General features: G+C 64.9%; 38 protein-coding genes. 23 read left to right on the forward strand and 15 right to left on the reverse strand.

Features of this window, described 5'->3' with window-relative positions; genetic code table 11:
• From C446_RS08780 to C446_RS08800, 5 genes are all read right to left on the reverse strand, one after another.
• The coding region (locus C446_RS08780; RefSeq protein ID WP_455349933.1) for a DUF7282 domain-containing protein at nucleotides 1-1,106 on the reverse strand (1,106 nt) is incomplete at its 3' end.
• 188 nt (nucleotides 1,107-1,294) lie between these two features.
• Complete coding sequence (locus C446_RS08785) at nucleotides 1,295-1,795, reverse strand: helix-turn-helix transcriptional regulator (protein ID WP_006672732.1); 501 nt, start codon at nucleotides 1,793-1,795, stop codon at nucleotides 1,295-1,297.
• Between the two features lie 145 nt (nucleotides 1,796-1,940).
• Nucleotides 1,941-2,186, reverse strand: a complete 246-nt coding sequence (locus tag C446_RS08790) for a hypothetical protein (protein ID WP_006672733.1) — start codon at nucleotides 2,184-2,186, stop codon at nucleotides 1,941-1,943.
• Between the two features lie 234 nt (nucleotides 2,187-2,420).
• On the reverse strand, nucleotides 2,421-2,774 hold the full coding sequence (locus C446_RS08795) for a hypothetical protein (RefSeq protein WP_006672734.1): 354 nt from the start codon (nucleotides 2,772-2,774) through the stop codon (nucleotides 2,421-2,423).
• A 268-nt stretch (nucleotides 2,775-3,042) separates the two neighbouring features.
• Complete coding sequence (locus C446_RS08800) at nucleotides 3,043-4,032, reverse strand: NAD-dependent epimerase/dehydratase family protein (protein ID WP_006672735.1); 990 nt, start codon at nucleotides 4,030-4,032, stop codon at nucleotides 3,043-3,045.
• A 350-nt stretch (nucleotides 4,033-4,382) separates the two neighbouring features.
• Here C446_RS08800 and C446_RS08805 point away from each other — a divergent pair, with 350 nt between their 5' ends.
• From C446_RS08805 to C446_RS08825, 5 genes are all read left to right on the forward strand, one after another.
• Complete coding sequence (locus tag C446_RS08805) at nucleotides 4,383-5,360, forward strand: substrate-binding domain-containing protein (RefSeq protein WP_006672736.1); 978 nt, start codon at nucleotides 4,383-4,385, stop codon at nucleotides 5,358-5,360.
• The gene (locus C446_RS08810) at nucleotides 5,360-6,148 is read left to right on the forward strand and encodes an ABC transporter permease (protein WP_006672737.1); all 789 of its coding nucleotides are present in this window, start codon (nucleotides 5,360-5,362) and stop codon (nucleotides 6,146-6,148) included. Before C446_RS08805 ends, C446_RS08810 begins: the two co-directional genes overlap by 1 nt.
• The gene (locus C446_RS08815; RefSeq protein ID WP_006672738.1) at nucleotides 6,132-6,908 is read left to right on the forward strand and encodes an ABC transporter ATP-binding protein; all 777 of its coding nucleotides are present in this window, start codon (nucleotides 6,132-6,134) and stop codon (nucleotides 6,906-6,908) included. The genes C446_RS08810 and C446_RS08815 overlap by 17 nt, the downstream gene beginning before the upstream one ends.
• 68 nt (nucleotides 6,909-6,976) lie before the next feature.
• Nucleotides 6,977-8,347: an allantoinase AllB gene (allB, locus tag C446_RS08820; RefSeq protein WP_006672739.1), complete on the forward strand. Its 1,371-nt coding sequence runs from the start codon at nucleotides 6,977-6,979 to the stop codon at nucleotides 8,345-8,347.
• Between the two features lie 129 nt (nucleotides 8,348-8,476).
• On the forward strand, nucleotides 8,477-8,716 hold the full coding sequence (locus C446_RS08825; protein WP_006672740.1) for a hypothetical protein: 240 nt from the start codon (nucleotides 8,477-8,479) through the stop codon (nucleotides 8,714-8,716).
• A 98-nt stretch (nucleotides 8,717-8,814) separates the two neighbouring features.
• Here C446_RS08825 and C446_RS08830 read toward each other — a convergent pair whose 3' ends face one another.
• The 5 genes from C446_RS08830 to C446_RS08850 all read right to left on the reverse strand — a co-directional run bounded on the left by C446_RS08830 (nucleotide 8,815) and on the right by C446_RS08850 (nucleotide 12,485).
• Complete coding sequence (locus tag C446_RS08830; RefSeq protein WP_006672741.1) at nucleotides 8,815-9,891, reverse strand: quinone-dependent dihydroorotate dehydrogenase; 1,077 nt, start codon at nucleotides 9,889-9,891, stop codon at nucleotides 8,815-8,817.
• 82 nt (nucleotides 9,892-9,973) lie between these two features.
• Nucleotides 9,974-11,158: a thiolase family protein gene (locus tag C446_RS08835; protein ID WP_006672742.1), complete on the reverse strand. Its 1,185-nt coding sequence runs from the start codon at nucleotides 11,156-11,158 to the stop codon at nucleotides 9,974-9,976.
• Between the two features lie 42 nt (nucleotides 11,159-11,200).
• Nucleotides 11,201-11,560, reverse strand: coding sequence for a (2Fe-2S) ferredoxin domain-containing protein (locus C446_RS08840; RefSeq protein WP_006672743.1), 360 nt, complete (start codon nucleotides 11,558-11,560; stop codon nucleotides 11,201-11,203).
• Nucleotides 11,557-12,303: a CbtA family protein gene (locus C446_RS08845; protein WP_006672744.1), complete on the reverse strand. Its 747-nt coding sequence runs from the start codon at nucleotides 12,301-12,303 to the stop codon at nucleotides 11,557-11,559. The genes C446_RS08840 and C446_RS08845 overlap by 4 nt, the downstream gene beginning before the upstream one ends.
• Complete coding sequence (locus C446_RS08850) at nucleotides 12,303-12,485, reverse strand: CbtB domain-containing protein (protein WP_006672745.1); 183 nt, start codon at nucleotides 12,483-12,485, stop codon at nucleotides 12,303-12,305. Before C446_RS08850 ends, C446_RS08845 begins: the two co-directional genes overlap by 1 nt.
• 449 nt (nucleotides 12,486-12,934) lie before the next feature.
• On the opposite strand from C446_RS08850, the gene C446_RS08855 reads away from it, so the two are divergent.
• From C446_RS08855 to C446_RS08900, 10 genes are all read left to right on the forward strand, one after another.
• Nucleotides 12,935-14,044 (forward strand): monovalent cation/H+ antiporter subunit E, encoded by a 1,110-nt coding sequence (locus tag C446_RS08855; protein WP_006672746.1) that lies wholly within the window; start codon nucleotides 12,935-12,937, stop codon nucleotides 14,042-14,044.
• A complete protein-coding gene (locus C446_RS08860; RefSeq protein WP_006672747.1) occupies nucleotides 14,037-14,321 on the forward strand; it encodes a cation:proton antiporter in 285 nt (94 codons plus the stop codon). The genes C446_RS08855 and C446_RS08860 overlap by 8 nt, the downstream gene beginning before the upstream one ends.
• Entirely contained in the window at nucleotides 14,318-14,659 is a 342-nt protein-coding gene (mnhG, locus tag C446_RS08865) for a monovalent cation/H(+) antiporter subunit G (RefSeq protein ID WP_006672748.1), read from the forward strand. Before C446_RS08860 ends, mnhG begins: the two co-directional genes overlap by 4 nt.
• The gene (locus tag C446_RS08870) at nucleotides 14,656-15,285 is read left to right on the forward strand and encodes a DUF4040 domain-containing protein (protein WP_049920119.1); all 630 of its coding nucleotides are present in this window, start codon (nucleotides 14,656-14,658) and stop codon (nucleotides 15,283-15,285) included. The genes mnhG and C446_RS08870 overlap by 4 nt, the downstream gene beginning before the upstream one ends.
• Entirely contained in the window at nucleotides 15,282-16,019 is a 738-nt protein-coding gene (locus C446_RS08875; protein WP_006672750.1) for an MnhB domain-containing protein, read from the forward strand. The genes C446_RS08870 and C446_RS08875 overlap by 4 nt, the downstream gene beginning before the upstream one ends.
• Nucleotides 16,016-16,426 carry a sodium:proton antiporter gene (locus tag C446_RS08880; protein WP_006672751.1) on the forward strand — a complete coding sequence of 137 codons (411 nt, stop codon included), beginning with the start codon at nucleotides 16,016-16,018 and terminating at the stop codon, nucleotides 16,424-16,426. Before C446_RS08875 ends, C446_RS08880 begins: the two co-directional genes overlap by 4 nt.
• On the forward strand, nucleotides 16,419-18,131 hold the full coding sequence (locus C446_RS08885; RefSeq protein ID WP_006672752.1) for a cation:proton antiporter: 1,713 nt from the start codon (nucleotides 16,419-16,421) through the stop codon (nucleotides 18,129-18,131). The genes C446_RS08880 and C446_RS08885 overlap by 8 nt, the downstream gene beginning before the upstream one ends.
• Nucleotides 18,131-19,966 (forward strand): Na(+)/H(+) antiporter subunit D, encoded by a 1,836-nt coding sequence (locus C446_RS08890; protein WP_006672753.1) that lies wholly within the window; start codon nucleotides 18,131-18,133, stop codon nucleotides 19,964-19,966. The genes C446_RS08885 and C446_RS08890 overlap by 1 nt, the downstream gene beginning before the upstream one ends.
• A 99-nt stretch (nucleotides 19,967-20,065) precedes the next feature.
• Nucleotides 20,066-21,541, forward strand: coding sequence for a monovalent cation/H+ antiporter subunit D family protein (locus C446_RS08895; protein WP_006672754.1), 1,476 nt, complete (start codon nucleotides 20,066-20,068; stop codon nucleotides 21,539-21,541).
• 229 nt (nucleotides 21,542-21,770) lie between these two features.
• Entirely contained in the window at nucleotides 21,771-22,172 is a 402-nt protein-coding gene (locus tag C446_RS08900; RefSeq protein WP_049920120.1) for a response regulator, read from the forward strand.
• A 95-nt stretch (nucleotides 22,173-22,267) separates the two neighbouring features.
• Here the strand turns inward: C446_RS08900 and C446_RS08905 are convergent, their stop codons facing one another.
• Complete coding sequence (locus tag C446_RS08905; protein WP_152419411.1) at nucleotides 22,268-23,536, reverse strand: tyrosine-type recombinase/integrase; 1,269 nt, start codon at nucleotides 23,534-23,536, stop codon at nucleotides 22,268-22,270.
• Between the two features lie 177 nt (nucleotides 23,537-23,713).
• Entirely contained in the window at nucleotides 23,714-25,324 is a 1,611-nt protein-coding gene (locus C446_RS08910) for an alkaline phosphatase family protein (RefSeq protein ID WP_006672757.1), read from the reverse strand.
• A gap of 704 nt (nucleotides 25,325-26,028) precedes the next feature.
• Between C446_RS08910 and C446_RS08920 the strand changes: the two genes are divergently transcribed.
• On the forward strand, nucleotides 26,029-26,826 hold the full coding sequence (locus C446_RS08920) for a helix-turn-helix transcriptional regulator (protein ID WP_006672759.1): 798 nt from the start codon (nucleotides 26,029-26,031) through the stop codon (nucleotides 26,824-26,826).
• An 86-nt stretch (nucleotides 26,827-26,912) separates the two neighbouring features.
• Nucleotides 26,913-27,344 (forward strand): hypothetical protein, encoded by a 432-nt coding sequence (locus C446_RS08925; protein WP_006672760.1) that lies wholly within the window; start codon nucleotides 26,913-26,915, stop codon nucleotides 27,342-27,344.
• On the opposite strand, the gene C446_RS08930 is transcribed toward C446_RS08925, so the two are convergent.
• Nucleotides 27,345-28,355 (reverse strand): lipid II:glycine glycyltransferase FemX, encoded by a 1,011-nt coding sequence (locus C446_RS08930; RefSeq protein ID WP_006672761.1) that lies wholly within the window; start codon nucleotides 28,353-28,355, stop codon nucleotides 27,345-27,347.
• 459 nt (nucleotides 28,356-28,814) lie between these two features.
• Between C446_RS08930 and C446_RS08935 the strand changes: the two genes are divergently transcribed.
• From C446_RS08935 to C446_RS08955, 5 genes are all read left to right on the forward strand, one after another.
• The gene (locus C446_RS08935; protein ID WP_006672762.1) at nucleotides 28,815-29,861 is read left to right on the forward strand and encodes a DUF1616 domain-containing protein; all 1,047 of its coding nucleotides are present in this window, start codon (nucleotides 28,815-28,817) and stop codon (nucleotides 29,859-29,861) included.
• A 420-nt stretch (nucleotides 29,862-30,281) separates the two neighbouring features.
• Nucleotides 30,282-32,123, forward strand: a complete 1,842-nt coding sequence (locus C446_RS08940) for a DUF6541 family protein (protein ID WP_006672763.1) — start codon at nucleotides 30,282-30,284, stop codon at nucleotides 32,121-32,123.
• A gap of 376 nt (nucleotides 32,124-32,499) precedes the next feature.
• Nucleotides 32,500-34,176, forward strand: coding sequence for an alkaline phosphatase family protein (locus C446_RS08945; RefSeq protein WP_006672764.1), 1,677 nt, complete (start codon nucleotides 32,500-32,502; stop codon nucleotides 34,174-34,176).
• Nucleotides 34,176-35,738: an oligosaccharide flippase family protein gene (locus C446_RS08950; RefSeq protein WP_006672765.1), complete on the forward strand. Its 1,563-nt coding sequence runs from the start codon at nucleotides 34,176-34,178 to the stop codon at nucleotides 35,736-35,738. Before C446_RS08945 ends, C446_RS08950 begins: the two co-directional genes overlap by 1 nt.
• A gap of 468 nt (nucleotides 35,739-36,206) precedes the next feature.
• Nucleotides 36,207-37,913 (forward strand): right-handed parallel beta-helix repeat-containing protein, encoded by a 1,707-nt coding sequence (locus C446_RS08955; protein ID WP_006672766.1) that lies wholly within the window; start codon nucleotides 36,207-36,209, stop codon nucleotides 37,911-37,913.
• Nucleotides 37,914-37,961: 48 nt separating this feature from the next.
• Here C446_RS08955 and C446_RS08960 read toward each other — a convergent pair whose 3' ends face one another.
• Together C446_RS08960 and C446_RS08965 are read right to left on the reverse strand one after the other, a co-directional pair.
• Nucleotides 37,962-39,236, reverse strand: coding sequence for a carboxylate--amine ligase (locus tag C446_RS08960; RefSeq protein ID WP_160162964.1), 1,275 nt, complete (start codon nucleotides 39,234-39,236; stop codon nucleotides 37,962-37,964).
• On the reverse strand, nucleotides 39,229-39,417 hold the full coding sequence (locus C446_RS08965) for a hypothetical protein (RefSeq protein WP_152419410.1): 189 nt from the start codon (nucleotides 39,415-39,417) through the stop codon (nucleotides 39,229-39,231). The genes C446_RS08960 and C446_RS08965 overlap by 8 nt, the downstream gene beginning before the upstream one ends.
• 461 nt (nucleotides 39,418-39,878) lie before the next feature.
• Here C446_RS08965 and C446_RS08970 point away from each other — a divergent pair, with 461 nt between their 5' ends.
• The gene (locus C446_RS08970; protein ID WP_006672769.1) at nucleotides 39,879-40,952 is read left to right on the forward strand and encodes a polysaccharide deacetylase family protein; all 1,074 of its coding nucleotides are present in this window, start codon (nucleotides 39,879-39,881) and stop codon (nucleotides 40,950-40,952) included.
• The last annotated feature ends 1,329 nt before the right edge of the window (nucleotides 40,953-42,281 follow it).

Below are 42,281 nucleotides of genomic sequence, written 5' to 3' on the forward strand. Positions count from 1 at the left end.
AAGACGGTCGCGTCACCGATCGTGATCTCCGTCAGGGGCTCGTGCTCGTCGACATCGTTCGGTTCGTCGTCCTCGAGTTCGTCGTCGTTGTCGACATCGTTCGGTTCGTCCTCGTCATCGACTTCCTCCGGTTCTTCCTCGAGGTGGTCTCCGAGTTGCGTGACGGTCGCCTGCTCGATCGAAACGTCGATCTGGCCGTCGAATTCGACATCCTCGAGGCCGTTCTCGTCGATATCGTCCACTTCGTCGTCGTCCATCTCATCGTCGTCCATCTCATCGTCGTTCACCTCGTCGTCGTTCACCTCGTCGTCGTTCAGATCGTTCTCGTCTTCGATCGGCATTTCGTCGACGCCGTCGATGTACGTGAACACGGTCGCCTGTTCGATGACGACGTCGATCGCTACGTCGTCGGGTAGTTCATCGACAGGCTCCTCATCCACCGGTTCGTCGTCGACCGGCTCTTCATCAACGGGTTCATCGTCGACCGGCTCCTCATCCACCGGTTCGTCCTCGACGGTAACGGTCGCCCGGTCAGTCACCGGCTCCCCGTCCGCCGTCAGGTACGGAATGTCTTCCTGACCGTCGGTCTCGACGAAATCGAGTTGCTGGTTGTCGTTCGTGTCCCGGTGTGGCATCGCGAACAGCTCTTCGTCGGCCTCGAGCGGTTCGTCGAGTGCGATCTCGACGTTCTCGTGGGTACCGGGTTCGAGGTACTCCGAAGAGCCGATGACGCTCCCGAAGACGTCGTCGATGAGGAGCGTGCTGTCGTGGATCACCACGAAGCCACCGTTGGCCATCGTTACCTCGTCTACGACGACCGTTTCACCGTCGGTCGTCTGGGCTTCGAACGTAACGTAGGCGGCTTGCTCCTCGTCATCGTCCGGGTCGGGGTCGAGTTCGATCTCTTCTTCCTCAGCCGCTACGTCGTCGTCTTCCTCGTCGTCCTCGTCGTCCTCGTCGTCTATCTCGACCGGTTCCTCCTCTTGGATGTCCTGATCGACCGCAGCCGGTGCGCCGGCACCGGCGGCTCCAGCGACCATCGCCCCGCTCGAGCACACCATCATCACCGCGGTGAGTACTACGAGCAGTTGATTGCGTGCGTTCATTGTAACTGCCTGAAAGGCATGGGGAGGTCCACGGAGGCCCGCATAAACCGCTCCAACGCTTTCGAGGGGAAACACCGGACTAGACACGCCGCCGTGACCGTAGCGACAGTCCGCCCCGTCGTTCGATCCGGAAATTCCGAATTGCCTCGAGTACGCCGCTCCCAACCTCTAACTACCGACTACTGGCCCTACTCGCTTTGTGGCTGCTCCTGGGATTGTGAGGCCGTCGGTTCGTGGCCCGGCAAGCAGATCAGGTTCTCGCGTCCGAGCCTGAGCTTCGTGATCTGTCCCTCTTCCTCGAGTTCGGCCAGGAGGCGGCTGACTTTCGCTTTCGACCAGTCTACCGAGTCGACGATCCGGGACTGTTTCATTCGTCCGCCGTTCTCCTCGATGAGCTGTCGAACCCGTTCGCGGTCGGTCATGTACTCGTCGCCGGACGGAGTACGGTCGTCGTCGATCGGGTCGTGGTCCTCGAGCCGGTTACGGATCGCGAGAAGCCCACCCAAGAGAGCGAGTCCGATGATTCCCGCGGCGGCGACGGCGTGTGGCGTCCCGCCGAGCTGTCCTATCGACTCCCGCCAGTAAGAGACCGATCCGGGGAACCGGCGGAGAGCGCTGGCTACGGAGAGCCCACTCGAAGAGAGAGTGAGCGCAACGAAGCGACTCGAGTGTCGTCGGTGGATACTCATGGCATGTGACTGGACTAAACTGGTCGTCGCTCACTCGTTGCTGTACCGTCGTGACCGTTCTACAAAGTGTTTTTTATAATTCATTTGCTGTTGTTCATTATTCTGTATCTCACGAGGGATGACAGGTGCTGGTTCGTCTGACGGGTCACGAACTGGTCGACGGCGGTGACCAGTACGGGTCGGCCGTGCCGTCGAGGCCGACGTAGCTCCCAGCAGGCTGATCGATCGGTTGCCCGTCGTCGGTGGGACCGTCCGTTTCGTCCGGCGGATGATCGGACGGGTCGTCCTCGCCGTCGGTTTCCTCTTCGGGTGCGTCGCCCGGCCCGCCGCATCCGGCAAGGGCCGCGACGAGGGCGAGCGAGATCGCCGCGAGGACGAGTTGGCGTTTCATGCCGGGACGCAAGGGGCCGTTCGAGAAGGGGTCGAATAAACTCGGCCGGACGTTCGAGAGGATTAGCTCGGATTCGATCCGGGTTTAGCCGGTAATAGCGTTTTTCGATCCGTCTATCGCCCGCCACCGGACGTTCGAACTGGGCGTCCACGACGAACGGGTACACGGACGGTGGATCGACGACTGGTGTCACGCCGGCTCCGGTCGCGGGTATCAGGGAACCGCTCGAGGGTATCAGACGCCCGGAACTCCGACCGCTTCGAACCCGGTGAGACCGAGCAGTGCGAGTGCATAGAGGACGACCAGCACCGACACCCACGCGGCGAGCGTAATCGCTGCAGCATCGACCCAGCCGCCGGGATATCGGGCGTTGATCACCGCCAGATAGGCGACGAATACGAGCAACGGGCCAAGCAGTGGAATCCAGCCGAAGAAGAACCCGACGATAGCCCAGACCACCGCACCAATCAACGCGGTGATGATCGCGTACGTGTAGTCCTCGGCGTCGACGATGACTTTCGCGCCCGCGTAGATGCCGAGCGCACCGATCAACAGGCTGACGGCGAATACGATGAGGCTATCGATCATGCTCGGCGATGAGGCCGTCCATACCGATAGTTATCTCTCACGTACACGTACTGGATCGCCACCTTACTTCCAGAAACGTCGGCGCGCAGTTGCGCTGTCTCTCGAGTGCTCGTGGAAATCCGTTTGTACTGTCGGAACCACGGGACGGACCGACTCGAGGGAACCCCGCTGGGGGAGGGAGTGAGACGGTCGGTGGCCGCTAGTCCTGGTGGACTACGATGTCGTCGGTCGCGTACGGACGGATGTGCTTTCAGCTTCTGGTTCGGTGTCAGTGCCCACCATACTTCTCCTGGGAAACGATGGGACTGGCCGGCGACTCGGTACTCACGGGGTCCTCGTGAGCGACGAGCCCTCGGAGACCTGCTTCTAGCCCGACCCGGGACTCGAACCCGAGTTTGCGTCGAGCCTTCGAGACGTCGGCGGCGCTGTGACGAACGTCGCCGGGTCGCGGATCGCGGTGGACGATCGGGGACGAGGAGTTCGTTACGTCCCGGACCGTCTCCGCGAGTTCCGTGATCGAGGTTCGAGCACCAGTTCCCACGTTGTAGGCCTCGCCGACTTCGTCGGTCGTCGCGGCCGCGAGGTTCGCCCGCACGACATCGCTCACGTGGACGAAATCCCGGGTCTGTTCCCCATCGCCCTCGACCGTAATCGGTTCCCCCGAACGGGCCTGTTCGAGGAACGTCGAGATCACGCCGCTGTACGGGCCCTGCTGGCGGAGCCCGTAGACGTTGAAGTATCGAAGCGCCACGGTCGGCAGTCCGTACAGTTCCTCGTAGCGGCGAGCGTACTGGTCCAACGCGAGCTTCTGGATACCGTACGGTGACTGGGGTTCGGTCGACGCACTCTCCGAGATCGGCAACTCGTCTGGATAGCCGTACACCGCCGCGCTCGAGGCCAGTACCACCCGCGCGTCCTCCTGGCGGGCCTGTTCGAGCACGAGCAGACCGGCCTCGAGGTTCGTCCGATTGCTCCGGCGGGGTGCGTCGACGCTTCGGGTGACGGAGACGACGGCGGCCTGGTGAAAGATCAGATCGACGCCGCGGGCGGCCCGCTGGAGAGCCATCGGGTCGCGGATGTCGCCCTCGTAGACGGAAACGTCGTGATCGTCGGGCACGTTCTCCCGGCTGCCACTCGAGAAATCGTCGAGCACGCGAACGTCGTTCCGAGGCGCGAGCGTATCGACCAGGTGGCTACCGATGAACCCGCCGCCGCCGGTTACGAGTATCGTTCTGTCGCGGATCGCTGGCGTACCCATCGATCGACACGACCTCGACCGCGGCGTTTAGTATAACTCGCCTACCCCGGCGTAGCACGGTGCTACGGGTTCTTCGTGCCAGCCTGGAACCGATGGAACCGAGAGAGCGGATACGACCACTGGGGGTCGCATCGCAGGTGTCCGTAAATGGTACCGCTACCTACCACGGTCCCGAAACGGGACACAGGGGTGGCTCCCTCGGGATTCCGACGTTTCGCCGCCGCTGGAGGGGGTCGACGACAGTCCTGGCCGGATCATCACTCGGAGAATTACTATAGGACATCATAGAACGTGGTGACTATTTCTCTTACCCATACCGGTTCTTGAACAGGGGACAAACGATGGGGAGTATGAACCGACGAACCCTCCTGCACACCGCCGGTGGCGTCGCCGCTGGAACGCTAGTTGCTGGCTGCATCGGCTCGAGCGGACGAACCGTCACGGTCGATTACGCCTATTACAACCCGGTCAGCCTCGTGATACGTGAGCACGGCTGGCTCGAGGACGCGTTCGCGGACGCCGATGCCGAGGTTGAGGTCGAGTGGGTGTTGAGCCTCGGGAGCAACGACGCAAACGAGTACTCCCAGAGCGGCGAGGCAGCTGTCGCCTCGACCGCCGGAATCGCGGCGTTGATGGCGCGGTCGAACGGCGTTCCGATCCGGACGCCGTACATTTACTCGGACCCCGAGTGGACGGCGCTCGTCACGAAGTCCGAGTCGGCTATCGAGACCGTCGCCGACCTCGAAGGCAACTCCGTCGCGGCCACTCGGGGGACTGATCCGTACTTCTTCCTGTTGCAGGCACTCGAGGACGCGGGACTCACCGAGGACGACGTCGAGGTCGTCCACCTCCAACATCCCGACGGACAGACCGCGCTGGTCCAGGACGACGTCGACGCCTGGGCGGGGCTCGATCCGCACATGGCCGAACTCGAACTCGAACACGACGTCGATCTGTTCTTCCGTGAGCCGGGGTACAACACCTACGGCTTCCTCAACGTCCTCGAGTCGTTCCTCGAAGACCACCCCGAAGACCTAGAACGTGTCCTCGAGACGTACGAGCGCGGCCGGCAGTGGGCACTCGAGAACCCCGAGGAAACCGCCGGGATACTCGCGTCCGAATCGGAGATGTCCCGGCCGGTCGCCGAGCGTGTCTTCGTCGAGCGGAACGACCTCAGTCGGCCGCGTCCGGACGACCAGCACCGATCGTTGCTCGAGGACCTCGCGCCGATCCTCACTGCGGAAGGGTTGGTCGACGACGACGCCGATCCGGCGGAGAGTGTAGACGATCTGATCGACACCCGTACTGCGGCGGCGGTGATCGACTGATGGCGACGGTTCGTAAGCGGGCGCTCCGACGACCCGAACTCGATCTCGACCGGTTTCGGTGGCTGCTCGGGCTGGTCGTTCCGGCGATCCTGGTCGTTCTCTGGCACGTACTCGTCACCGTCGGCGTCTTCGCTCCCCACCAGCTTCCCGGGCCGCTGACAGTCGCCACGACGCTGTATAGCATGGCCGTTGCCGGCGAACTGACTGGCCACGTCGCGATCACGCTCCAGCGCGTCGCGGCCGGGATCTTGCTCGGCGTGAGCGTCGGTATCCTCTTCGGTGCCGTGACGGGGCTGTACGGGCTCGCCCACGACCTGCTCGATCCGCTGTTCCAGAGCACGAAGAACATCCCGTCGCTGGCCTGGGTGCCGTTGTTCCTGCTGTGGTTCGGTATCGGTGAGGGCGCGAAAGTGACCCTCATCGCACTCGGCGCGTTCTTTCCCGTCTACCTCAACTTCTCGACGGGGATCAAGGAGGTCGACCGGGACCTGCTCGAGGTCGCCGAAGTGTACGATATCGGCCGACTCGAGTCGTTACGGCGGGTCGTCGTACCCGCAGCGTTGCCGAGCCTGCTCGTCGGGATTCGCGGCGGGGTCGGACTCGCCTGGATGTTCGTCGTCGCGGCCGAACTCATCGCGGCCAGCCAGGGGATCGGCTTCCTGCTTTCGGACGGCCGGGTGATGTCACGGCCGGATGTCATCGTCGGCTCGATCCTGCTGTTTGCGTTCTTCGGCAACCTGTCCGATCTCGCCGTCAAGGGGGTGCAACGCCGTGTCGTCGACTGGTGACCGAGACCTCGAGCCGAGGGGCGGCGACGGAGCCGATTCCGACCAGCCCGCGCTAGAAGTTTCGGCGCTACGGAAGGCTTACGGCGACACCGTCGCGCTGTCCGACGTCGATCTCACCGTCGACCACGGGGAGTTCGTCACGGTAGTCGGCCCCTCCGGCTGTGGAAAGAGCACGCTGTTGCGCGTGCTCACCGGCCTCGAGGAGCGGTTCGAGGGCCGAGCCGAAATCGACGGCAGCGACGTTCGAGAAGGTGGTAGCGACGACGTTGGGATGGTGTTCCAGGAGCCTCGACTGCTCCCCTGGGCGACCGTCCGTGAGAACGTCGCTGTCGGTCTCGACGGACCGGACGACGGCCGCGTCGACGACCTCGTCTCGCAAGTCGGACTCGAAGGGTTCGGAGACACACGGCCGGACGAACTCTCCGGTGGCATGGCTCAACGAGTCTCGCTCGCTCGCGGGCTCGCGTACGAACCCGAACTGCTGTTGCTCGACGAACCCTTCTCGGCGCTCGATGCCCTGACGAAGTACGAACAGCAGGATTTCCTGCTCGAGGTCTGGAACCGTCTCGAGCCGACGGTCCTGCTCGTCACTCACGACGTCGAGGAGGCAGCCTACCTCGGCGACCGTGTGGTCGTCCTCGGCGATCAGCCCGGGACCGTCGAACGCGTGATCGACGTGGCTGTCGATCGGCCACGCGAGCGGACGGCCGACGGGCTCGTTCCGGTCCGCGAGTCGATCACCGACGCCCTGGGGGTCTGACCACAGTCCGACGGCGGCCCGAACGAGCAACCGAAGCTATATGCTATCGCCTCGGCAACCCCACGGCAATGACCGTCGATCTCGTCGTGTGCAACTGTACCGTCGTCACCCCTGCCGGTCGGACACCCGACGCGGGCGTCGCCGTCGAGGACGGCACGATCGTCGCCGTCGGCCGGAGCGAGCAACTGCCCGACGCCGACCGCGTCGTCGACGCCGAGGGAAACGTCCTCGTTCCGGGGATCGTCGACTGTCACATCCACAACCGCGAACCCGGCCTCGAGTACAAGGAAGACTGGGAAACCGCCACTCGCGCCGCGGCGGCCGGCGGTGTGACGACCGTCGTCGGGATGCCAAACACCGACCCCGTGATCGACCGGCCCGAACACCTCGAGTTGAAGTTCGAACGCGGTGAGGCTTCGGCCCACGTCGACTTCCAGAGCTACGCCGTGGTCACGAGCGAGAACCTCGAGTTGATCCCGGCACTGGACGAGACCGGCGCGCTCGGGTTCAAAATCTTCCTCGGCTCGACCGTCGGCGACGTGCCGCCGCCGTCCGACGGTGAAATCCTCGAGGCGATGGAGCGGATTCGGGAGACGGGCAAGCGACTGGGCTTCCACGAGGAGAACGGCGAGATCATCGACTACTACACCGAGACGTTCCAGGCGGAGGGGCGGAACGAGCCGATCGACCACTCCCACTCCCGGCCCGTGATCGCCGAACAGGAGGCCGTCGAGCGAATGATCACCTTCGCCGACGAGACCGGCGCGAAGATCCACATGTTCCACGTCTCCTCGGGATCGGCCGCCGAGGCTGTCGCACGCGGGAAGGAGATGGATGTGGACGTGACCGCCGAGACGACGCCGCACTACCTCTGGTTCACCGAGGAGGTAATGCGTGAGAAAGGCAACCCGGCACGAATCCAGCCGCCAATCCGGGACGCCGAGGAACGGGAGCGCCTCTGGGAGGTCGGGATCGACGACGGTGCGATCGACTGCTTCGCCACCGATCACGCACCCCACACGCCCGAGGAGAAGAAAGTCGACGACCCGTTCGGAAACACCTGGGACGCGACCTCGGGCTTCGTCGGCCTCGAGACCGAGGTGCCGGTGATGTTATCGTTCGTCGACGACGGCCGGTTTACGCTCGAGGAGTGGGTCCGCCGCCACTCGGCGCGGCCAGCCCAGGTCTGGGGAATGTACCCCCAGAAGGGATCGTTACAGGTCGGAACTGACGCCGACTTTACGATCGTCGACCCCGAGCGGGAGTGGACGCTCGAGGATAGTTCGGAACTGCACTCGAAAAACTGCGTGACGCCGTTCGTCGGCGAGTCCTTCACGGGGAAAGCAATCGCCACCGTGGTTCGTGGCGAAGTGGTGTACGAGGACGGGGAAGTCGTTGGTGAGAGCGGCTACGGGTCTCGAGTCGACGTGGACGGCTAATGGCAGGCCGGTCGGAGACGACAGGAGATCGGGTCGAACCCCCTCGAGTTCCGGACGTTCCCACCGAGTGAAAGGAACACACGATTTATATCGGCGTACCGCTCGTTCGGAGCGATGAGGGATCGACCCATGACTGCGACCGACGCTGACGCCGACGGCGACTCCGAGACGGACAGAACCGAACAACTCCGGTCAGTGTATCTCTCCGTGACCGACGGGAATACGGAGCCGACGGTCGAGACTCAATGCGAAGGGGCCAAAACTCGGGAGTTACGCGAAGCACGCGCCGAAGAGGCGGTCGGTCCAGCAGAACTCCACGGGCTCGACGACGCCATCGACGATCCCGATCCGTCGAACGCGCCGTCGTAACGCTCGATTTTCGTCTCACAGCGTAGACTCCGATTCGTGGCACTGGACCCTCGAGCAACGCTTCTGGTCCCGATCGAGTTCAGCCCCGGCCTCGATGCCTACGCGAGGTCCAGATCCGCCCCGACGGCCTCCTCGACCGACGAGAAGCCGTCGCGCTCGAGCAGCGCCGCCAGGCCCCGGTTGATCCGCTTTGCAGTCGAGGGACCATGGTAGACGAACCCGGTGTACAGCTGGACGAGCGACGCGCCCGCGCGAATCTTCTCGTAGGCGCTTTCGGCCGAGTCGACGCCACCGACGCCGACGATCGGGAGTTCGCCGTCCGTATGATCGGCGATCGTCCGGATCACGGCCGTCGACCGGTCCTCGATCGGCTTCCCGCTCAGGCCGCCCCACTCCTCGCGTGCGGGTGACTCGAGACCCTCGCGACTCGTGGACGTGTTCGTGGCGACGATGCCGTCGACGCCCAGATCACGAACGACATCGACGAGTTCCAGAATTGCATCTTCGGGTGAGTCGGGGCCGATCTTGACGAGAATCGGCAGGTCACGGTCGTTCTCGGCCGCGAGCGTCTCGAAGATTCGTTCGAGGTGCTCGGCGGAGGTCTCGTCGAACTCGTCGGGTGTGTTCGGACAGGAGACGTTGACGACGACGTAATCGGCAAACGGCGACAGTCGATCGAACACGCGCCGATAGTCCTCGATCGCCTCGTCCTCGCTCGAGGTGTTCATCTTGCCGACGTTGACCCCGAGTGGGACGGCGGGCGTCCCGTCGGCCTCGAGTCGGTCCTTGACGCGTTCCATCCCCTGGCCGTTGAACCCCATCCGGTTGATCATCCCGTCATCGTCCTGCAGGCGGAACAGCCGTGGCCGATCGTTGCCCTCCTGTGGATAGGGAGTGACGGTGCCGATCTCGACGAAGCCGAAGCCAAGCGCGGCGAGTGCGTGCGTTATCTCGGCGTTCTTGTCGAAACCAGCGGCGACGCCGACGGGGTTTGGAAAAGTCGAACCGAAGGCGTCGACCTCGAGTGTGGGGTGTTCGTAGCGGTAGGCGTACGACAGCGCCGCTTTCGTGGGTCGCGTCGACTGGGCCGCCCGGAGTGCCCGCTTGCCGAGACCGTGGGCCGCCTCGGGTGGAAGTTTGAACGCGAGGGGCCGAACCCGCGAGTACAGCGTCATTGGCGGGTGATGGGGGCGATGGATGGTAAACGTCCCGAAGTGACGTGGCTCGATCGGACACTCGGGGGGCTGGCAGCGACGGTCAGGCCGTCTCGAGCAGCGCCATGATCGCTCCGCCGCCGCCGACGCTCATGCCGACCATGCCTCTGCTGACATCGTCGTCGCGCTGGAGCTGGTAGGCGAGACTGGTCGCGAGCATCCCACCGGAGCCGCCGATCGGATGGCCGAAAGCGACCGCGCCGCCGAGCGGATTCATCCGCTCGCGCGGGATGCCGACCCGCTCCATTACGTACACCGACTGGGCGGCGAAGGCCTCGTTGATCCAGAAGGCGTCGACATCGTCGGCCCGAAGGTCGTTGCGCTCGAGCAGTCCCTCGACGACATCGCCGACCGCCTCGTTGAACTCGTCGGGGTCGCGGTAGACGAGATCGTAGTCGACCAGTCGGGCCATCGGCTCGAGGCCGTGTTCGTCGGCCGCGTCTTCGTCGGCCAACAGCACCGTCCCAGCGCCGTCGCTGAGTTTCGAGGCGTTACCGGGCGTGATCGTCCCGTCCTCGCGGAACGACGTGGGCAGTTCGGCCAGATCCTCGAGCGTGGAGTCCGGACGGTGTCCTTCGTCTCTCTCGACGACCTCACCACCGGTCTCGACGGGCACGATCTCGTCGTCGAACGTTCCCGATTCGATGGCGTCGGCGGCCAGCTGGTGGCTCTCGAGTGCGTACTCGTCCTGGGCGTCCCGTGGGATTCCCTCGCGGTCGACCAGTTGTTCGGTGATCTCGCCCATGTGAACGTCGAGGTTGACGTCCCACAGCGAGTCGAGGATCATCGAGTCTTTGATCTGTACGTCGCCGTGACGACGCCCCTTCCGATAGTCCGGGAGAATCCAGGGGGCGTTGGTCATCGATTCGAAGCCGCCGGCGATCGCAAACGCCGCGCGACCGGCGTCGATTCTGTCCGCGGCGAGCGTGATCGCCCGCAAGCCGGAGCCGGAAGCCTCGTTGACGGTCGTCACCCGCGTCGCGTTCGGCAGTGAGGATTCGACGACTGCCTGTCGGCCGGGAACCTGGCCGATGCCCGCCTGGATGGCGTTGCCGAGGCTGACCCAGTCGACCGTCGATCCCTCGAGGGCGACGCGCTCGAGCAGGCCGTCGATCGACGTTCGTGCCAACTCGACGGCATCGACATCGGCAAGCGAGCCGAGGAGGGTTCCGTGTGGCGTTCGGGCACCGTCTACCAGGACGACATCGGCGTCTGCACTCCGTGGCATAGGCGGCGCTACTACGTCAACCGAAAAGAACGTTTACGGTGATCAGGCGTCGTCGGTTTCGCCGTCGGCATCGGGTGACTCGTCGACCCGATCGGCATCGGGGCCGAATTCGTCGGTGAGGAGGGCCAGAACGTCGTCGGGGGACACGTCGGAGTACCACTCGTTTCGCGGCTGGATCGTGACTGCAGCACCGCCTTCGCTACAGAGCCCGAGGCAGTCCGTCGTCGAGACGCCGACGGGCGACCAGAACGCGTTACGCTCCCGGAGCCACGATTTCACCGCGTCGACCGTCGCCTCGGCGTCCGCGTCGGCACAACACGCGTGGTCGGACGAGCGATCGTGTGTACAGACGAAGACGTGAGCCGCGAGCCGCCGTCGTTGTTCGTCCGTTCGTCGGTTCATGCGACGTTCGAGTGACCCGCTCGAGTCCGATCGGTTGCGGTTCGTCGTCGGTCGCGTCCACGGAGCCGATCGACGGTAAACGCCAGGCCGAACCAGATGCCGGCCTGAGTCAGGACGGCGAGGGCCTGGTACGCGGCGACGAGGTCACCAGGGAGGTCGGGATGGGTGACAATCGACGGGGCGACAAGCGGGAGGACGATGGCGGTCGCGAGAAGGGGGACCGCACCGACCGTCACACCGAGGAGACGGCTTCGGGATGCCGTCCGCCGGTATCCACCGATCGCCGCGGCGGAGACGACTGCACCGAGTCCGACGAGCGCGACGTAGATACCGAGTCGCGCTTCGATCGTATAGAGTTGCTCGGCACCCGGAGCGGCGGGAGGCAATACGAGCCACGGAACCCCGGAAACGGTGACGAATCCCGCGGCTGCGAGCACGTACGGGCCAACCGCGTCGGTGCCGGGGAGAGCCGGCTCGAGGAAGTACAGCGCGGTAGCAAAGAGGCCGCCGAGCAGGATCGCCCAGAGGACGCCGCTGCCGGCGCTGACGATGGCGGTCGTCGTCTCCGAGACGGCATGGCCGTGGTCGTGGGAGTGTCCGTGACCGTGATCGTGTCCGTGGTCGTGTTGGGCCTCGTGGAGGTATTCGCTGAGCGGATTCCCGACGAACACCAGGTAGAGACCGTACGCGAGCCCCGTCGCGACGCCGGCGACGACGCCGCGGCGGAAGTAGTCTACGATCATCAGTGACAGGTGATTCCCGCGGCGTGGCGGAAGTTGTGCATTGCGTCGTGAGCGAGCGGTTCCTGCAGGAAGACGAGCGTGAACGCGATCGCCGCGCCGAACGCGAGGCCGGCGGCGGCTTCCGGAATCGACAGATCAGCTCGTGCCAGTGCTATGCGATCGGAGACGGTTTCGGTAGCCATGAAATCCAGGTTTCTCTACTGAAAGTCAGGTTGTAAAACTTGTGATCGACGCGTTACGAATTCTCCGCCCTGATCGGGAGAATGCGTTCGGTCCACGTGGTCGATACCTCGAGAATCGAACGAACGGCCATAGTTTTCCAGAATCGATTTCCGGTCGGAAACCATAATCATCGTATTGGCGGATATTCGTCGATCCTCTTGCCGTACCGGCGGATAACGAAATAGTTTTCCTACGGCTGGCGCTTGGTGCGACTAACGAGAAGAGAGCCATGAGTGTCAAACGACGGTCACCAGGAGGGATCTGCGGTGGCGGCTGAACGATTGTGCGTACCGCTGTCGGACACGGTGACCGTCCGACAAGCGGTCTGTCACGGGACCGATGATAGAACGCCCGACTCGGCCAAGCGGCACGAAGGCCCTGTCGACTCGGGACGTGAGAACTGCCGGAGGTGGGCAGTGTGAGCGCCACGAACGGCGTACTCGTTCCGGTGAGCCCGTCTCCGACGCTCGAGGAGACCGTCGAGTACGCCGTCGACGCGGTCGGTCGTCGGGAGGACGACGGTACCGTCCACCTCGTTCTCACGGTTCCGGGCCACCACGTCGGCAAGGAGGGCCTCGAACGCGACGAGAAACTCCTTGCAACGGCCGAGGGGTACGCTACCGAGGCTACCGAGACCGTCGAAGACAGCGTCTCGATCCGAACGAGCCTGCTCGGTGCCGACGAGTATTTTTCCGACCCGCTGAACCACTTCGAGTTGCTCGTCGACTACGTCGCGGAGCACGATCTCGATCGGGTGATCATCGACCCCGACTACTCCGTCGACGCGACCGCACACGTCCTCCAGGACATGGAGACGGTACTCTCCGAGGCCGACATCCGGTACGAGGTCGCGCCGGTCTCGAGTGGCTGGCGGCCGACCGGTCCGGAACTGGTCCGTGGCGGCATCATCGCGGTCATCGCGTTCGCGTTCTACGTCGCGCTGGGCGGTCCGACTTACACGTTTGCGCTCTGGACGGGGGCCGTAACTGCCCTCATCGCGGCCGTCCTCTTGCGAAACGTCGCGTTCGAGCGAACGCCCCACGTCGGCCCCGCACTGGCGACGCTCGGTCGTGCCGTACTGTTCGTCCCCTATCTGCTCTGGGAGATCGCCAAAGCAAACGTGCAGTTCGCCTACGTCGTGCTCCACCCATCGTTGCCGATCGACCCCTGTCTCGACCGGGTCGACGCCGCAGTCGGCGACGGCCTCTCCGTGACGGCTTTCGCCAACAGCATCACGCTAACGCCGGGGACGCTGACGGTCGACACTGTCGGGAACGAGCTGCTTGTCCACTCGCTCGCTCCCTCGGCGCGCGAAGACCTCGTCGAAGGCGTTCACGAGCGAGCCGTTCGATTCCTCTTCTACGGCCGCGAAGGGCTCGAGCTTCCCGGGCCGGCCGCTCGTGACGACGTCGATCCGGTCGTACAGCCCGCCGAGGCGGTCTCGAGAGCCGAATCAGACTCCGAATCCGAAGTCGAAACCGAAGCCGACGCGAACCCCAGAGGTGACACCGATGACTGACATCGCCAACGCGGCCATGATACTGGGTGCGGCGGTCGTCGTAGTACTCGCAATCGCGGTCCTGTACCGCGTCGTCGCCGGCCCGACGACCCACGATCGAGTCGTTGCGATCAACGTGATCGGCACCAGCATCGTCATCATCCTGGCGCTGATCGCGGCCGGGCTCGACCGCCCCGAATACCTCGACATTGCTATCGTCTACGCCATCCTCAACTTCGTCCTGAGTCTGGCAGTCGGTCGGTTCTCCTACCGAACCGAGGAGGTGAACTGGCGATGACGATACTGACGGCCGTTATCGTCCTCTTCGTTGCGCTTGGCGTGTTCTTCACGCTGGTCGCCGCGGTCGGCGTCCTCCGTCTCCCTGATGTCTACACGCGCTCGCACGCGGCAACCAAAGCCGACACCCTCGGAGCCGGATTCGCGATCGTCGCCGTCGGTATCTACTTCGGCACCGCCGGCGAGTTGCTCCGGGCCGGTCTGTTGCTCGTGTTCATCTACATCACGAATCCGACGGCGGCCCACGCGATTACCCGCGCCGCCTACAGCCAGGATATCGAGGTCTGGACGACCGACGGAAACGATTCCACCGCCGAGAGCGGAGGTGACTCGCCATGATGTGGCTCGGACTCGAGTTCGCGCTGATACTGTTCGTCATCGCGGCCGCAGTGTTCGTCGCGTTCGCACGCGATATCGTCGGCGCGATCGTCACGTTCGCGGCCTTCACCCTGGGTATCGCCGTGATCTGGGTGCTGCTGGCTGCGCCCGACGTCGCGTTGATCGAAGCGGCGGTCGGGGCCGGCGTCACGTCGGTGCTGTTCCTGATCACCGTGATGAAAACGACGGGCATGTCCGGCGAGAACGAGGCAACCGGCGCTCGAAGGGCGGAAACGGACGGTGGAAACACCGCCGATGCCGATAGCGACGGCGGCGCGTTCCGCCCGATCAACGTCCCGGCGCTGATGATGGTCGGCGCGCTCGCGATCCCGCTTGGGTACGTCGTCCTCTCGCTCGAGCCCGTCGGTGCCGAGAACGCCCCGGCAGTCGTCGAGACCTACGCCGACGGCGAACTCACGCCGTACGGTCACTACATCGAGAACACGCTCGAGGAGACCGGGTTCCCCAACGCGGTCGTCGCAGTACTCGTCGTCTACCGCGGACTGGACACGCTCGGCGAACTCATCGTCGCGTTCGCCGCAGCAGTGAGTATTCTCATCGTACTCGAACGGGAGGACATTCTATGACTGGTAACGACGACGCGTCCCGAGACGTCGACGATCGGGGCGATGGGATGGACCACGAAGCGGCCTCGCGAACAGACGGTGGGACCGATACCGACGCCGACACCGCCGACGGAGAGGACGTCCACGGCTACGTTCCGGCTGACGATCCCGAAGAGAAAGAAGCCGTCACGGAGGATAATCCGCGGACGGACACGCAGGATACGGCCGAAGACGCCCGCTCCGAGAGAGTCACCGAGGAGCGAGTCACAGGAACCACGCCGACGGTCGTCCAGAGCCCGGTCGTCAAGACGGTCGCCCGGATTCTGACGCCGTTCGTCGTGGCGTTTGGTGTCTATCTGACCCTGTTCGGGACTAGCCTCCCCGGCGGCGCGTTCCAGGGTGGCGTCATGATGGCGTCGGCCATCGTCCTGATCGGATTGGCCTTCGGCTTTGATCCGACCCGCAAGTGGATCGATCCGCGGGGACTGGCCGGACTGTTCGTGCTCGGCGCGTTCCTGTTCGGTGGGATCGCCGTCGCCGCGGTCGTACTCGGGGGCGCGATCCTCGAGTTGTTCGTCTTCCCGCTGTCGGTCGAAAACATGGTCAAGCTGGTCGAGGTCGCGATCGCTGCCCTCGTCAGTGGCGTAATCACTGGGCTGGTGATCTGGCTCGCGGCCGGCTACGAGACGGCCGACCACGGCGAGAAAGCGAACAAGAGTGAAAACGAGAACGGAAACGGAGGTGACGACGCGTGATCGACGGAACCTATCACTACTATCTGACGGCGTTCGCGCTGTTCCTGATCGGGATGTACATGATGATCGACAACCGGAACCTGATCAAGAAGGTAATCGGGCTCAACTTCGCCCAGATTTCGGTCTATCTGATGCTCGTGACGATCGGCTACGTCGAAGACTCGAATCCGCCGATCATCGGGTTCGGTGAGCCTCACTCGAACCCGCTGGTCCACGTGCTCGTACTGACCGCGATTGTCGTCGGCGTCTCGCTGACGGCGCTTGCACTCGCGCTCGTGATCCGGCTCTACTCGGAGTTCGGCACCCTGGACACGCGTGAGATAGAGGCGAAGATCGCTGCCAGCGAGGGTGGCAAGAACAAGAGCAAGAGCAAGAGCAAGGGTACAGGAGGTGAAAGCGATGACTGAGGCGATCGTCGCGAGCGCCGGAACGGAACCCGTCGACTCGTTCCGACCGCTCGCCGTGCTGATCGTCCCGCTGATCACCGTCGGGCTCATCTTCCTCTCGAAGAACCGGCCCAACGTCCGTGAGGCGTGGTCCATCCTCGCCGCCGTGACGATGTTCGGAATCGTCGCCAGCATGGTCCCGGACGTCCTCGAGGGACGGGTCCACGAGACCGATCTCGGGATGTTCGTCGACGGGATCGAGCTCATGCTGCGCGCGGACGAACTCGGGATGCTGTTCGCGCTCGTGGCAAGCGGTCTCTACGTCGTCACCGCCGTCTACAGCATCGGCTACATGCGCGGCCACCACGAGCCGTTCCAGACGCGCTTTTTCGCGATGCTGTGTGCGAGCGTCGGTGCGGCGCTGGGCGTCGCGTTCGCGTCGAACCTGTTCATGCTGCTCGTCTTCTACGAGGTGCTAACGCTTGCGACCTACCCACTGGTCGCCCACGACGAGTCCGAGGAGGCCCGCGTCTCGGGGTACAAGTATCTCGCATACGCGCTCTCGGGCGGACTGGCGATCTTCGGCGGGATGATCGCGGTCTACTGGCTGACCGACCCCAACACGATCGCGTTCACTCGAGGCGGCATCGAGAGTCTCGCCGAAGTCGCCGCAGCCGATCCGTGGGCCGCACGCGGAGCATTCGCCCTGCTCGCGGGCGGCTTCTGTGTGAAGGCGGCCGTAATGCCGCTGCATTCCTGGCTGCCGAGTGCGATGGTCGCGCCGACGCCGGTCTCGGGACTGTTGCACGCGGTCGCGGTCGTCAAGGCCGGCGCGTTCGGCGTCGCCCGGACCGTGATCGACGTCTTCGGACCTGGAACGGTCGGCGACATCGGTATGGGCCTGCCGCTGACGATCGCCGCCGGTGCGACGATCCTCATCGCGAGCCTGTTCGCGCTCAGACAGGACAACCTCAAGGCGCGGCTGGCGTACTCGACGATCGCGCAGCTATCCTACATCGTGCTCGGACTCTCCTTGCTGTCCCAGATGGGACTGATGGGGGGGCTGCTCCACATCCCGGCACACGCGTTCTCGAAGCTGACGCTGTTTCTCTGTGCCGGTGCGCTGTACGTCCAGCTCGATGTCAAGTACATCAGCGAGATGGCCGGCGTCGGCAAGCGGATGCCGCTCACGATGAGCGCGTTCGGGCTCGCCAGTTTCAGCATGGCCGGCATCCCGCTGATGGCCGGCTTCGTCAGCAAGTGGCACCTCATCTGGGGTGGTGCAGAAGCGGGTTACCTGCTCGTCGCCCCACTGCTCGTCCTCTCGGGCGTGTTGAACATCGGGTACTTCTGGCCCATCGTCTACACGGCGTTCTTCGAGTCCGAAGACGCCGCCGACCAGAAGCCGGTACTCGACAACCCCTTCGGCGGCGCGCCCGGTCAGCGAGCGTACCGACCGGACGGCGGAACGGAGCCAACGGAGCCACACGACGAGGACGGACACGAGGGCCACGAAGACCACGACCATCACGGCCATCCCGACCTCCCGCCGGCAGACGGCTGGGACCGTGCCGACTGGCGGGGCGGGGAGACGACGCTGCTGATGCTCGTCCCACTGATGACGACCGCGACGCTGATGCTCCTGTTCGGCACGGCTCCGGACTACGTCGTCTTCTTCGACCTCATCGACGGTATCGTCGAGGGTGCAATGGAGGTGTCTGAGTAATGAACGAACTACTCTCGATTCCGCCGGCGCTTTTCGTCGTTGCCGCGGCCCTGATCGTCCCGTTCGCCTCCCGGCGAATCGCTCACGGCGTCAGCGTCCTCTCGCTGCTGGCCGTCGTCGCCTGGGCACTGCTCGTGCCCGACGGCGTGGGTCCGACGTACACGTTCATGGGTCTCGAGATCGTCACCGTCTCGGTCGACGACTTCTCGAGGCTGATGGCGATCATCTTCGGCGGATTCGGCGCTGCGGCGGTCGCGTGGGCGTACTTCGCCGATACCGACAACCGCCACCTCCTGTGGGGGCTGGCCTACGTCGCGCCGTCGCTGTGGACCGTAATGGTCGGAGACTGGCTCGGACTCGTCATCGGCTGGGAGGTGATGGCGATCACGAGTACCGTCTTCGTCTGGCTCTCGGGCGGCACCGCGGTGCGAGCGGGCTATCGCTACGCACTCGCACACGGTATCGGCGGGAGTCTCTTGCTGGCCGGCGTCGTGCTCTACCTGTTCGCGGCCGACCCGAGCGCGACCGCGCTGCACTTCGACGGGACGGGAATCGGGGGCGTCCCGATCCCGCTCCCGATCGCTGGAACGACGGTCTCGCTTGCTGCCGTCCTCGCCGGCGTGGGGATCGGCGTCAACACGGCGATGATCGGGCTGCATAGCTGGCTGCCCGATACCTACCCACAGCCTCACGTCGCCACGTCGGTCTTCCTCTGTTGTTACACCACGAAGACCGCCGTCTACGCGGCCTACCGCGCGTTCCCCGACGGGAACGCCGTGCTCGCGTTCGTCGGGGCCGCGATGGCGATCTACGGTGCGGGCTTCGCGCTGGCCCAGAAGGATATGCGGCGGCTGCTGTCTTACCACATCCAGTCCCAGGTCGGCATCATGCTCGCCGGGATCGGCGTCGGCTCCGCGCTCGGCATCGCCGGCGCGTTCGCCCACCTGTTCAACCACATCCTCTACAAGGGACTGCTGTTCATGGCCGCCGGCATCCTGATCCTCCAGCTAAAGGAGAACCGACTCGACAACTTCGGCGCGATCGGCACCTCCGCACCGATCGCACTGGTCGTGTTCCTCGTCGGTGCCATGTCGATTAGCGGCGTGCCCGGCTTCAACGGCTTCATCAGCAAGGGGATGGTGATGGACGCCGCCGACTACGACTTCCCCTCCAACGTCGTCCTCTTCGGCGACTTCTCGATCGACATCCTGTTCTGGATGATCGTCGTCGGCAGCATGGGGACGTTCGCGTCGTTCATCAAGTTCGGCTACTACGCCTTCCTCGACGGCGAACCGATCGAAACCACCGACGCGAACCTCGGCCACGCGATCGTCGCCGGCACCGTCGCCGCCGCCTGCGTCGTCTTCGGCGTCTACTACCAGGCGCTGGTCCCGTACCTGCCGATGGCCGGCGGCCTCGAGCTCGATCCCTACTCGGCGTCGCATCTGCTGAAGGCCGGCTACCTCGCCGCCGGCGGGATCGCGATCTTCGTCCTCGGCAGGCCGATCATCGACCGGCTCCACGGCGGGTTCGACGTCGACCAGATTTTCGACCCCACGGCGTTCTACGGGACACGCGGGGTTTCGGGTCGGCTCGGAGGCGTCTACAACCGGGTCGACGATCTGGTCGTCGGCACCGGCTGGCGGCTCGTCGGTGCCATCCACGATCCGAACACGGCCATCCGTGGGAAGGTCCCCGATCGGTGGCGGGACGCCTACGACCGTCGGTACGAGAACACGCCCGGCAAGACCGGCGGCAAACTCGGGATCGGCCTGACGATTTACGTCGCCGCGGGCGTGCTCACGATCGCACTCGCTATCGCACTCTTCATCTAACAATGACGGGGAATCTAACGGAGACGACTGACACGGCTGGACGGGGTAGCGAACGCGAACGCAACTGCGACGGAGACGGCTCGATGGAGGTGAGCTAACATGGAGGCGTACAGCTGGCTGCTTGCCGTCATCGTCCTCCTGCCGCTGATTTCAGCCACGGTACCGATCGCCGCGACCGTTCGCTGGAAAAACGTCGGCTGGGCGTTCGCCAGTGCGATCGTCACTGCGACGTTCGCACTGTCAGTGGCGCTCGCGTGGATGGTTTCACGGACCGAGGACAGACAGCTCAGCCACGCACTCGGCGGCGTCGAGGTACCGGTCGGGATCGAGCTGTTCGCCGACGAGTTCTCGGTCGTCGTCATCCTGCTCGTGTTGCTGGTCTGTCTCGGCGTCCTCGTCTACACGCGCGTGGGCGGCCCGCGGGGGAACGCCTTCTACGGCGGCTTCCTCCTGCTGGTCGGTGGCATGCTCGGTATCCTGCTCACCGGCGACCTGTTCAACATGTACGTCTTCCTCGAGATCATGGCGATTTCCTCGTACGCCCTGGTCTCGGCCTCGAAGTACCGGTGGTCGACCTACGCGGCGTTCAAGTATCTGCTCGTGGGCACCGTCGGTGCCGGCTTCTACCTGCTCGGCGTCGCGCTGGTGCTTGCCTCGACCGGGACCCTGACGATGCGGGAACTGCCGGAACTGCTCGCCGATGTCGGCTACACCGATCCCGTGGTGACCGCCGCGTTCGTCCTGATCGCGGTCGGACTCGCGATCAAGATCGCGCTGTTCCCGGTCCACACGTGGCTGGCAGACGCTCACGCCTCCGCACCGGACGGGATCAGTGCGGTCATCTCGGCGCTGGTGCCCGCCGTCGCGATGTATGCCTTCGCTCGCGTGCTCTTTACCGTCTACACGCTCGACTTCCTGGCGGCCAACCCCGCGGTCGGCAACATGCTGCTCGTCGCCGCGCTCTTTAGCCTCTTTGCCGGGAGCTTCTTCGCACTCCTGCAGGACCACATCAAGCTCGTGTTGGCGTACTCGACGGTCTCGCAGTTTGGCCTGATCTTCGTCGGCATCGCGATCGCGAACGAAACTGCGGTCTTCGGTTCGATCCTGCAAATCTTCGGCCACGGCATCGTCAAGGCCTCGCTGTTCGTGCTGGCCGGGATGTTCGCGCTTCGCTTCGGCGGCATCCGCACGCTCGATGAGTACGCCGGCGTCGCGAAACGTGCGCCGGTCATGGCCGGTGCCTTCGCCATGCTCGGGATCGCGATGATCGGTCTGCCGCCGACGGTCGGGTTCGTCGGCAAGTGGTACATCGCGCTCGGTGCCTTCGAGGAGGGGATGTGGCTCGTCTCCCTGCTCGTCCTGGGCAGCACGCTGCTGTCGGCGGGATACATCCTGCCGTTTATCAACCGAATATACTTCCATCCCTTCGACGGGGAAGACGTGGACCCGGCCGCGATCACGAAGGGGATGTTGCTCGCCATCGTCATCGGTGCCGTGCTCGGTCTGACCCTCGGGTTCGCCTCCGCGGAGATTCAGGGAGCGATCGGCACGTCGGTCGAACGACTGGTCGCCTAGCGGCGAAGACCGATCCGTCTCTTCCCGTTCGTCTTCGGGCTGAACGTGGCCCCACGGCAGCAGGGACTGTAAGACAACTCGAGCGGTCGGATCGCTCTCCGGGTCCGACTGCAGTCCGTTTGGAACGCTGGAAGTACAATCGGTTCACCGCCGAGGATATTTGTCGGGAGAAGACTTGCATCGTGAACTGAGAGAACGCTTAAACCCGCCGCTCCCCACCGGAGAGATAATGGTCTCCCCGAAATGTGTCGAAGAAATACTCCTGGTGGAAGACAATCCGGGGGACATCAGACTCGCCGAAGAGATGTTGACGGGCGGTGACCTGGACCCGACGATTCACGTCGTTACCGATGGGTCGGATGCCATCGACTTTCTCACCAGATCGGACGAGTACACCGACGCACCACGACCGGACGTCATCCTCCTCGATCTCCATCTGCCGCGGATGGACGGCGAAGAAGTGCTGATCGAGCTCGACGAGAAAGCCCGCTGTGCACCCGTAATCGTGCTCTCCGGCTCGCAGCAGGGTGCCGACCTCAAACTCGACGACGTCGAAGTGGAGGTCGATGCCCGCGTCGAGAAGCCGCTCGAGGCGGAGACGTTCAAGCATCTGGTGCGATCGTTCGAGTAGCGGGTGTGATGTGGCGTAGCGTGGGGTAGCGTGAGATGGTGTCGGGTAATACCACATGGTTGTGATATCCACACCGACTCGAGAGCGGCGAGACGTTATGGGCCAGGATCAGATTCGGATTCGGATTCGGATTCGGATTCAGGTTTAGACTCCGACCCGGACTCAGGCCCGGACTCAGGCCCGGACACGGACACAGAATCGTGTCCTGGCCCGGGTGCACCTTCTCCAGCGTGTTCCTCGCTGGGAACCACACGGGCCGGAACGTCGACGATCGATCCGGGACCGTCTCGAGATGCCGAGACGACGATCGCTCGTTCCGTAATCGAGGTCCGCAACGCCGGACTCGAAGGGGTCGCCTCGCGGCGGTAGCGGTCGTCGCCCGCGCCGTCGTCTCTGACGCCACGCGGCGTCAGGTAGTCGCCGTCGACCTCGAGACCCGCGTCGCGACACAGGCGTTTGAGTACCGATCGCGCCCCTTCGGTCGTGATCGCCGGCGGCGCGATCGATCGCTCGCGAGCCAGTTCGGTCGCCGTCGCCTCCTCGAAGAGGGCCTCGATCGTCGCCTCGTCGTGGCCCCGCTCCCGGAGCACCGCCCGGACTCGGCGGGCGACCGACGGCGCGTGGCGGGTCGGAAACAGCGGCCAGTCGTTCGATGGCGGGTCGAGGACGACTCCGTACCGCCGAAGCGGGGTGCGGGCAGGGGCCAACAACGTCACCTCCTCGCGTCGCTGAGTCCGGCCGAGCACGCGAATCGTGCCGGCATAGAAATCGACGTCGTCCCAGGTCGCGCCGGTCCGACGATCGTCCTCCGGCACGCGGAACAGCTCCGCCCCGCGGACCGGCGAGTGGGCAAGCAGTGCCACCATCGCGTACTCGCGCAGCCGGGTTCGACGCTCGTCGGGATCGACATCGGTCTCGAGTGCTCGCTCCCGTACGTATCGCTCGAGTCGTCGCCTCGAGACGGCGGTCCAGTGAGGAGGGTCGTCGTCGACCCCGGACCCGGAGTCCGACTCGGGCAGCGTCGCCGCCGCATCGGCATCCGTCGCCGGATTCTCCTCGAGAATTCCGCCGCGGACACACCAGGAGAGAAACGCCCGGACGACCGCGTAGTACGTGTGTGCGGTCGAGGCCGTGTAGGTTCCCTCCTCGGCCCGCGCTTGCAGTTCCGCGGCGTAGGACCGCATGTGTCGGGCCTCGAGGGCGCGGATCGCCGTGAGCGCGTGTTCGCGCTCGAGCCAGTCGGCGAACCGCCGGAGCACCGACTCGGCGTTCGCCGCGTAGGCACCGACCCCCGTCCCGTCGGAGTCGGCGACGGCCTTGCGCTGCAGGTAGGCGTCGATGGCGTCGCCGATCGCGACGTCGATGGATGCGGCGCGGTCGCTTGCGGGTTCGGGATCGGGATCGGGGTCGGGATCGGAAACTGAATCGGTCACCCGAGTCTCACCCCGTCCGTAGAGACGACTCGAACGCAGCGGTTCGTTCGCATTCGTCCGGTACTTACTGGTACACCGCCGTAAATCTGTGTTTCGCTCGCGACCGCGTCACTCGAGATAGCCCAGATCCGCGAGCCGGTCCTCGACCGTGTCGTCGGCCGTCGCCGCCGAGCGATCGTCCGCGAGCCGCGGGTAGCTACGGCTGCCCGGCGAGTCCACACACGGGAGCGGCGACCCGTCCATGCGGTCGTCGACCGGCACGTCCAGCGTCGCCAGCACGGTCGGCGCGACATCGAACAGGTGGGCGCTCCCGATACCGGCCGTTCCGTCGACGGCCGTGCCTTTCGCGGCGACGATCCCCTCGAGTTTGTGGTTCCAGGGTTCGGCGGGCGGGCCGAACTGCTCGTCACGCAACGTCGCCGAGAGGAAGTGGTCGAACTCGGCGGGGATCGCCACCACGTCGACGGCGTCTTCGGTCTCGGGGCCGTGGAAGAACTCTTCCCGTGGCCGAACGGTTTCGAAGACCCGCTCCCCCGCCGGCGTCTCCACCGACCGGAGCGCGTCGATGATCCGCGTTCGGACGGCTTCGTACTCCGCCTGTGGGACGACGCCGTCGGGTTCTCGACCCTCGAGGTTGATCCGGACGCCGAGTTCGATCCGTGAGCGAACGTACGCCCGCGAGGACGCGAAGTCGACCTGTGTCGCGCCAGCGTTGACGACGCCGGTCGGGGCGTGGCGGGCGACGAAGTTCGCGAGACCGAGTCGCCGCAGAACGGCCCCGATGCGCTGGCTTGTCAGCCCTGCACGGGCGGCCGTCGCCATGGCGCGTTCGCCGAACCCGGGGGCGGCGTCGGTGTCCTCGTCGCCCTCCTTGAGCGAGTCGTCCCGTACCGTCGCCCAGGTCGGCATCCCGCGGCCGCCGCGTTCGGTCTCGACGAGCCCCTCGGCCCGGAGGAACTCGTTGACGCGAAACTCGTGGCCGTCGTACGGCCCCATCCCGTGGTCGCTGGCGAGGACGACGTTGTCCGGATCGTGTACCTCGAGAATCCGGGCCACCTGCCGGTCGACCTCGCGGTAGATCGCCCGGATCGCGTCGTCGTTGCCGGGTTCCTTGTGGAAGATCGAGTCCGTCACCTGAAACTCGAGGAAACCGAAGTCGGGATCGTACCGGTCGGCGAGGTAGCGAAACGCCTCGCCACGCATGCGGGCACAGTCGCTGTAGGTCTCGGCGCGATCGCCGTCCTCGGCGGGGTAGACGCGATACTCGCCGATCTCCTCGCGTACCTCCGCGAGCAGTCCGTCGGGGTGGCAGTCGGGGTCTTCCGGCGCAGTGTAGCCCGGGATCAACGCCCCGTCGAACTCGCGGGGCGGATGTGTCACCGGGACGTTGACGACGACGCTCGTCAGCCCGCGGTCGGAGAGCAGTTCCCACAGCGCACGCTCGCGGACATCCGTCGCGTTGACCACGTCCCAGTCGTAGCCGTCGAACGAGAGGAACCCGTAGACGCCGTGTTTTCCGGGGTTCTTCCCCGTATACATCGAGGGCCACGCGCTCGCCGTCCACGGCGGGATCTGTGACTCGAGGGGACCGCTCGCGGCGTCGGGAGCCTCGATGAGCGACTCGAGGGTCGGCACCTCGCCGTCGGCGACGAGCGGCTCGAGTACCCGTTCGCAGGCTGCGTCGACGCCGACGAGCAGCGTTCGAAGCGAAGAGTCCATTGCCAGGTGTTCCTCGAGGTGTGAACTTGGTTATGGACGCTGTTACGCGCCGAATCCGTTGCTTTCTGCCCGTCGCTTCGGACAGTTTGGGGCTCGATGGGGCGGCCGAGTGGACGCAATCTGGATGGTTCCCGATGGTCGCGGTTACGACACGCAGCCTGGTTCGTCGACGACATCGTCTCGCTCATCGTTCTCCTCGCGGTCCTGCTATCGATGCTACTCCTGTTCTCGGCGGGAGGATCGCCTGCCGCCGGGGACGGAATCGGGAGGCTCGGGAGTCTTTGGTCTAATCGCCTACTACGCGGGTTTCGAAGGGAAGTGGGGACAGACGCCGGGCGAGCTGCTGCTCGGGATTCGCGCCGTCTACACGACGGCCGGGAGTGTTCCGGTTCTGGTGCCGGTGCCGGTGCCGCCATCAGAAACGTCACGACACTCATCGGCGGCGCGGCGGCGTTCCCGGGACTCGTCGCGATCGTGCCCGGTCTTCTGACCGACAACAACCAGCGACTCGGCGACATCCTCGGCGATACGACGGCCGTTCGGACCGCTCGCCGTCACGTGCTCCTGGCCGAACTCGAGTACAACAGCTCTCCGTCCGCAGTGGGTCCACAGGTACCGTCCGATCTGACCGCCGGTAGGACGGCGTTACGACTCACGGGAGTAGACGGGACACTTATACGTTCGGCTCGCAATCGTGTCAAACAGTGACGACGAGCGGCGACGAGGAGACCGTGCCCGGACTCGAAACGCTCGCGACGTTGACGCGGTCGCCCGTTCGACTTTGCGTCCTCGAGTCCCTGCTCGAACGTGGGCCTGCGACCGCGTCCGACCTCGAACCACACGTCGACGCGTCCCGACGAACCGTCTCTCGATCGCTCTCGGCCCTCGACGAGCAACAGTTGGCAATCAGCGAGGGACGAACGTACCGCGCGACGACCTATGCCGAACTGGTCGCCGACGACGTCTTTTCTCTCCTCGAACGCCTGGAACGGGGCCACGAGTTCGCGACCTTCCTCGAGGCGTTTCCGACGGAAGAGATCGGTCTCACTGCGTCCGAAATCGCGAGCGCGGATGGGACGACGACGTGCCGTCGGTCCGCGGACCCACACGCCCCAGTGTCACACGTGATCGACGTCCTCGAGGGGACACGACGGGTCAGGGTACTCGCGCCGATCGCGTCGCCGCTGTACGTTCGACCCCTCGTCGCTTGCGTTCGCGACGGTGCGACGGTCGAGGCCGTCGTCGACGCCGACGCCTACGACTCCTTCTGCTCGAAGCTCCGCGGGGGTGTCCGGGTCGCCGCGACGCTCGGAGACATCTCGCTCGCGGTCCACGACGACGTCTCGTTCGGACTGCTCGAGTGTGACGAACGGGTCGTTCTCGGAGCCTACGAGGACGGAATCCTGCAGGCGACGTTCGAAACCGACGACGAGCGCATTCGGGACGCGGGACAGGACGTTTACGACCGATATCGAACGGCCGCGAATCACGTCGTCGACTGACCGGAAGTCGGACGGCGACAGGGAGTGACCACTCTCGCGAAACGGACGGGCGCTGTCATTACGTTCGTGGCCGCTCGAGTTCCACTATGGTCACCGCTGACAGCCTCGGACCTGCCAGTCCGAGCGTCCTCCTCGGTATCGGTCGGGGCGTCCGACGCATCGTTATCAATCGGCTCGTTCTCGCGGTCGTCGCCGTCTTCTGGACGCTCGCGCTCGGAACGTGGGCCCTCGGATACGTCTTCGCCACCGCCGGGATCGACGGCGGAATCGTCTTCGAGGCCGTCCGGACGAGCTGGTTTGCCGTCGTCTACCTGCCGGCGTCGCTGTTCTCGATTCTCGTCCTCGATCCGCTGTTCGGAATGGCGTTCTACCAGGTAGTAGAACCGCTCGGGATCGTCGGGACGGCCGCCGTGTTCGTCGTCTCGCTTACGACGATGTACTATCTGGTCGCCCTCGTCGCCTCCGTGCTGGCTGTCGCCGGGCACGAACTTCGGCGCGGAATCGCGGCCCGCTGGTAATCACTTCACCGAATCGTACAGCGATGCAGCCTGTCGCATCCCCCAACTGCCGTACTCGAGACTGTAGTAGGTCCGCAACTCCGGGTTGAACTTCGCCTTGTAGCGGTTGATTCGGCGGTTGTCGGCCCCGACAAGGTCGTAGCCCGCGAGCCCGCGCTCGAGGCCGTCTTCCATGATTGCCCAGTCCAGCAGGTCGTTCGTCGGGAGATCGAGCTCGGCGTCGGTCCGGACGCCGCCGAGCCACCGGCCCGTGGTGTCGCCGTACTCGACGGCCAGAATGCCGCCGACGAATTCGCCGTCGACCCGCAACGTATAGGGTCGAATCGCACCGCCTGTCACCCGTTCGTGGAGGTCCAGCACGAACTCGTCGGGGACCCGAAAGTCGATGCCCTGGGATTCGTAGCGGTTGCGGACCTGTGCCATAATCAACTCGATCTCTTCGGGGCCGCCGGCGGTGACCTCGAAGACGTCCTCGTCCGCGTTCCGGACGTTGCTCCGGGCGTCGCTGCTAAAGGACAGCAGGAGGTCTTCCCGATCCCGTGTGAGGTCGACGACGTAGGTGTACTCCGGCGAGGCGTCGTACTCGTTCCACTCGAGGGGCCGGGCGTCCGTGAATCCGGTCGCGGTCCGGACGTGGCCGTACTTCGGGTTCAGTTCCGACCGGACCCACTCCATGCAGTCGTCGACGAACGCCAGCCGCCGTCGTTCGCGTTTGCGCTGTTTCAGCTTCCCCATGTTCAGAAACGCCGGACCGAGGTACGGCACCCGGAGGTGCGGCGGCGGCGAGAAGACGGTGGTAACGAACCGCTTGTCGATCTCGAAGACAGGGAAGAGTCCGACCGCCTCCTGACCCTTGAACCCGATCAACGGGTGCAGGGTCGCGTCGGCGTAATCGGCCTGCGCCTCGAGCGCCTCAAGTTCGTGCCAGAGCCGTCCCTGTGGCGAGCGCTCGACGTAGCGGTTCCAGCGCTCGAGGTCGTCGTCCGTGGCGAGCCGAACGTCGACGCTCATCGGGTCCACCCGTCGTCTACTGCGTCGGCTTCGATGTCGATTCCGTCTCCGAGCGGCCCCACCGTCGTTCCGTTCGCTCGTCGCGCTCGTCGCGCTCGTCGCGCTCGTCGCGCTCGTCGGTTCCGGATCATACCCGGGACCTCGAGACGAACGCACTTTGTAAGCGCCCGGTTTCGGCCCCGAAAAGAGCGTTCGTGGGGGATACTCTTGTGGGGACAGTATCGACATCCGTGTCAGTGTCGGTGTCAGTGCCAGCATCCGTGTCCGTGTCCGTGTCCGTGTCCGTGTCCGTGTCAGTACCGGCGGTAACGCCTCACCGACACCGCGATACCGACCTCATCGGCCACTCGAGTGGACGTATGGCCACCGACGGCACATCGCCGCTACGAACGGTCCTCGATCCCTGACAGTCGGTTATGCGACCAGTAACAATGGTCGAACCACTCGAGGCGTCGATAGATGAAGAAACGTCTGCTTCGAACCGTCCGACCGCTCGGCGTCGGGCGAGAGACCGGACCGCTCACCGGCGTGCCGACGGATCTGGTCGTCACGGCCGGGTTCGTCCTCGCGGCGGCCGCCCTCCTGGCGGTCCTCGAGGTCTCCTCGCCCGTCGTCCGCGCCGCGGTCGGGGTCCCGCTGCTGTTCCTCGCGCCGGGGTACGCCGTCGTCTCGCTGTTGTTTCCGCGCGCTCGAGGAGTCGACTTGGACGAAGAGGCGTCACCCTGGCTCGTCGGCCAGACACAGGCCATCAGCGACGTGGAACGGGCCGCCCTGGCATTCGGCCTAAGTTTCGCGGTCGTGCCGCTGCTCGGGCTCGGACTCACGGCTCTCTCCTGGGAGCTCTCGACGACGACCGTCGTCGGGACTGTCGCGGGGTTCGCGCTGCTGGTAACGCTCCTCGCCGCGGTACGGCGGGTTCGCGTCACCCCCCGAGAACGGTACAGTTTCGGACTCGAGCGAAAGCTCGGTCGTCTCCGTGCGGCCATCTTTGGGACCAGTTCGCCCGTGACGACGGCGGTCAACGTCGTCCTCGTCATCAGCGTCCTCCTCGCGCTCACGACCGTCGCCTACGGGCTCGCGGTCCCGCAAAGCGGCGAGCAGTACACCGATCTGCGGCTGCATACGGACGCCGAAGACGGCGAGTACGTCGTCGGGGACCTTCCCGACGAGGTCGATCCTGGCGACCCGCTCTCGTTCGTCGCCACCGTCGAAAACCAGGAAGGCGAGGCGATGGAGTACACCGCCGTCGTCCAGGAACAGTGGGTCGACGAGAGCGGCACCGTCCTCGAGCGTACTGATCTCCAGCAACTCGAGTACAGCGTCGGCGACGGTGCGACCGCTCACGGCGACCTCGAGGTGACGCCCGAAGCAGACGCCGGCGAGGTCCGGATCGTCGTCATGCTGTTCGACGGCGACGGTGCGGTCCCCGACGAACCAGCTACCGACGACGCCTACCGCTACGCACACTTCTGGACCGAAATCGAGGACACACCGGGAGAGGAGTGATGGGTGAGGCGACGAGCCGGGAAAGGAGCGACGAGTGAGGCGACGAGTGACGAGTACCGGCCGTTGCTACTGTCGTTTGGCACGAACAGGCTTCGGCCCCGCGTTTCGAGTTCTGTGTCGGATCGCATCGAATCGCGTCGACAGTCGCCACGACCGCGCCACGGAGTTTTCCTGACCGAATCCACACGAACGCGAGTCTTCGCTCCGACCCACTCGGGCGGACACCCAACTCGAGCGGTCGTCGGACTTCAATCGGCTCGAGCGCCGTGTCCCGACCCGTTTTCGAGAGGTAGAAACGTTCGACGGCCGATCGTCGAGCCCTGCGGAAACCCGTCGCCGACGGAGACGGTATTCCGCTCCACACTGTCGGAAGGCGGGGAATAACAAGGGCTGGAACGGGAAAACCGGAGAGCAGTTCGAATGTCTCCCCACTCCGCCGCCGACGCAGAACCGTTCAGGAAGTTCGCGCTCGCGATCGGGTTTCTCGTACTCGCCGGCAGTGCCCTCCTGGCTCGCTCGGCTCCCGCGACGGGGTACGAACTCTCTCCGTTCACTGCGACCCCGGCGCTCGTGTGGGCTGGGCTCCTCCTCGCGATGGCGATCGCGCTGACTGTCGCGTTCGTCCCGCCCGCAGGGAGCCGCGGCCCCGACGGGCGTAGTCGAACCAGGCCCGTCGCCCTCCTGCTCGGCGGGCTCTCGATGGCTGTCTTCGCTGGCCTCCCGATCCTCCGGGGGTACCGGTTCTACGGGCACCACGACGCGCTGACCCACCTCGGCTGGGCGCGGGCGATCAGCGACGGGACGATGGCTCCGTTCGAACTCTACTACCCCGGCATCCATACGACGACGGCGCTGGTCGACGCGACGCTCGGGACGCCGGTGACACGATCGTTGCTCTACGTCGTGTTGCTCGCGGTGCTCGTGTACTGTGTGTTCGTGCCGCTGTGTGTCGGTACCGTCGTCTCGGATCGTCGTGGGACCGTCGTCGCCGCGTTCTCCGCGTTCCTCCTGTTGCCGATCACGACGATTTCGATGTACCTGTCGGCCCACGCGATGTCCCAGGCAGTCATGTTTTCGGCGCTGTTTTTCTACCTGCTGACGCGGTACGTCCGGACCGAGGGGACGACTGCAGCCGTGACGGCGACCGGCGCACTCCTCGGACTCGCCGCGACGGCGACGGTCGTCTACCACCCCCAGCTGGTCGCGCACCTGATCGTCGTGCTCGCCGGGATCGGCGTCGTCCAGCATTTCGCCCGCCGGCTCGCCAGCGACGGCCGGGTGGCCGGACAGACGACCGTGTACGGGCACACGGCGTTGCTGATCGGGCTCTTCCTCGTCTGGACGTCGAACCACGGTTTCTTCGGCGGGATGATCCAGTACTTCCTGGGCTCCGCGGTCGAATTCCTTCTCGAGGGCAGAGGCGGCGCGGACGCGATGGCTGCCCAGGGCGCGTCGCTGTCGGCGATCGGCGGCAGCCTGGGCGAGATTTTCGTCAAGCTCTTCCTGGCACAGCTGGTGTTTACTGTACTCGCTGTCGCGCTGGCGGTCGGGATCGTCGCGTCGCGGTCCGACCTCCTTCGGCGCGTTCGACCCGAGACGACGTACTTCACGATCGCGGTGCTCGGCCTGGGGCCGCTGTTTCTGATCTACTTCGTCGCTCCCGGTTCGACGATGCACTTTCGCGTGTTCGGGCTGATGATGGTGTTCGTCACGTTCCTCGGGTCGATCGCCCTGTTCGGCATCTACACCTGGCTCTCCAACTCCAGTAGCCCCCGTTCGAGGGGTCGCCTGCCGGGGGGGCGGCCGCTGTTCGCCGTGGGGTTCGCACTGTTGCTTATCCTCTCGCTCGTTGCGGTCTTCCCCTCGCCGTACACGTACAACGCATCCCCACACGTCAGCGATACGAAAATGAGCGGATACGAAACGGCATTCGACGAACGCCTCGAGGACGTGCCGCTGGTCGGGCTCCGGAACGGGCCGAACCGGTACGACGACGCGATCAACGGCAACGAAGAGCGGATGCGACTCCACGAGGGTCCACCTGAGACCGGCCTCGGCGGCGACCTCGCGAGCCAGTACGACGAGAGTCGATACCTCGTCCTCACCGAGACCGACTACGAGCGGGAGACGGTGGCCTACCAGGAGCTACGGGTTACGGAGAGTGAACTCGACTCGGTCGCGACCCAGCCGGGTGTCGATCGAGTCCAATCGAACGGCGAGTTCGACCTGTACTGGATCGACGGGGAGGACGAGGAAGCCTGACCTCGCTCGACCCTCGCATCTGTCCTATAATCGCCACTGCAAGTCAGTGCGTACCGAAGCGCCAGACGGAGCGGCGGTCAGTGTGCAGATCGTTGCAGTTGTCACTATATGTCACTGATCGGATGAGTCGGATACGACGGTCGAGCGTTCTCCCGGCGTTGTGGAACGACTACCGCCGCGAAACCGCGCGATAACAAAGCCCGCGAGGACGGTTGCTCGAGGTAATGAATCGGTCGAACGACACGGCTCGCAGGCTCCACGGATACGACGATAGCGACGGTGACGGCGATAGCGACGGTGACGTAACCCCCTCGAAACTGGCTCGACTCGTACCGTCGGGCCCAGAACCACCGCTCCAGTCGAGGTGGGACGACCGATGAAGACGGTCGTTATCGGACTCGACGCGCTCGATTTTCGCTATCTGAACGAATTCGCCGACGCGACGCCGAACCTCCAGCGACTACGAGAACGCGGTCACGAGGCGCGTCTCGAGTCGACACACCCCCCGTGGACGGGCAGTGCCTGGCCATCGATGTACACCGGCACCGACCCGAGCCACCACGGCGTCTACGGCTTTTTCGCCTACGACGGCTACCCCGACGACGCACGACTCGTCTCCCGAACCGACGTCGACGCGCCGACGCTCTGGGACTACCTCTCCAGCGACGGCGACCGCTCGGTCGTGCTGAACGTCCCGGTGACTCATCCTGCAGACCGGATCGAGGGGACGCTCGTGCCGGGCTATCTCGCTGTCGAGGACGAGCCGGGTCACCCGGCGGGCATTCGTGACGAGCTCTCGGACGCGATCGGCGAGGAGTACAGTATCTACTCGCGCGCCGAAGTCAGCGACGACAGCGCGGAGAAGTTCGACGGCTACCTCGAGTTGATCGACCAGCGGCGGCGTGCGGCCGTGGAGCTTCTCACCCGAGAAGAGTGGGAACTGGCGGTGGTACAGGTTCAGAAGACCGACGCCGTCTTCCACAATTTCGAGCGCGACGAGCGATTCCGGCGGATTTACCGGGCCGCCGACCGGTTGGTCGGTGACGTCCTCGAGGCGGTCGACGACGAGATCAACGTCGTCGTCTGTTCCGATCACGGGATCGGACCGGTCACCGGCTACAACGTCCACGTCAACGAAGTGCTCCGGGAGCACGGGTTCGTAGAGACGACCGACGAGACGGATCGACCGACCATCGGGACCGAGAAGGCATCGCTCGTAGCGGGCGACGGCAGCGGCGGAGCTGAATCTTCCTCGAGCCCTGCCGACGACACAGCCGACGCCGACGGTACCGCCACCGACCTACTCGAGAACACCGTCCGTATGGGTCAGCGACTCGCCGCCCGCGTCGGCGTCGAACCCGCGGACGTCTACGCGGCCGCGGAACGGGTCGGCCTCGAGTCGACGCTACTCCGGCTCGCACCGGATGCCGTCAAATCCGCCGCCACCGAGAGCGTCGACTGGCGCAACTCTCGGGCCTACTGTGCCGACGGGACCCGAATGGGCGTCCGGATCAACCTCGCCGGCCGGGAACCCAACGGGGTCGTCCCCCAGTCGGCATACGAGTCGACGCGGGACGACCTCGTCGGGATTCTCTCCGACCTCGAGACCCCCGACGGCGAGCCCGTCTTCGAGTACGTCTGCCGGCGAGAGCAGTTGTACGACGGCCCACACGTCGAGCGGGCCCCCGACATCTGTTTCCTGCCGACCGACATGAACCACCTCGTCTCGAGTTCGCTCTACGGACGGCGGTTCGTGAGCGTCGACGCCCACAATCACAAGCTCGACGGCGCGTTCATCGGTGCTGGACCCGGCTTCGCCGACGGCGACGCAGCGCCCGACCGCTTCTCGCTGAGCGATGTCGCCCCGATCACGATGGGACTGCTCGGGCGTCCCGTTCCCGCGACGATGACCGGCACCGTTCCCGGCGGATTGCTCGGGCACGATGTCCGCCGCCGCGACTACGGTGACGTTTCCCACGGTCGTACCGTCGCCGATCCGACCGCCGACGACGGCGAGGTGACCGAACGACTCGAGGACCTCGGCTACCTCTGATGGCCGACCAGGCGCGTGAACTCTCCGCGTTGCTCTCGAGTGCGGCGATCGTGATGGTTGGCGGGATCGTCGGCTCCGCCGCGCAGTTAGCGGAGCGAGTCGTGATCGGCCGGCTGCTCTCGCCGGACGCCTACGGCGAGGTCAGCGTCGGCCTCGCGCTGTTGACCGTCTCGGTGACGGTCGCGCTCGCTGGGTGTACCCAGGGCGTCTCCCGGTTCATTCCGCGGTACGATGCGACCGAGGACAGGCGTGGCGTCTGGATAAGCGGGTTGCTCGTCGCGATGCCGCTTTCGTTCGCGATCGCGACGGGGATGTTCCACTTCGCGGAGTCGATCGCGAGCCACCTGTTCGAGACGGCCGAGGCGGTGACGTTCGTCCGGTTGCTCGCCGTCGCGCTACCGTTCGTCGCCGCCTTCCGGATCGCCGTCGCGGGTATCCGTGGTTACGAGAACACCGTCTACCGGACGATCGCTCGCGATCTGCTCGATCCGGGACTACGGATCGGACTGATCGCCGCCCTGTTGCTCGCCGGCGTCGGCATCGTCGCCGCAGGGATTGCGTACCTCCTGGCGGCCGTTATTACCCTGCTCGTCGCCCACTACTTTCTGGCCCGGCTCATGCCGTTAGTCGGCGAGTTCCGAACGCACGTTCCCGAACTCCTCCGATTTTCCGCGCCGCTCGTCGTTTCGACCGTGGTGAGCATCCTGCTTACCCGCACCGATACGCTGATGCTTGGATACTTCCGGACATCCTACGAAGTCGGTATGTACGACGCGGCGTACCCGCTCGCGGGCGGGTTGCTCGTCGTTCTCTCGGCCTTTGGCTTTCTCTATCTCCCGATCGCGTCGCGTCTCGACGCCGAGGGCGAACGCGATGCCGTCGACGATATCTACGCGACGACGACGAAGTGGGTCTACGTCGTTACGTTCCCCGCGTTCCTGTTACTCGTCGTCTTCCCGGAAGACGTGATCGCGCTCGTCTTCGGCCCCGATTACGCCGAAGCAGCCCGAGTGTTGCCGTTGCTCGCGGTCGGCTTCTTCCTCAGCGCCGCCGCCGGCCGCGACCGAGAGACACTCTCGGCACTCGGTGCGACGACCTGGATCGCCATCGGCAATGCGACCGCACTCGTCCTCAATATCGCGGTCAACCTCGTTCTCATCCCACAGTACGGGTTCGTCGGTGCGAGCATCGCGTCGGTCACCTCGCTCGTAACTCTCCATCTCATCATTTGCGGATTCTTGGCGGCCAAGTACGGCATCACTCCGTTCTCACCGTCGGCCTCGCGCTGTTACGTCTCGCTTCCGGTCGTCTTGCTCCCCCTCGGGGTCGCCGCCTCGAGCGTCGTCACGATCTCTCTCGTCACGCTGGTTCCATTCCTCGTGGTGGCCGGGCTCGCCTCACTGGTCATCGTCGCGGTCGCCGGCGGTCTCGAGGCCAACGACATCGTCGTCCTCGATCTCCTCGAGGATACGACCGGGATCGATGTCCCAGTGGTCCGTCGCTGGATTCCCGAGAGGAAGACGGAGGCGGGCGAGATCGGCGACTCGAAGTCCCCGAACTGATACGGATCGGTGTGACGATTTACCGGTGCAACCGTTTCGAGTCGCGATTGTAGCGGAACTGACGATAGTAAACCGTATGAGGCCGTCTTCGCGTCGGTTCCTGCTGGCCAACCGAACGACCGCCGATGGTCGGTACGGGAAGCCACTTCGAAGCCGGGTTTCGTCTCGGTCCGAACTGCTCGGACGCGCTGGTACTGTCCCTCGATAGCACTATAGTAACAACTGCAACGGTTTGCACACTGATCGCCGCTCCGTCTGGCAAGCACGGACGCTGACTGCAGAGGCTACGATAGGGTGGGACGCTCCAGCTCGGTCGCTGTCGGTGGCCCGTTCTCTCCTTCCTGAAAGTAACTTCGACACTACAGTCACTATTACCTGAACAAACACTCACGAATACAATTATATACGCGAAACACAGACACTCAGGAAGGGAAAACTTATAAAGTTATAATTCAGTAAATCGGACGCATGGCACGCGATCCGACGGAACTGGATGACGACGAACCACACGGAACAGACCCTGGAACGACCGATAACGGGGGTAACGACCCCCTACTCGGCCGACGATCCTACCTGACGATGGCCGGCACGGCCGCGGCGACGACGGTCGCCGCGGTGGGCTCGGCCGCAGCCAGCAGTGATTACGACGTGGTCGAAGTCCCCGCCGGGGGCACCCACAGTATCCGGCTCAACGACGGCGACACGTTAGAGAACGTCCTGATCGATATCTCGGCACGCGGCGCGGAGTACAACATCCACGCCGTCGGCAACGACATTACGATCCGGAACGTCGGTGTTCGTGGCCAGTGGGACAACACGAGCCAGACCTCGCCGCTGATCATGGCCGTCCCCGATCCGAATAGCACGTCTCGTATCGAGAACGTCTACCTGGGCGACGGCGCTCGCGGGAACACCTATCCTAACGGACCGACCGGAATCTTCGTGGCGGCACTGCATGCTGGCACGATCGAGATCGACAGCGTGAACATTCAGGACATGCCCGACAACGCGGTGTACGCTTCTTCCCCAGGCAACCCGCCACGTCACCCGAACACGGGTAACGACGGCGTCGTCCGAATCACGAACTCATACGCGGCCGACTGTAACGCCGGCGGGTTCCGAATCGGGACCGACGGCTCCTCGGTCGAAAACTGCGTGATGGTCAACAACGACCGCAACTTCTGGGGCTACTTCAACGAAACCGATGTCCGCGACTCCGACATGTCCGGCGGTCGCATCCACGACGTTCGCGCCGGCGCTCGAGCCTGGAACACCTCCTCGACCGTCCGACTCGAGAACTGCCGATTCGAGACGACGAACACGGCAACTCGAAACGATCGTATCGTCGGTAGCTCCCAAGGGACCCCGCGAACGGAACCGCCGGAATCCGCGCCTCGGTCGCCCGAAGAGGCCGCGGCCGGTGAGTCGGGAGACGGTGACCCGAACCCGCCGTCGGAACCCGACGAGGGTGACGACGGTGACGACGAACCCGAAGAAGAACCGGACGACGGTGACGACGACCCAACGATCGAAGACGCCTGGGAAGACGACGGCGCTACCCACCTCGTTCTCGAGGGGGGCTCCGGGGGCGTCTCCGAGTACGAGTTCGTCGGTCGCGGCGATGCGGAACCCGGCGACGACGCCAACACGAATTCCGACGATCCGTATCGGGATACAGTAACGCGTGACGGCGACGAGTTCGTCATCGAGGGCTACCTCGGCGGCTACCGCGACGACTTCTACGTCGACGGCCGCATCGACAGCGTGTCGGCCGACTCGGACGTGACGGCGATCGTCAACGGCTACGAGTTCGATCCCGCCGACCTCGAGGGCGTCGGCTCGTGGGACGGTGGCGAGGACGAACCGGAAGACGACGAAGACCAGAACGAAAACGAAGACGGAGACGACGACTCGTCCGGTGACCTCCCGCACGTCCTGCTGTTCGATGGGACCGAAGCCAGCGGCCCGACCACCTACTCGTTCACGATCGACGGGACCGTCGAGCCCGCCGAGTACATGGGCGCGACGATCGACGACGAAACCGAGATCGAGGGGACGACGGTCCGCGGGATCGTCGCCAACTGGCGCGACGCCTACCGCTTCGACGGCGACATCACCGACTTCCGACTGGTCGGTGACGCCGAAGTCCACCTCGAGTACGACGTCGACGACTGACACCGCTGGTTCGGATCACTCTCCGTTGCTCTTTTCGACGGTCTCCGGTCAGAGTTGCCCGTTGTAGTGGTTGTACGCCTCCCGCATATCCCACAGGAACGGACGCACGTCGTCGACGCTCGCACAGTCGAACCGCGGGTGTTCGACCATCGAACGGGCGATCTCGGCGACCGCAGACGTGAACGACGGCTTCTCGGCGAGGTCCACGTCCTCGGACAGGATCGACCGCAGGTAGAGAAGCTCCCCCCGCAGGAGGTGTCCGGCCATCCCCGCCTCGTAGGCGTGTTCGATCCGGTCACGGTCGCCGTTTGCCAGCTGCCAGTAGTAGTACGGGAAGTCCGCGCCCGCCTGTACCGAAAACGGTAGCGACGACCAGAACCGCGGGTTGATCTCCATCAGTTTGAACTCGCCCGTCTCGTCGTCCCGCAGGAACTCGACCATCGCAAGCCCGTGCCACTCGAGGTGATCGAGCAGGTCACGGCCCGCTTCCTCGAGGGCCGGGATGCGAACCGATTCGCGGAACGAACTCGCGCCACCGGCGTAGCTGTACCCCCGTAGCTGTCGGTGCTGGAAGGTCGCGACCGGCTCTCCGTGATCGTACAGCGCGAAGAAGCCGTACTCCTCGGTCGTCGGGACGTACTCCTGGAGCAACGGGACGTGATCCATCTCGCGTCTGAGCCGATCGATGTCGGGCTCGCTCCCCCGTGGGAGATACTCGGTCTTGGGCGGGTCGAGGAACTCGGCAGGGGTGTACCGATCGACGTACTCGTCGACGAGGATCGAGTACCGCGCCTTGACGATCCACTTGCGGTTCCAGTCCCAGTCCGGGCCGCTCGAGTCGAGCAGCGCAGTTTCGGGAACGGGAACCCCGGCCGCCTCTGCTGCGTCGAACAGTCGCACCCGGTCCTGTGTGGCTGCAAGCGTCTCGAGATCGGGCCACGGCGTACTTACGTACTGGTCGAACTCGTCTTTGTACTTCGCGAGGACGTAGACGTCGACGTCTCGGACGGGGATTATCGTTTTCAAGTCGGGTCGCATCGCGACCGACAACAGCGCGTCCTTGTAGGCAAGCAGGTTCTCGTGTGGGGAAGGGACGGGGATAGACTCGTCGCAGTACTTCGAGCGGGTCGCGGGGATGCCGTCGCGATCCGCGAGCGCGATCGTTCGGACGTCGAGCCCCTCTTTCCGGCCGAACGACCGGAAGCACGCCAGCGTACTGGGTGCCGTGATCGCCGGCACCGCGACCGACGTCTCGGCCCACTCGTCGGTGACGGTCACCGACTCCGCGTCCGTCCCTCCCAGGCCGTCGTCGGCCCTAGCCATCGAGACCACCCGCCATCGGGGCCTTCGACTGGCAGAAATCCCCCTCGAGGATCGATCCGAGCCGGCAGTGTCCGATGGCCATCTCGCCGGTCCGCTCGATCAGTCTGTCGCCCCGGCCGTGACGGTCCGGTCCCTCCGCTCGAGGCCGTCGAAATCCCGCATCACCGTCGATCATGCTCACCAGTATCGGATTCTGAACGTTAGTTAACAACCGGATACCGCCTCGTGGCGGCCGGATCGGCGGCCCGGTTCCCGTTCCGGCACTCCGTCACGGTTTCCGGTGTCGCTCGGTAGGAGTCCCATACCTGTTCTCCCGGGCGTAACCGTAGACATATAGCCCGTTGCATGTGCAAAATTAGTTGATGCTTGGTACCCGGATGTGGGCATTAGTAGCCAACCCTGTTCAGAGAAACCTGCAACATCATCTGGTTTTTGGCCCTAATTTCGAAAGCGTGCAACAGGGTAACATACTTAAGAATTCTATTTCGGTAACACGAGATAGCACCCCGCGCCCGACTGGAACGAGCGCACGCAGGAGACACCGATGATTTCGAACACGAACCGAGCCGTGACGGCGGTCCGACGACGACCAGCCGCGGGAGCCGTCCGGTCAGTTCGACGAGAGCGACGAGGGACGCCGAAATGGGTCGGGTAGTGATCTCGATCGACGCCGAGCTCGCCTGGGGGTTCCACGATCTCGAGAACCCGCCTCAACGACGGATAGACGGTGCCCGTCGCGGCTGGCGTCGGCTACTCGAGTGGCTCGACGCGTACGACGTTCCCGCGACCTGGGGAGTCGTCGGCCACCTCTTTCTCGAGGACTGCGACGGCTGCCACCTGAACCATCCCGCGGCCGACTGTGGCTGGTTCGATCGCGATCCGGGCGGTCCGGCGTCCGAGAACGCCCGCTGGTTCGGTCCGGGTCTGATCGACCGGATCGAGGACGCGACAGCCGACCACGAGATCGCCTGCCACTCGTTTTCTCACGTCCTGTTCGACCGCGACGGGACCGACCGCGAGGTCGTCGAAGCGGAGCTCGAGGCCAGTCTCGCGGCCGCACGCGAGCGAGGGGTTTCCCTCGAGTCGTTCGTTTTTCCCCGCAACGTCGTCGGTCACCGAGATGTCCTGGCGGAGTACGACTTCCGCTGTTATCGCGGTACGGAACCGAACCGGTGGTACGACTCGTGGCCGTGGGTCCGCCCCATCGGCAAGTTCGCAAGTTACTCCGCGGGGCGGTCGCCCCCGCCGCTGGTCGAGCCGACCGTCGACGATCGCGGGCTCGTCGACGTACCCGGCTCGCTGGGATTGTTCTCTTTCGAGGGGCCAGCCCGCACGCTCGTCGAACCGATCGCGGGCGATCCGGTTCTCCGAAAGGCGAAACGCGGGATCGACGCAGCAGTCGCGGCCGACGACGATGCGGTCTGTCACCTCTGGTTGCATCCCAACGAACTCACGAGCGCCCGCAACGTCCGTCGCCTCCGGCGCGTCCTCGAGTACCTCGACGAGTGCAGACGCGAAACGGAGCTGCGAGTCGAGACGATGGCAGCGGTCGCACGCGATGCACTCGCGGAGACTGGAGATGCCGCCGCCGAGCGCTCCGTGGCGGACGACCGCCGGCTCGCTGTCGGCTCCGAGCGTGACCTCGACGCCGGCGTGGGACAGTCCGATCCGGGCGGCGACGACGAGCCGGTCGCTGCCGACGCGATCAATCGATAGCCGCGACATCGACCTTGTCCTCGAGTCGCTCGGGACCCTGATCGAGCGCCGACTCCTCGAGTCCCCCTGTCGGAACGCTACCGAACGGCCACACAAACGAGCGTAGCACCCTCGTTCCTGACGGTTACTCCGTTACTGTGGCCGGTAACCTCGGTCATAACAATCAGGGCTCTCGATGGGGTGCCGAACGAATCCACCTCTATGACTCGAGTCAGCGACACAGACCGTGCGTTCGTTCTCGGTATCGACGGCGTCCCCTGGACCCTCCTTCGCGACTGGATCGACGACGGTGAACTCCCCGCGTTCCGGCGGCTCCGCGACGACGGCGTCGCCACACCCCTCGAGAGCACGACGCCGCCGACGACCCCCACGGCCTGGCCGACGATCGCGACCGGTTCTAGGCCGGACAATCACGGTATCTACGGCTTCCAGCGACTCGAGGCCGACTACACACAGGAAATGAACACGAGCGTCGACCGCGAACGGCCGGCCGTGTGGGACCTGTTCTCGCCGGCAGTCGTCGGCAACGTCCCGATGACCTATCCCGCAAGCGAGATCGACGGCCGGATGGTCGCCGGAATGATCTCGCCGTCGCCCAACGAGCGGTTCGCCCACCCCGACGGCTTCGCAGAGGAAATCACTACGGCGATCCCCGACTACCGGATCGGCCTCAACTGGTACGATTACGCCGGCGAAGAGGACCGATTCCAGGTGGACCTGAACTCGCTGGTCGCCGCGCGACGTACCCTCATGGACCGGCTCATGGAAACCGACGACTGGCGGCTGTTCTTCTTCGTGTTCACCGCGCCAGACCGCCTCCAGCATCTCATCTGGAAGGAAGACGTCATCCTCGAACACTACAAACAGCTCGACGATATCCTCGCCGAGGTCCTCGAGTACGTCGACGAACGCGATGCCAACCTCTTTGTCGCCTCGGATCACGGGTTCGGCCCGATCTCGAAGTTCGTCCACCTGAACGCGATTTTGGAGCAGGAGGGCTTTCTCTCCCGGAAAGAGCGCAACGCGGCCGGAAGTTCGCTGGCCCAGCTCGGCGTGACGAAGTCGAACGTCCTCGGAACGTTGAAACGCGTCGGCATCGACGAGAAGCGGTTCATCCAGTCGCTTCCCAAGGGACTGGTCGACGGGGTCGCCGAACAGGTGCCGGGCGACCACGGGCTGTACGATGTCGACTTCGGGGACACGATCGCCTTCGCCCACGATCCGAGCTACGTCTACGTCAACGACATCGACCGGTTCGAGAAGGGGGCAGTAGCACCCGCCAACGTCGACGCAGTCAAGCGAGAACCTGTCTCTTATACACATCTCTGA

The sequence above is a fragment of the Halobiforma nitratireducens JCM 10879 genome (assembly GCF_000337895.1).
Lineage (GTDB): Archaea > Halobacteriota > Halobacteria > Halobacteriales > Natrialbaceae > Natronobacterium > Natronobacterium nitratireducens.

Bases quoted from the DNA above. Each gene is read 5' to 3' on its own strand.
- C446_RS08895 (WP_006672754.1), top strand. From the start codon at position 20,066: ATGGAGGCGTACAGCTGGCTGCTTGCCGTCATCGTCCTCCTGCCGCTG.
- C446_RS08790 (WP_006672733.1), bottom strand. From the start codon at position 2,186: ATGAAACGCCAACTCGTCCTCGCGGCGATCTCGCTCGCCCTCGTCGCG.
- C446_RS08825 (WP_006672740.1), top strand. From the start codon at position 8,477: ATGACTGCGACCGACGCTGACGCCGACGGCGACTCCGAGACGGACAGA.
- C446_RS08810 (WP_006672737.1), top strand. From the start codon at position 5,360: ATGGCGACGGTTCGTAAGCGGGCGCTCCGACGACCCGAACTCGATCTC.
- C446_RS08860 (WP_006672747.1), top strand. From the start codon at position 14,037: ATGACTGACATCGCCAACGCGGCCATGATACTGGGTGCGGCGGTCGTC.
- C446_RS08925 (WP_006672760.1), top strand. From the start codon at position 26,913: ATGGTCACCGCTGACAGCCTCGGACCTGCCAGTCCGAGCGTCCTCCTC.
- C446_RS08950 (WP_006672765.1), top strand. From the start codon at position 34,176: ATGGCCGACCAGGCGCGTGAACTCTCCGCGTTGCTCTCGAGTGCGGCG.
- C446_RS08840 (WP_006672743.1), bottom strand. From the start codon at position 11,560: ATGAACCGACGAACGGACGAACAACGACGGCGGCTCGCGGCTCACGTC.
- C446_RS08805 (WP_006672736.1), top strand. From the start codon at position 4,383: ATGAACCGACGAACCCTCCTGCACACCGCCGGTGGCGTCGCCGCTGGA.
- C446_RS08945 (WP_006672764.1), top strand. From the start codon at position 32,500: ATGAAGACGGTCGTTATCGGACTCGACGCGCTCGATTTTCGCTATCTG.
- mnhG (WP_006672748.1), top strand. From the start codon at position 14,318: ATGACGATACTGACGGCCGTTATCGTCCTCTTCGTTGCGCTTGGCGTG.
- C446_RS08785 (WP_006672732.1), bottom strand. From the start codon at position 1,795: ATGAGTATCCACCGACGACACTCGAGTCGCTTCGTTGCGCTCACTCTC.
- C446_RS08870 (WP_049920119.1), top strand. From the start codon at position 14,656: ATGATGTGGCTCGGACTCGAGTTCGCGCTGATACTGTTCGTCATCGCG.
- C446_RS08940 (WP_006672763.1), top strand. From the start codon at position 30,282: ATGTCTCCCCACTCCGCCGCCGACGCAGAACCGTTCAGGAAGTTCGCG.
- C446_RS08795 (WP_006672734.1), bottom strand. From the start codon at position 2,774: ATGATCGATAGCCTCATCGTATTCGCCGTCAGCCTGTTGATCGGTGCG.
- C446_RS08800 (WP_006672735.1), bottom strand. From the start codon at position 4,032: ATGGGTACGCCAGCGATCCGCGACAGAACGATACTCGTAACCGGCGGC.
- C446_RS08890 (WP_006672753.1), top strand. From the start codon at position 18,131: ATGAACGAACTACTCTCGATTCCGCCGGCGCTTTTCGTCGTTGCCGCG.
- allB (WP_006672739.1), top strand. From the start codon at position 6,977: ATGACCGTCGATCTCGTCGTGTGCAACTGTACCGTCGTCACCCCTGCC.
- C446_RS08960 (WP_160162964.1), bottom strand. From the start codon at position 39,236: ATGGCTAGGGCCGACGACGGCCTGGGAGGGACGGACGCGGAGTCGGTG.
- C446_RS08970 (WP_006672769.1), top strand. From the start codon at position 39,879: ATGGGTCGGGTAGTGATCTCGATCGACGCCGAGCTCGCCTGGGGGTTC.
- C446_RS08910 (WP_006672757.1), bottom strand. From the start codon at position 25,324: ATGGACTCTTCGCTTCGAACGCTGCTCGTCGGCGTCGACGCAGCCTGC.
- C446_RS08885 (WP_006672752.1), top strand. From the start codon at position 16,419: ATGACTGAGGCGATCGTCGCGAGCGCCGGAACGGAACCCGTCGACTCG.
- C446_RS08850 (WP_006672745.1), bottom strand. From the start codon at position 12,485: ATGGCTACCGAAACCGTCTCCGATCGCATAGCACTGGCACGAGCTGAT.
- C446_RS08830 (WP_006672741.1), bottom strand. From the start codon at position 9,891: ATGACGCTGTACTCGCGGGTTCGGCCCCTCGCGTTCAAACTTCCACCC.
- C446_RS08845 (WP_006672744.1), bottom strand. From the start codon at position 12,303: ATGATCGTAGACTACTTCCGCCGCGGCGTCGTCGCCGGCGTCGCGACG.
- C446_RS08935 (WP_006672762.1), top strand. From the start codon at position 28,815: ATGAAGAAACGTCTGCTTCGAACCGTCCGACCGCTCGGCGTCGGGCGA.
- C446_RS08835 (WP_006672742.1), bottom strand. From the start codon at position 11,158: ATGCCACGGAGTGCAGACGCCGATGTCGTCCTGGTAGACGGTGCCCGA.
- C446_RS08875 (WP_006672750.1), top strand. From the start codon at position 15,282: ATGACTGGTAACGACGACGCGTCCCGAGACGTCGACGATCGGGGCGAT.
- C446_RS08900 (WP_049920120.1), top strand. From the start codon at position 21,771: ATGGTCTCCCCGAAATGTGTCGAAGAAATACTCCTGGTGGAAGACAAT.
- C446_RS08955 (WP_006672766.1), top strand. From the start codon at position 36,207: ATGGCACGCGATCCGACGGAACTGGATGACGACGAACCACACGGAACA.
- C446_RS08930 (WP_006672761.1), bottom strand. From the start codon at position 28,355: ATGAGCGTCGACGTTCGGCTCGCCACGGACGACGACCTCGAGCGCTGG.